The organism is Rhizobium sp. BK251 (assembly GCF_004345245.1).
In the GTDB taxonomy this organism is placed as follows: domain Bacteria; phylum Pseudomonadota; class Alphaproteobacteria; order Rhizobiales; family Rhizobiaceae; genus Rhizobium.
Genome location: NZ_SLUQ01000008.1, coordinates 173,015 through 229,017, shown reverse-complemented (window position 1 = coordinate 229,017; position 56,003 = coordinate 173,015). Strand labels below are relative to the sequence as shown.

General features: G+C 61.7%; 52 protein-coding genes (1 of these 52 cut by a window edge). 24 read left to right on the top strand and 28 right to left on the bottom strand.

What is annotated here, in order from left to right; genetic code table 11:
- Positions 1-1,699: the 5' portion of an EAL domain-containing protein gene (locus EV286_RS21635; RefSeq protein WP_132959231.1), read on the bottom strand. It extends 602 nt beyond the left edge of the window; only the first 1,699 of its 2,301 coding nucleotides appear in the window; it begins with the start codon at positions 1,697-1,699; its stop codon lies off the left edge, out of view.
- 353 nt (positions 1,700-2,052) lie between these two features.
- Here EV286_RS21635 and EV286_RS21630 point away from each other — a divergent pair, with 353 nt between their 5' ends.
- On the top strand, positions 2,053-2,592 hold the full coding sequence (locus tag EV286_RS21630) for a TRAP transporter small permease subunit (protein WP_132959230.1): 540 nt from the start codon (positions 2,053-2,055) through the stop codon (positions 2,590-2,592).
- Positions 2,593-2,613: 21 nt separating this feature from the next.
- A complete protein-coding gene (locus EV286_RS21625) occupies positions 2,614-4,161 on the top strand; it encodes a TRAP transporter large permease subunit (protein ID WP_132959229.1) in 1,548 nt (515 codons plus the stop codon).
- Positions 4,162-4,225: 64 nt separating this feature from the next.
- Here EV286_RS21625 and EV286_RS21620 read toward each other — a convergent pair whose 3' ends face one another.
- Entirely contained in the window at positions 4,226-5,332 is a 1,107-nt protein-coding gene (locus EV286_RS21620; RefSeq protein ID WP_132959228.1) for a TRAP transporter substrate-binding protein, read from the bottom strand.
- A 281-nt stretch (positions 5,333-5,613) separates the two neighbouring features.
- Here EV286_RS21620 and EV286_RS21615 point away from each other — a divergent pair, with 281 nt between their 5' ends.
- Positions 5,614-6,405 (top strand): gamma-glutamyl-gamma-aminobutyrate hydrolase family protein, encoded by a 792-nt coding sequence (locus EV286_RS21615; RefSeq protein ID WP_132959227.1) that lies wholly within the window; start codon positions 5,614-5,616, stop codon positions 6,403-6,405.
- Here the strand turns inward: EV286_RS21615 and EV286_RS21610 are convergent.
- The 3 genes from EV286_RS21610 to EV286_RS21600 form a co-directional block, all read right to left on the bottom strand.
- Entirely contained in the window at positions 6,391-7,356 is a 966-nt protein-coding gene (locus EV286_RS21610) for a 2-hydroxyacid dehydrogenase (protein WP_132959226.1), read from the bottom strand. The two genes, EV286_RS21615 and EV286_RS21610, sit on opposite strands and share 15 nt — an antisense overlap.
- A gap of 25 nt (positions 7,357-7,381) precedes the next feature.
- Positions 7,382-8,404 carry a LacI family DNA-binding transcriptional regulator gene (locus EV286_RS21605; RefSeq protein ID WP_132959225.1) on the bottom strand — a complete coding sequence of 341 codons (1,023 nt, stop codon included), beginning with the start codon at positions 8,402-8,404 and terminating at the stop codon, positions 7,382-7,384.
- Positions 8,405-8,525: 121 nt separating this feature from the next.
- The gene (locus EV286_RS21600; protein WP_132959224.1) at positions 8,526-9,044 is read right to left on the bottom strand and encodes a MarR family winged helix-turn-helix transcriptional regulator; all 519 of its coding nucleotides are present in this window, start codon (positions 9,042-9,044) and stop codon (positions 8,526-8,528) included.
- 85 nt (positions 9,045-9,129) lie between these two features.
- On the opposite strand from EV286_RS21600, the gene EV286_RS21595 reads away from it, so the two are divergent.
- The 3 genes from EV286_RS21595 (at position 9,130) to EV286_RS21585 (ending at position 12,112) form a co-directional block, all read left to right on the top strand.
- On the top strand, positions 9,130-9,921 hold the full coding sequence (locus EV286_RS21595) for a creatininase family protein (protein ID WP_132959223.1): 792 nt from the start codon (positions 9,130-9,132) through the stop codon (positions 9,919-9,921).
- 131 nt (positions 9,922-10,052) lie between these two features.
- Positions 10,053-11,123 (top strand): GTP-binding protein, encoded by a 1,071-nt coding sequence (locus EV286_RS21590; RefSeq protein WP_132959222.1) that lies wholly within the window; start codon positions 10,053-10,055, stop codon positions 11,121-11,123.
- Positions 11,123-12,112, top strand: coding sequence for a WD40 repeat domain-containing protein (locus EV286_RS21585; protein WP_132959221.1), 990 nt, complete (start codon positions 11,123-11,125; stop codon positions 12,110-12,112). The genes EV286_RS21590 and EV286_RS21585 overlap by 1 nt, the downstream gene beginning before the upstream one ends.
- Positions 12,113-12,144: 32 nt before the next feature.
- Here the strand turns inward: EV286_RS21585 and EV286_RS21580 are convergent, their stop codons facing one another.
- Together EV286_RS21580 and EV286_RS21575 are read right to left on the bottom strand one after the other, a co-directional pair.
- Complete coding sequence (locus EV286_RS21580) at positions 12,145-13,302, bottom strand: GGDEF domain-containing protein (RefSeq protein ID WP_132959220.1); 1,158 nt, start codon at positions 13,300-13,302, stop codon at positions 12,145-12,147.
- Positions 13,303-13,403: 101 nt separating this feature from the next.
- On the bottom strand, positions 13,404-14,414 hold the full coding sequence (locus EV286_RS21575; RefSeq protein ID WP_132959470.1) for a serine hydrolase: 1,011 nt from the start codon (positions 14,412-14,414) through the stop codon (positions 13,404-13,406).
- A gap of 165 nt (positions 14,415-14,579) precedes the next feature.
- Between EV286_RS21575 and EV286_RS21570 the strand changes: the two genes are divergently transcribed.
- The 4 genes from EV286_RS21570 (at position 14,580) to EV286_RS21555 (ending at position 18,249) form a co-directional block, all read left to right on the top strand.
- Positions 14,580-15,536 (top strand): NAD(P)-dependent oxidoreductase, encoded by a 957-nt coding sequence (locus EV286_RS21570; protein WP_132959469.1) that lies wholly within the window; start codon positions 14,580-14,582, stop codon positions 15,534-15,536.
- A gap of 145 nt (positions 15,537-15,681) precedes the next feature.
- A complete protein-coding gene (locus tag EV286_RS21565) occupies positions 15,682-16,356 on the top strand; it encodes a type 1 glutamine amidotransferase domain-containing protein (RefSeq protein ID WP_132959219.1) in 675 nt (224 codons plus the stop codon).
- Positions 16,357-16,668: 312 nt separating this feature from the next.
- A complete protein-coding gene (locus tag EV286_RS21560; protein WP_132959218.1) occupies positions 16,669-17,064 on the top strand; it encodes an Ohr family peroxiredoxin in 396 nt (131 codons plus the stop codon).
- A gap of 132 nt (positions 17,065-17,196) precedes the next feature.
- On the top strand, positions 17,197-18,249 hold the full coding sequence (locus EV286_RS21555; protein WP_132959217.1) for a DUF3095 family protein: 1,053 nt from the start codon (positions 17,197-17,199) through the stop codon (positions 18,247-18,249).
- A 154-nt stretch (positions 18,250-18,403) separates the two neighbouring features.
- On the opposite strand, the gene EV286_RS21550 is transcribed toward EV286_RS21555, so the two are convergent.
- The 3 genes from EV286_RS21550 to odc2 all read right to left on the bottom strand — a co-directional run bounded on the left by EV286_RS21550 (position 18,404) and on the right by odc2 (position 20,952).
- Positions 18,404-18,889, bottom strand: a complete 486-nt coding sequence (locus tag EV286_RS21550; RefSeq protein ID WP_132959216.1) for a MarR family transcriptional regulator — start codon at positions 18,887-18,889, stop codon at positions 18,404-18,406.
- Between the two features lie 244 nt (positions 18,890-19,133).
- Positions 19,134-19,724 carry an N-acetyltransferase gene (locus tag EV286_RS21545; RefSeq protein ID WP_132959215.1) on the bottom strand — a complete coding sequence of 197 codons (591 nt, stop codon included), beginning with the start codon at positions 19,722-19,724 and terminating at the stop codon, positions 19,134-19,136.
- Between the two features lie 94 nt (positions 19,725-19,818).
- A complete protein-coding gene (gene odc2 / locus EV286_RS21540; RefSeq protein ID WP_132959214.1) occupies positions 19,819-20,952 on the bottom strand; it encodes an ornithine/lysine decarboxylase in 1,134 nt (377 codons plus the stop codon).
- 532 nt (positions 20,953-21,484) lie between these two features.
- On the opposite strand from odc2, the gene EV286_RS21535 reads away from it, so the two are divergent.
- From EV286_RS21535 to EV286_RS21525, 3 genes are all read left to right on the top strand, one after another.
- Complete coding sequence (locus tag EV286_RS21535) at positions 21,485-22,378, top strand: LysR family transcriptional regulator (protein ID WP_132959213.1); 894 nt, start codon at positions 21,485-21,487, stop codon at positions 22,376-22,378.
- Positions 22,379-22,466: 88 nt separating this feature from the next.
- Positions 22,467-23,108: a DUF1007 family protein gene (locus tag EV286_RS21530; RefSeq protein WP_132959212.1), complete on the top strand. Its 642-nt coding sequence runs from the start codon at positions 22,467-22,469 to the stop codon at positions 23,106-23,108.
- Positions 23,102-24,184 (top strand): nickel/cobalt transporter, encoded by a 1,083-nt coding sequence (locus EV286_RS21525; RefSeq protein ID WP_132959211.1) that lies wholly within the window; start codon positions 23,102-23,104, stop codon positions 24,182-24,184. Before EV286_RS21530 ends, EV286_RS21525 begins: the two co-directional genes overlap by 7 nt.
- A 9-nt stretch (positions 24,185-24,193) precedes the next feature.
- On the opposite strand, the gene EV286_RS21520 is transcribed toward EV286_RS21525, so the two are convergent.
- The 4 genes from EV286_RS21520 to EV286_RS21505 form a co-directional block, all read right to left on the bottom strand.
- Positions 24,194-24,415, bottom strand: a complete 222-nt coding sequence (locus EV286_RS21520; protein WP_132959210.1) for a hypothetical protein — start codon at positions 24,413-24,415, stop codon at positions 24,194-24,196.
- Complete coding sequence (locus tag EV286_RS21515) at positions 24,412-25,107, bottom strand: GNAT family protein (protein WP_132959209.1); 696 nt, start codon at positions 25,105-25,107, stop codon at positions 24,412-24,414. The genes EV286_RS21520 and EV286_RS21515 overlap by 4 nt, the downstream gene beginning before the upstream one ends.
- 69 nt (positions 25,108-25,176) lie before the next feature.
- Complete coding sequence (locus EV286_RS21510; RefSeq protein WP_132959208.1) at positions 25,177-25,878, bottom strand: tellurite resistance TerB family protein; 702 nt, start codon at positions 25,876-25,878, stop codon at positions 25,177-25,179.
- Positions 25,879-26,004: 126 nt separating this feature from the next.
- Positions 26,005-26,643 (bottom strand): 2-dehydro-3-deoxy-phosphogluconate aldolase, encoded by a 639-nt coding sequence (locus tag EV286_RS21505; RefSeq protein WP_132959207.1) that lies wholly within the window; start codon positions 26,641-26,643, stop codon positions 26,005-26,007.
- Between the two features lie 160 nt (positions 26,644-26,803).
- Between EV286_RS21505 and EV286_RS21500 the strand changes: the two genes are divergently transcribed.
- The 3 genes from EV286_RS21500 to EV286_RS21490 all read left to right on the top strand — a co-directional run bounded on the left by EV286_RS21500 (position 26,804) and on the right by EV286_RS21490 (position 29,222).
- Positions 26,804-27,295, top strand: a complete 492-nt coding sequence (locus EV286_RS21500) for a CYTH domain-containing protein (protein WP_132959206.1) — start codon at positions 26,804-26,806, stop codon at positions 27,293-27,295.
- Complete coding sequence (locus EV286_RS21495; protein ID WP_132959205.1) at positions 27,273-28,181, top strand: CHAD domain-containing protein; 909 nt, start codon at positions 27,273-27,275, stop codon at positions 28,179-28,181. Before EV286_RS21500 ends, EV286_RS21495 begins: the two co-directional genes overlap by 23 nt.
- A 96-nt stretch (positions 28,182-28,277) precedes the next feature.
- A complete protein-coding gene (locus EV286_RS21490) occupies positions 28,278-29,222 on the top strand; it encodes a rhodanese-related sulfurtransferase (protein ID WP_132959204.1) in 945 nt (314 codons plus the stop codon).
- Between the two features lie 18 nt (positions 29,223-29,240).
- On the opposite strand, the gene EV286_RS21485 is transcribed toward EV286_RS21490, so the two are convergent.
- The 4 genes from EV286_RS21485 to EV286_RS21470 form a co-directional block, all read right to left on the bottom strand.
- Positions 29,241-29,792, bottom strand: coding sequence for an NADPH-dependent FMN reductase (locus tag EV286_RS21485; RefSeq protein WP_132959203.1), 552 nt, complete (start codon positions 29,790-29,792; stop codon positions 29,241-29,243).
- A 99-nt stretch (positions 29,793-29,891) separates the two neighbouring features.
- Positions 29,892-31,265 (bottom strand): GH1 family beta-glucosidase, encoded by a 1,374-nt coding sequence (locus EV286_RS21480; protein ID WP_132959202.1) that lies wholly within the window; start codon positions 31,263-31,265, stop codon positions 29,892-29,894.
- 301 nt (positions 31,266-31,566) lie between these two features.
- Positions 31,567-33,249, bottom strand: coding sequence for an arylsulfatase (locus EV286_RS21475; RefSeq protein ID WP_132959201.1), 1,683 nt, complete (start codon positions 33,247-33,249; stop codon positions 31,567-31,569).
- Between the two features lie 479 nt (positions 33,250-33,728).
- The gene (locus EV286_RS21470; RefSeq protein WP_132959200.1) at positions 33,729-34,361 is read right to left on the bottom strand and encodes a TetR/AcrR family transcriptional regulator; all 633 of its coding nucleotides are present in this window, start codon (positions 34,359-34,361) and stop codon (positions 33,729-33,731) included.
- 107 nt (positions 34,362-34,468) lie between these two features.
- Here EV286_RS21470 and EV286_RS21465 point away from each other — a divergent pair, with 107 nt between their 5' ends.
- The 3 genes from EV286_RS21465 (at position 34,469) to EV286_RS21455 (ending at position 37,833) form a co-directional block, all read left to right on the top strand.
- Complete coding sequence (locus tag EV286_RS21465) at positions 34,469-35,500, top strand: aldo/keto reductase (protein WP_132959199.1); 1,032 nt, start codon at positions 34,469-34,471, stop codon at positions 35,498-35,500.
- A 219-nt stretch (positions 35,501-35,719) separates the two neighbouring features.
- Positions 35,720-36,178 carry a DCC1-like thiol-disulfide oxidoreductase family protein gene (locus EV286_RS21460; RefSeq protein WP_132959198.1) on the top strand — a complete coding sequence of 153 codons (459 nt, stop codon included), beginning with the start codon at positions 35,720-35,722 and terminating at the stop codon, positions 36,176-36,178.
- Positions 36,133-37,833: an SDR family oxidoreductase gene (locus EV286_RS21455; RefSeq protein ID WP_281041105.1), complete on the top strand. Its 1,701-nt coding sequence runs from the start codon at positions 36,133-36,135 to the stop codon at positions 37,831-37,833. The genes EV286_RS21460 and EV286_RS21455 overlap by 46 nt, the downstream gene beginning before the upstream one ends.
- Before the next feature lie 59 nt (positions 37,834-37,892).
- Here EV286_RS21455 and EV286_RS21450 read toward each other — a convergent pair whose 3' ends face one another.
- The 5 genes from EV286_RS21450 to EV286_RS21430 form a co-directional block, all read right to left on the bottom strand.
- Positions 37,893-39,080 carry a Gfo/Idh/MocA family oxidoreductase gene (locus tag EV286_RS21450; protein ID WP_132959196.1) on the bottom strand — a complete coding sequence of 396 codons (1,188 nt, stop codon included), beginning with the start codon at positions 39,078-39,080 and terminating at the stop codon, positions 37,893-37,895.
- A gap of 134 nt (positions 39,081-39,214) precedes the next feature.
- Positions 39,215-40,270 carry a sugar phosphate isomerase/epimerase gene (locus EV286_RS21445; RefSeq protein ID WP_132959195.1) on the bottom strand — a complete coding sequence of 352 codons (1,056 nt, stop codon included), beginning with the start codon at positions 40,268-40,270 and terminating at the stop codon, positions 39,215-39,217.
- Positions 40,271-40,519: 249 nt separating this feature from the next.
- Entirely contained in the window at positions 40,520-41,467 is a 948-nt protein-coding gene (locus EV286_RS21440) for a substrate-binding domain-containing protein (protein WP_132959194.1), read from the bottom strand.
- A gap of 87 nt (positions 41,468-41,554) precedes the next feature.
- Positions 41,555-42,559 carry an ABC transporter permease gene (locus EV286_RS21435; protein WP_132959468.1) on the bottom strand — a complete coding sequence of 335 codons (1,005 nt, stop codon included), beginning with the start codon at positions 42,557-42,559 and terminating at the stop codon, positions 41,555-41,557.
- Positions 42,560-42,637: 78 nt separating this feature from the next.
- Positions 42,638-44,164: a sugar ABC transporter ATP-binding protein gene (locus tag EV286_RS21430; RefSeq protein WP_132959193.1), complete on the bottom strand. Its 1,527-nt coding sequence runs from the start codon at positions 44,162-44,164 to the stop codon at positions 42,638-42,640.
- A gap of 164 nt (positions 44,165-44,328) precedes the next feature.
- Here EV286_RS21430 and EV286_RS21425 point away from each other — a divergent pair, with 164 nt between their 5' ends.
- From EV286_RS21425 to EV286_RS21415, 3 genes are all read left to right on the top strand, one after another.
- A complete protein-coding gene (locus EV286_RS21425; protein WP_132959192.1) occupies positions 44,329-45,360 on the top strand; it encodes a LacI family DNA-binding transcriptional regulator in 1,032 nt (343 codons plus the stop codon).
- Positions 45,361-45,557: 197 nt separating this feature from the next.
- Complete coding sequence (locus EV286_RS21420) at positions 45,558-45,770, top strand: hypothetical protein (protein WP_132959191.1); 213 nt, start codon at positions 45,558-45,560, stop codon at positions 45,768-45,770.
- A gap of 165 nt (positions 45,771-45,935) precedes the next feature.
- On the top strand, positions 45,936-47,054 hold the full coding sequence (locus EV286_RS21415) for an NAD(P)/FAD-dependent oxidoreductase (protein ID WP_132959190.1): 1,119 nt from the start codon (positions 45,936-45,938) through the stop codon (positions 47,052-47,054).
- 66 nt (positions 47,055-47,120) lie between these two features.
- On the opposite strand, the gene xylA is transcribed toward EV286_RS21415, so the two are convergent.
- The 5 genes from xylA to EV286_RS21390 form a co-directional block, all read right to left on the bottom strand.
- A complete protein-coding gene (gene xylA, locus EV286_RS21410) occupies positions 47,121-48,431 on the bottom strand; it encodes a xylose isomerase (RefSeq protein WP_132959189.1) in 1,311 nt (436 codons plus the stop codon).
- A gap of 37 nt (positions 48,432-48,468) precedes the next feature.
- Positions 48,469-49,923 (bottom strand): xylulokinase, encoded by a 1,455-nt coding sequence (xylB, locus tag EV286_RS21405; protein WP_132959188.1) that lies wholly within the window; start codon positions 49,921-49,923, stop codon positions 48,469-48,471.
- Between the two features lie 26 nt (positions 49,924-49,949).
- A complete protein-coding gene (locus EV286_RS21400; protein WP_132959187.1) occupies positions 49,950-50,975 on the bottom strand; it encodes a LacI family DNA-binding transcriptional regulator in 1,026 nt (341 codons plus the stop codon).
- A gap of 238 nt (positions 50,976-51,213) precedes the next feature.
- Positions 51,214-52,803: a DHA2 family efflux MFS transporter permease subunit gene (locus EV286_RS21395; protein WP_132959186.1), complete on the bottom strand. Its 1,590-nt coding sequence runs from the start codon at positions 52,801-52,803 to the stop codon at positions 51,214-51,216.
- 101 nt (positions 52,804-52,904) lie between these two features.
- Positions 52,905-54,128 (bottom strand): HlyD family secretion protein, encoded by a 1,224-nt coding sequence (locus EV286_RS21390; protein ID WP_132959185.1) that lies wholly within the window; start codon positions 54,126-54,128, stop codon positions 52,905-52,907.
- A 134-nt stretch (positions 54,129-54,262) separates the two neighbouring features.
- Between EV286_RS21390 and EV286_RS21385 the strand changes: the two genes are divergently transcribed.
- Together EV286_RS21385 and EV286_RS21380 are read left to right on the top strand one after the other, a co-directional pair.
- Complete coding sequence (locus EV286_RS21385; protein ID WP_132959184.1) at positions 54,263-54,949, top strand: TetR/AcrR family transcriptional regulator; 687 nt, start codon at positions 54,263-54,265, stop codon at positions 54,947-54,949.
- A 130-nt stretch (positions 54,950-55,079) separates the two neighbouring features.
- Positions 55,080-55,919, top strand: a complete 840-nt coding sequence (locus tag EV286_RS21380; protein ID WP_132959183.1) for an AraC family transcriptional regulator — start codon at positions 55,080-55,082, stop codon at positions 55,917-55,919.
- Positions 55,920-56,003 lie beyond the last annotated feature (84 nt).

Genomic DNA, 56,003 nt, shown 5'->3' with positions numbered 1-56,003 from the left:
AGACGATACCCATCTCCTCGGCGATCTGGACGAACACGTTCGGAGGGATGGCTCCCTTTTCAGGATGGTTCCAGCGCGACAACGCCTCGCAGCAGTCGATCCGCGATCCATCCGGCTTGAACATCGGCTGGTAGACGGCATGCAGGCCGCCACTCTCCACCGCGTCCCGCAGGTCGTCTTTCAGCTTCTGGCGCTCGATGTAGCGCGCATCCATTTCCGTTTCGAACGCGGTGCAGCCGCCCTTCATGCGAGACTTCGTTTCGAAAAGCGCGAGGTCCGCCTTGATCTGCCATTCCTCCATGCGGAATTCGCCCACCTTGACGATCAGGTAGCCGGCACTGACGGAAATGCGGAATGTGTTGCCGTCGACTTCGTAGGTGCCCGACATCGTCGCATGCAGGGCTCGCATGCTTTCGTCGAGAAGGGCCTCGTCCTCGTTCGGAAAGAAAAGTACGAATTGGTCGCCCATGAGCCGCGCGACGACGGCACGGTTTTCGGTCTTTTCCGCCAGCTTTCTCGCAAACTTCACCAGCAGCCGGTCGCCCGCCACGTGCCCCTTCATGTCGTTCACATGTTTGAAGTCGTCGACGTCCAGAACCATGATCCCGACAGGCACGTCCCGCTGCCGGCCGGCGAGGTTTTCCTTAACGAGCTCGGTGAAGTATTCGCGGTTCGGCAATCCCGTCAGCGAATCGAACCGGACCATGTGCAGGATCTTGCGTTCTGCACGTATGCGATTGGTGACGTCCTCGAAAATCAGGATGACGACGCCGTCCGCGCGCCGGCTTGCTGAAAATTCGAGGAAGAGGTCTTCCCTGAATTGAATGAGCGTTCGTGAAAGTGATCCATCGAAAAGCTGCGCCAACTGACGATGGATGAGCGTCGGCAAAGAACCGTCTATGAAGGCGTGTCGAGCACCGTAACGCAACACTACATCCAGATCGCAGTCCTTCAGCTGATCCTGGTCGCTGAGCTGCAGCAGTTCGCAGGCCTTGCGATTGACGACGACGATACGATTGCTGCTGTCCAGCATGAAAAGGCCATGCGTCATGTTGTTGAGCGCCGTGTCGAACCGGTCGGCTATGACAGCAATCTCGCGCGAAGCAAGGACGTTCTTGTAGAGGAATTCGCGAACGCCGTTGGCCATCGAGCGGGTCGTCAGCACGAACGGCACGAGCAGGATCGACAGCAGTGCCATATAGAAATCGCCGAGAGCCGCACACCCGACGATTATCGGCAGGCTCGCCGATACCGTCTGTAGGTTAACGGCGACCGGCGAGCCGAAATTGCGTCCGACCACGGAAACCATGGAGGCCATCGTTACGGCAATACAGACGAGTTCTGCGAATGGATCCTGAAGGACGAGAATTGCGTAGCCGCTGCCGATACCCAGAATCGAAGTCGTCGCTACGCCGCCGTAAAGATAGCGCCGCTCCCAGCGGGCGATCTCCTCATGGTCCATGGCCTCCTTCGACGCAAGATCGAAGCGATGAAACCAATAAATGCGATAGAGGCAGATCGCTGCGAATACCGCGGTCAGATAGATGTAGAATTCCGAGCCGGACTTTGCGAACACCGCCACATAGGTAACGATGTGAACCATCATCCCGGTGAACAGCGTCTTCCGGTTCCCAAAAAGCGAGCTCACGAACGACAGGTAAACGTCTGTCGGAACCGTGTCCTGGCTTGGCGGCTTCATCCATCACTTCCCTTGTGCGGGAGGCACCGTAGTTGAAAGTCTTTAAAAATTGATTTCGCCAATTCCGTACATTTGGTCAATTATTCTAAAATACAGGTAGAAAGGCCGCGATCTCAGCATTGCATTTGCAGCCGCTGGCTGCATTCGAGCACCGCAATGCACTCTTTCGGAACAGATCTGCGCGCGCCCGTAAAGGGTCCCTCAACCAAGAAAAGCGACGCCACGGCTAAGCCAATGGGATTAGACTAAAAGCCAAGCTGGCCCATTTGTCCTTTCAATTTCGAGATTGCTGCTTTACACCCTTCACAAGAGGAAAGCCGGGCAAACCGGCGGGGAACAATAAGGGGAGGCGAATGTCGGCATTCCTGTCCGTCAGCCGTTTGATCGACTCGATCAGCCAATTCATTGGCAAGATTTCCGAATACCTGGTCCTTCTCTGCTGTCTGGTCAGCGCCGCAAACGCCATCATCCGCTACATGTTCAACTACAGCTCCAACGGCTGGCTGGAGATCCAGTGGTACATGTTCGCTTTCATTGTCGTGCTGGGCGCCTCCCACACGTTGAGGATGAATGAACATGTTCGCGTCGACCTGATCTACGGCGCCGTTTCCGACCGTGCGCGCCTGTGGATCGACATCGTCGGCATCGTCGTCTTCCTCCTGCCCGCGTGCATCTTTCTGACATGGCTCTGCTGGCCCGTTTTCTGGCTCTCCTACCAGCAGGGCGAGATATCGGCGAACGCGGGCGGCCTCATCCGTTGGCCGGTCAAGCTGATGCTTGTCGCCGGCTTTGCGCTTCTGAGCCTCCAGGGCTTCTCCGAGCTCATCAAGCGGATCGCAGCACTCACCGGATATACGACGCTCGACACGAGCTACGAGAAGCCCTTGCAGTAAGATAGGTTGGGGGAACCTGCTTTGTTTGACTTTGGTGTCATTCCGCCACTGATGTTCGTCGGCATGGTCGTCTTCATGCTGTACGGCTTTCCGGTCGCCTTCTCGCTTTCGGCTGTCGGCCTGTTCTTCGGGATCGTCGGCATCGCGACCGGCCATTTCACCGAGGCTTTCCTGCAGGCCCTGCCGCTGCGCTTCTTCGGCATCGTGTCGAATGAGCTGCTGTTGGCGATCCCCTTCTTCACCTTCATGGGGGCGATCCTGGAAAGATGCGGCCTCGCGGAAGATCTTCTCGAGGGAACGGGCAAGCTTTTCGGCGCAATCCCCGGCGGGCTCGCCTATGCGGTGATTTTGGTCGGTGCCGTGCTCGGCGCCATCACAGGCACCGTCGCTGCCTCCGTCATCACCATGGGCGTCATCTCGCTGCCGATCATGCTGCGATATGGCTATCACCCGCGCCTGGCGACCGGCGTCATCGCCGCGTCCGGAACGATCACACAGCTGATACCGCCATCCCTCGTCCTTGTTGTGCTCGCCGATCAGCTCGGGCGCTCGGTCGGCGACATGTATCTTGGCGCCATCGGGCCTTCGATCCTGCAGGTCGTGATCTTCATTCTCTTCATCCTGCTGATGTCGATCGTCCGCCCCTCCTCGATGCCGCCGCTTCCGAAGGAAGCGCGCGGCGACCTCGGCTGGGCACTGGTCATCAAGGTCCTGGCGGGAATGATCCCGTCGATCGTGCTGATCTTCCTCGTGCTCGGTACCATCTTCATGGGCCTGGCCACGCCCACGGAGGCCGGCGCGCTCGGCGTGGTCGGCGCCATTCTGCTCGCCGCCATGCATCGACGGCTCACCTGGCCGCTGATCCAGCAGGGCATGCGTTCGACCATGCACATCACCTCCATGGTGGTCTTCATCCTCATCGGCTCGACCTGCTTCAGCCTGGTCTTTCAGGGCATGGACGGGTCGCGCTGGATCGAGCACCTGCTGTCGGGCCTGCCCGGCGGCCCGGTCGGCTTCCTGATCTTCGTCAACGTCTTCATCTTCATCCTCGCCTTCTTCCTCGATTTCTTCGAGATCGCCTTCATCGTCATCCCGATGCTCGCGCCCGTCGCGTCGGCCCTCGGCATCGACCTCATCTGGTTCGGCGTGCTGATCTGCGTGAACATGCAGACGAGCTTCATGCATCCACCCTTCGGGTTCGCACTGTTTTACCTGCGCAGCATTGCCTCGCGAGAGGTAAAGACCAGCGACATCTACATGGGCGCTCTGCCCTGGGTCGTCATGCAGATCATCCTCGTCGCCATCGTTATCTTCTGGCCGCAGTCGGTGACCTATTGGCTGGACAAGGGACCAAAGGTGGACCCCAACTCGATCAAGATCGAGGTGCCTGGCTTTGGAACCGGCATGTCGCTACCCCCGCTCGACAATGGCGGCAGCGGCGGCAACCAGCTGCCCGGCATGTCGCTGCCCCCGCTGAACGGCCTGCCCGGCCAGGCGCCCGCACAGGGCCAGCCCACTCCGCCGCCGCAGCCCACGCCCGATCTCAGCCAACCGCCCGTCATAAGATAGCGGGCACGAAAAAGCCCCGGACCGAAATCCGGGGCTTTCTTTTCGAAGTCGACAAAAGAACGGCTCAGATCTTTCCGGCGCGCTGCTGGATCATCATGAAGGTGTCGAAGGTATATTCCGACAGCTGCATCCAGAGATAGGCGTCGCGCTTGTAGGCCGTCTGATCGTCGTAGATCTTCTTGAAGGAGGCGTTCGATGCCGTGATCTCGGCATAGAGCGCATTCGAGGCCTGGAAGCAGGCTTCGAGAATCTCCTGGCTGAAGGGACGCAGCGTCGCTCCCTCGGCGACCAGCTGCTTCAATGCCTGCGGGTTCTTGACGTCGTATTTCGCCAGCATGTTGGTATTGGCGTAGGTGCAGGCACCCTCCAGGATCGTCTGGTAGCGCTTCGGCAGGCTGTTCCACTTCTCCAGATTGAAGAAGGCGTGGATCGCCGGGCCGCCTTCCCACCAGCCGGGATAGTAGTAGTAGCGCGCGACCTTGTGCAGCCCGAGCTTCAGGTCGTCATAGGGACCGACCCATTCGGAAGCGTCGATGGTGCCCTTTTCAAGGGCGGGATAGATGTCGCCGCCGGCGATCTGCTGCGGCACGACACCGAGCTTTTCCACCACGCGGCCGGCAAGACCGGCAATACGCATCTTCACGCCCTTGAGGTCGTCGAGCGTATTGATCTCCTTGCGGAACCAGCCACCCATCTGGGCACCCGTATTGCCCGCAGGAAGGCCGTAGATGCCCTGCGTGGCATAAAATTCGTTCATGAGCTTCGTGCCGTTGCCTTCGAAGAACCAGGCATTCGTGAGGCGCGCATTCAGACCGAAGGGGATGGCCGTCCCGATCGCATAGGTCGGGTCCTTGCCGACGAAATAGTAGGAGCAGGTATGGGCCGCCTCGACGGTGCCCGCGCTCACCGCGTCGGCCGCCTGGAGCCCGGGGACGATTTCACCGGCTGCGAAAGGCTGGATCGTGAAGTTTCCGTCGGTCGCTTCCGAAACATGCCGTGCGATATCCTCGGCCCCGCCGTAGATCGTATCCAGGCTCTTCGGAAAGGAAGACGTCATGCGCCAGGTAATCTTCGGATTTTCCTGCGCTATCGCAGGCGCTGCAAGGGCCGTAGCGGCGACGGCACCCGCTCCCGCGGTCCCTGCCTTCCTTATAAATGAACGACGATCCATCAAAAACCTCCCGTGTAGATGGTGCTGCGCGGCTTCTTTTGTCCTCACCCCATTCCCCGCAGCAATGACGCGAAAACTAAGCACGGCACAACAAGCGTTTCAAGCTCTAGTCCATTAGCCTTTCGCATCAAGACAAGAATGTGGCAAAGGCGGGCAATCCATCAATATCAGCGCTTTAGCGCGGCCTCGCCGCAATTCCGCCGCCACGGCGGCGCAGGCGTTGACTGAAAGGCCTTTATGGTTTCTCAAATAGAGCCGCATCTGTTTTGTTCGAGGCAAGAATGACAAAGCCCATCGTCGCCATCCCAGCCGATATCCGTGCTTTTGACGGCACCAGCTGGCATGCCGTCCAGCACCAATATGTGCGGGCCGCGCTGAATGCCGCCGGCGTCATGGCCTTCATCATCCCGGCCTTCGAGGAAGGCTATGAAACCGACGCCATCCTCGACAGGGTCGACGGCGTTCTTGTTTCCGGATCGGCAAGCAACGTCCACCCCTCGCTCTATGGCAGGCAGGCGACGGAAGCGGACGGCCCGTTCGACCCGGCCCGCGACGCCACAAGCCTGCCGCTCATCCGGCGCGCGCTCGATCGCGCGATACCGGTCCTCGCCATCTGCCGGGGCTTGCAGGAGCTCAACGTTGCCCTCGGCGGCACGCTCGCGAGCGAAATCCAGGAACAGCCCGGCATTTGGGACCACCGCAGGCCGGAGGGCGTCGATCGCGACGGCATGTATGCAATCCGCCAGAGCGTCTTCGTCAAGGAAGGCTCGTGCATTGCCCGCTATATCGGTCCGGGTGAAGTCCGGGTCAATTCCCTGCACCGGCAGGCGATAGCCGATACGGCGCCGCGCCTGCAGGTCGAGGCGCTGGCCGAAGACGGCACGATCGAGGCCGTCTCGGTGATCGACGCCAAGGCGTTTGCGGTCGGCGTGCAATGGCATCCGGAATACTGGGCGGAAATGGACGCCCCGTCAGGCAAGCTCTTCAGCGCATTTGGCGATGCCGTCCGAGCCTATGCCGATGCACGCCAGACGGCGACCGAGGAGACGCCTCGGCGCTCAGCGTTGCCTTGAGGGCGTCTCCGGCACCGGGGTCAGGGCCACGCCCTTCGCAAACCATTCGATGACATTGTTCGCGACGAGATCGGCCATGGCGTTGCGTGTCGGCACCGTGGCCGAGGCAATGTGCGGCAGCAGCGTGGCGTTCGGGAACGTCAGCAGTTCGGCGGGCACGTTCGGCTCATCGTAGAAGACGTCGAGGCCGACAGCGCCGATGGCGCCCGAGCGCAATGCGGCGATCAGCGCATCCTCGTCCACCGTCCAACCGCGTCCGACATTGATGAGGATGCCCTCAGGCCCCAGCGCTGAGAGCACCTCCGCATCGATGGTCTTGTGCGTCTGCGGCGTCTTCGGGACGATGGCGATCAACGTGTCGACCGCCTCCGCCATGCCCTTGAGGGTCGGATAGTAGTCGTAGCTCACGCCCTCATGGCGCGAGCGCGTGTGGTAGCTGATCTTCACCTTGAACGGCTCCAGGCGATTTGCGATCTCCTGCCCGATGCGGCCAAGGCCATAGAGGCCCACATGCCTGCCCTTGAGCGAGAAGGGCGAGAGCGGGAAAGCACCTTCGCTGACCCAGCGTCCCTGCCGTAGCCAGTTCTCCGCCTGGGGAAACCGCCGTGCCGCATTGAGCAGCAGCGCGAGCGCCGTGTCCGCAACTTCGTCGTTGAGGACGTCTGGCGTATTGGTGACGATGATACCCTTGGAAGCGGCGTGACGCGCGTCGACGCCGTCATAGCCGACGCCGAAACTGGCAATGACCTCAAGAGCGGGCAACGCGTCCATGAGCGCGGCCGAAAAGCTGCCGCTCACCACCGCGCCGCGTATGCGCTTCGCGGTCTCGGCATCCAGTCCGTGGTTGCCGTTCGCCTCCATCTGGACAAGATCGAACCGGTCGTTCAGTGTCTCCAGCACACGGCTGTGCATCTTCCCGACGACGAGAACCGCAGTTTTTGGGGATGGCATGATCTATCCTTCCTGCTGGCCCTTGCTAATGGCGCGGGCGGTAGGGACTTGTCGATTGACGGATACGCATGTGTGGCTTGATAAGATGGATGCCGTCGGGCTCGTGGCTACCCGCCAGCCTGTCGAGAAGCGCGCGCGCCGCAAGCCGGCCGACTTCCGCCTGCCCGTTCCAGACGGTTGTCAGCGCCGGTGTTGCGATCGCAGCCTCCTCGAGGTCGTCATAGCCGGTCACCGATATGTCCGAGCCCGGCACAAGACCTGCGCGCGCGATGCCGTTCATCAGTCCGATCGCGACAAGGTCGTTCCAACAGACGGCGGCCGTCGGCTTCTGCGGCAGCGACAGGAAATGCACCGCAGCCTCGAAACCGCCCTGCTTGGAGCGTGGACCGGGAATGCGCAGCTCGGGATCGACTTCGATGCCGGCCTTGCGAAGCGCATTCACATAGCCCTGGTAGCGGTCGCGCCCGGTCGATGTCTGGTCCGTGCCGCCGATCATTGCGATGCAGCGATGGCCGAGGCCGATCAGGTGGTTTGTGGCCAGCGAAATGCCGTAGCTGTCGTCACCGCGATAGGTCGGCACATCGAGCGCCTCCATCGAGCGGGCGATCAGGATCGCCGGCATTCCATTGTTCTCGGCAAGCTGGATATCCTCGGGAGGCGTCCCGATGGCCGGCGACATGATGACGCCGTCGCCGCCGAGCTGCAGCAGGGTCTCGACGAAGGTCCGCTGCTTGTCCACCGAGTCATAATGGTTCGAAAGGATGAAGGTGTGGCGGCTGCGGTCGAGCTCGCTTTCGATCGCCTTGAGGATTTCCCCGTAGAAGGGGTTCATGATGTCGTGCACGACGACGCCGATGATGCCCGAACGTGAGGTCCGCAAGCTGGCTGCGCGACGGTTGTAGATATATCCGAGCGCTCGCGCCTGTTCCTTTATCTTCTCTCTTGTGTTGCCTGCGACGAGCGGGCTGTCCCGCAAAGCAAGCGATACGGTCGCTGTTGAAATACCAAGCGTTTCGGCAATGGTAGAAAGCTTAATCTTTTGAGCCACGTGCCCTCCCCTACAGGCAACTCATTTCCGCGTCCCCCCCACAGGGCGCATCTGAAACGACTTTAAAAAATTTAATTAAAAGATTTAAGCACGTTCTGCAATTCCCATATTCGCAAAAATGTCAAAATTCCTCCTCTTCCTCCAGAGGGTGATCATGGCCCGGGTGAAGATTGCCCTCGATGGCTTTCAGCAGCCGGACAAGCGTGCGGATTTCCTTCTCCGAGAAGCCTTGCGTCGCCAGGCTGTCACATGCGGCGGACGACATTTCGATGCTGCCGATGCTTCGGCGTCCCGCCTCCGTCAGGTAGATCTTGGTCAGTCGCGCATCGTCCTGGTCAGGCCGCCGTTCGAGGAACCCCTGCGCCTCCATGCGGCCGATGGTGCGTGTCATGGTGGGGGCCTTTACCCCGAGCCTTTGCGCAAGCGCGCCCGTGGCAAGGCCGTCGGTTTCAGCAAGCGTCATGATGACGCCGTCCTGCCCCGCATAGAGGCCGCTTTCGAGGAGATTGCGGGAAAGCACGGTGCGCATGGACCGCGCTGCCTGCGTCAGAGCTGGCGACAGATCGACAACCGTGTATTCGCGGCGATCCTTCTTTTTGCCGGACTTGTGCTTCTTTCCGCCCTTGCTCTTCTTTCCCATCTCCACCCCGCCAGTCTTTCGGCCACGCCCGCGCCGTTGTATGACTTTGCCATGTCATCAATACACAAAATGAGACAAGTACCAAATGGCGCAGCCGCCGATCCTTCTCAAGGATGACGATCCAACGCGCCCGGCGGAAGCCCGAAGGCGCTGGATTGCAGTTCTTCCGCTCGGTGCCCACGAACAGCACGGTCCTCATCTGCCCTTCGAGACGGATGCGCTGATCGCCGCCGGAATTGTCGAGCGGCTGATTCGCGCGCTGCCATCCGACCTGCCTGTCACCTTCCTGCCTGTGGAGCCGGTCGGATACTCGATCGAACACATGGACGTGCCCGGAACGAAGAGCCTTGCCTTCGACGAAGCGGTGCGCCGATGGCTGGCAATTGCGGAAGGGCTTCATCGCGCAGGCATCCGCAAGCTGGTGATGCTGAATGCCCATGGCGGCAATTCGCCCCTGATGACGATCGTCGCGACGGAGGCGCGCGTGCGCTTCGGCATGCTCGTGGTCGCGACAAGCTGGACGCGCTTTGGCGTGCCGGAGGGCGTGATATCGCCAGAGGACAAGGCAATAGACATTCACGGCGGCGACATCGAGACCTCGATAATGCTTGCCCTGCATCCGGAGCAGGTGGATATGTCGAAGGCGGGCAACTTCGCCTCCCGGCAGTCGGATTTTGCCCGCGACTTCCGCCACCTGCGCGCCTATGGCCCGCACGCCTTCGGCTGGAGGATGTCCGACCTCAACAAGCAGGGCGTCGCCGGCAACGCCTCAGCCGCGACGGCCGAGAAGGGCGAGCGTCTGATCGCCCATGCCGTTGCCGGCCTCGTCGAACTCCTGCGCGATGTCGATGCCTTTGATGCGGAAACTCTTCTCTAGTCCGGGAGGCGGGTCGGGCTCCGAGGCGCGATGTGAACATATAACATATAAAAGCCTTTGAACTGGTCGCGGCGAGTCCTTATATGGAACCAACCATTCAGCCCAAAGGCTCCCCCATCTTCGAGGCTCCCATGACCGAAACAGCCACGCAAAAGCCCATTCCCGTAACGGTTCTGACCGGTTACCTCGGCGCCGGCAAGACGACGCTTCTGAACCGCATCCTCTCCGAGAACCACGGCAAGAAATATGCCGTCATCGTCAACGAATTCGGCGAGATCGGCATCGACAATGATCTGATCGTAGAGTCGGACGAAGAGATCTACGAGATGAACAACGGCTGCGTCTGCTGCACCGTGCGCGGCGACCTCATCCGTGTGGTCGAAGGCCTGATGCGCCGCCCAGGCCGTTTCGACGGCATCATCGTCGAGACCACCGGTCTTGCCGATCCCGTCCCGGTCGCCCAGACCTTCTTCATGGACGACGATGTCCGTGCCAAGACCGAACTCGACGCGGTCGTCGCTCTCGTCGATGCCAAGCACCTGCCGCTGCGCCTCAAGGACAGCCGCGAGGCTGAAGACCAGATCGCCTTCGCCGACGTCGTCGTCATCAACAAGTCCGATCTCGTGACACCGGAAGAGCTTGCCCGCATCGAGGACATCGTCCACGCGATCAACCCCTCTGCCCGCGTCTACAAGACCACGCGCTCTGGCGTCAATCTCGCCCGCGTGCTCGATCAGGGCGCATTTAACCTTGAACGCGCCCTCGAGAACGATCCGCACTTCCTCGCACACGATCACGACGACCATGTCTGCGGGCCGGATTGCGATCACGACCATGATCATCACGATCATCACCACCACGATCACGACCATCATCACGGCGCGATGTCGCCGATCCATGACGTGACGGTGCAGTCGGTTTCGCTGCGCGGCGGCGAGATGAACCCCGAGCGCTTCTTCCCGTGGATCCAGAAGGTCACCCAGACCCAGGGCCCGAACATCCTGCGCCTCAAGGGCATCATCGCCTTCAAGGGCGACGAGGAACGCTATGTCGTCCAGGGCGTGCACATGATCATCGAGGGCGATCACCAGCGTCCGTGGAAGGATGGCGAGAAGCGCGAGACCCGCCTCGTCTTCATCGGTCGCGACCTCGACCACGAAAAGCTCGGAGCCTCGTTCAAGGCGTGCGAGGCGGCAGCCTGATGCCGACAGTTGCGCCGCTTGATCTCGACGGCCACATCCTGGCCGTCGAATTCCTGGGTGACGTTCCCTTCTTCGCGAATGCTGCCGGCTCCTTCCACCGTCTGGAGGGAGGCGAGAAGATTTCCGAAGCCCACCAGGGCATGCTGACCTGCATCCGCGATCCCTATAGCGAGAGCCTGATATCCGGCGGCGAGGACGGCAAGGTTCTGCGCACGGCCGCAGACGGCTCGGTGACCGAGATCGCGCAGGTGCCGCGCAAGTGGATAAACCAGGTCGCCGCCGGCCCGCAGGGCGCAGTCGCCTATGCCCATGGCAAGAGCGCACTGGTGCGCCTTGCTGATGGAACCACGCGGGAGTTCACCGAAGAACGCACCGTCGAGGGCATCGCCTTCGCGCCCAAGGGCCTGCGCATCGCGCTCGCCCGCTATAACGGTGTTTCCCTGCACTGGGTCGGCTCGGTTGCCAAGCCCGTCGATCTCGAATGGAAGGGCGCGCATAACGCAGTCACCTTCTCGCCGGACGGCCAGTTCCTCGTCACCACCATGCAGGAAAACGCCCTTCATGGCTGGAAGCTCGACGCCAAGCCCGGCTCCGAGACCCGGCATATGCGCATGACGGGCTATCCCGCCAAGGTGAAGTCGCTCTCCTGGTCGCCCAAGGGCAAGTGGCTCGCCTCCTCCGGCGCGCCGGCCGCGATCGTCTGGCCCTTCCAGGGCAAGGACGGCCCTATGGGCAAGGCGCCCCTGGAACTCGGCACGCGCGCCAACATCATGGCGACTGCGGTCAGGTTCCACCCCCTCGAGGACATTCTTGCGATCGGCTTCATCGACGGCATGATCCTTGCCGTACGCATTGCCGACAGCAAGGAGGCGCTCCTGCGCCGCCCCGGCAAGGGTGCGATCACCAGCATGAGCTGGAGCAAGTCCGGCAAGCTTCTCGCCTTTGCCTCCGAGACGGGCGATTGCGGCGTGGTCGATATTTCAGCCTAGGACCCGCCGCTAGCCAATGTTTGAACCGCTTCTTATGCGGCCTCGCGATCTTCGCTGAAGGCCTCGACCCGGTCCCGCCCCTCGCGTTTCGAGCGGTAGAGCGCCACGTCGGCCTGCTGGACGAGACGTTGGAAATCCGCATGGCCTTCGGTGCGGGTGGCGACACCGATGCTGAGCGTCGGCGAGACCGTCAACTGCGGCAGCTGCATGACAGCCATCGCGAAGGCATGCCGGATCTTCTCGGCGACCGCCACCGCCTCATCGCGTGAGGCGCCCCTCAGCACCGCCAAAAACTCGTCGCCGCCCTGCCTGGCGAGCAGGTCGCCATTGCGCATCACGCCTCTCGCGACATCGGCAAAGAGCCGCAGGATCTCGTCGCCGGTGACGTGCCCGTGCCGGTCGTTCAGCAGCTTGAAGTGGTCGATGTCGATGACGAGCAGCGAAACCGGCTGCGAAGCAAGCGAAGGGATCTGCTCCGCCAGCCCGCCGCGATTGAGAGCGCCGGTCAGCGCATCGTGGTGGGCGAGCTCCATCAGCTTGTTCCAACTCCGCTCCGCAGCCATGAGCACCATCGTCATATTGCGCAGCGTGACGAAGACCACCGCCGAAACGGCGATCCATCCGTGCACGGGACTGCTGCCGAACGGGTCGGGGCCACCGATCTTGCCCGTTGCCGCGAGAAAGCTCCGGACGGCGAAAATCGCCGTCGTGGTTGCGTAGAGCCCGACGAGGAGGCCGGCCGAATAGAGCCTCTCACGTCGGGCGAGGCCAACCGCCTCGCGGGCAATGGCAAGGTCGCACAGGCCACAGATCACCGAGACATAGAGCAGGCGCGCGGAAACGGCTGACGGATCACCGACGAAGAGCACGATGGGCAGGCTGGCGGCGACGATGGCGGCCCAGCAATAGCGCTGGTCGATGGGCCGTCCGGCGAAGACGCGCACCGCAAAGAACATCAGCATGTAGCCGGCGATCGTCACGACATTGCCCGCGTCGATGGAGACGTAGGACGGAACGAACTCGCGCAGGGCGACAAAGAGAGAGCCGATACCGACGAGCAAGTTGCTCGCGGCCCACCAGAGCGGCCAGCGCTCGAAGCGGCCGGTGGCATAGGCGGCAAGCTGCAGCATGCCCAGCACCAGGCAGCTCACGGCAACAATGAAATAGATCGTGCGCAGATCCAGAAGCACGGCTCACTCCCGATTTCTGCCGCGCATGCTACAGCGCCGTATTTGCCGTTTGATTGGGAGCATCGCTAGAAGTTTAGCGATCGCGGATTTTTCGGGCCGTCTCAGGCGGCCCGCACCGCGCCGATGATTTCGCCGAGAAGGTCATGCAGCGAATCCCGGTAGCCGTTGCGGGCAGACGGGCCGCTTTCTTCCGAGGTCATGACCACGGTGAGATTGAGCGAAGGCACGATGTAGAGCATCTGGCCGCCATAGCCCCAGGCGAAATGAACCTGCTCGCCGCCGATCTGTCGCGTGAACCAGCCATAGCCGTAGTCGTCCCCCGAAAAGCGTGAATTGGTGCGATGCTGCCAGGACTGGACTATCCAGTCGGCCGGTACCACCTGCGCGCCCTCCACTGTCCTGCCCCCATTGCGATAGAGTTCGCCGAATGCGAGCAGCGAACGGGGGCTCATGGCCATCTGGTTGCCACCGAGATAGATGCCCTGCGGGTCGCGCTCCCAGGCACCGATACGGAAGCCATCGACGGGTCCGAGCCAATCACGCGCGAGCGCCAGCGTCGATTTTCCGCCGACCTTCGTCAGAATTGCCGAGAGGAGATGCGTCGAGGCGGTGGAATAGAGCATCTGGCCGCCCGGTTCGTCGACGAAGGGCTGGGCGAGCGCGAAGCGCACCCAATTGCGCGAGGAAACCCAGCGGCCGTAGTTCGGACCCGACATGCGGCCGAGCCCCGCCTGCATGGAAAGCAGATTGCCGATGGTGATCTCGTCGAGACGCGGATCGTGATTGGCCGGCAGGTCGGCCTTGAGGATCGGGGCGATCTTCTGGTCCGGCCCATCCAGCAGGCCCTTGCCGATCGCAATGCCCACCAGCGCCGAGATAATCGACTTGGAAGCGGACTTGATGTTGGTGGATTCCGTCACAGCATGGCCGCGATAGCCCTGCTCGGCGATCACCCGGCCATCCTCGGCAACGATGACAGTCTTCAGGGGCTTCAGATCGTCGCGAGAGGAAAGCTCCTGCAGGAGCGGGGCAAGTCGAGCGCCTTGCTCCTGCGCCATGGCGGCTGCCGGCGCAAGCAAAAGGGCGATGGCAAGAACGAAGCGTGTGATCATTTTCATGAGTTAGCTCAGCACGACCATGAAATCACCGCCGGATCGTCCCGCTCACGCGGACGTGAATGTTTATGACCCGCATCTGCCGCCGCGCACTTGCGGTTGCAGCTCCATGCGCGGGATAGTGTCGCGCCAATGTCTTTCATGGATGAGGAGGAAAACCGGATGGCACGCGTGATCGTCATCGGAGCAACCGGGCATGTGGGTACCTATCTCGTGCCGCGGCTCGTCGAAGCCGGCCACGACGTGGTCGGTATCAGCCGCGGACAAGCCGAACCATACCAGCCGCACCAGGCCTGGCGAAGCGTCGAGCGGAGGCAGATGGACCGGGCGGGCCTGGAGAAGGAGGGCCGCTTCGGCACCGATATCCGCGCTCTTGGCGGCGAAATCGTCATCGACATGATCTGCTTCACGCCGGAAAGCGCAAGGCAGCTCGCAGAGGCGCTCGCCGGTCGTGTCAGCCACTTTCTCCATGCCGGCACGATCTGGACGCACGGTCATTCTTTCGTCGTGCCGACGCCGGAGGATGCCCCGAAGAGGCCATTTGGCGAATACGGTATCCAGAAGGCCGCGATCGAGGCTTACCTTCTCGAGAAAGCGCGTCTGGAAGGCTTCCCGGCAACCTTGATCCATCCGGGCCATATCGTCGGCCCCGGCTGGAATCCGCTCAATCCCGCCGGCCATTTCGATCCGGCCGTCTTCTCCGCGATCGCACGCGGCGAAAGACTTGTGCTGCCGAACTTCGGAATGGAGACGGTGCATCATGTCCATGCGGACGACATCGCAGCCCTTTTCATGGGCGCGATCTCCAACTGGAGCGTTTCGGTCGGCGAGAGCTTCCACGCTGTCTCCGGGCGCGCCGTCACGCTGCGGGGATATGCCGAGGCGATGTATCGCTGGTTCGGCCGCGAGCCGATGCTGGAGTTCCTCCCTTTCGAGAAATGGGCGGAGGGCCAGAAGCCGCAGGACGCCAGGGCAACCTGGGAGCATATCGCCCGCAGCCCCAACTGCTCGATGGAAAAGGCAAGCCGTCTGCTTGGTTTTGCGCCGCGCTACAGCTCGCTGGAAGCGGTTCAGGAAGCGGTCAAGTGGCTGATCACAAATGAGCGGATAAGCATCTGAAGGCAGGACGGGACTTTGCCGCCTTAGTGGCACGCACTTCATCACAGCAGGAGAATATCGGCGAGTATGCCCTTGCCCGGCACCCGCTGGAGACCAAGTTTCCCGAGGCTGGAATGACAAGTGGCGACCCTAGGAGGAATTCGAAATGAAGATACTGATGGTGCTTACGTCGCACGACAAACTGGGCAACACCGGGAGGAAGACCGGCTTCTGGCTCGAGGAGTTTGCAGCTCCCTACTACACCTTCCTGGATGCCGGCGCGCAGATCACGGTCGCTTCGCCCAAGGGCGGCCAGCCCCCGATCGATCCGAAGAGCGATACGCCCGAGGGACAGACCCCGCTGACGGAGCGGTTCAAATCGGATCCTGCCACGCAGAGGGTCCTTGCCAATACCGTGAAGTTGAACACCGTCTCCGCGTCGGACTTCGATACAGTTTTCTATCCGGGCGGGCACGGGCCCATGTGGGATCTCGCGGAAGACCCGATCTCGATCAAGCTTATCGAGGATTTCTACAACGCCGGAAAGCCCGTCGGTACCGTCTGCCACGCGCCAGGTGTGCTCCATCGGGTCAAGATCAACGGTGAGCCCATCGTCAAGGGCAAGAGGGTTTCCGGTTTCACGAATTCCGAGGAAGAGGCCGTTCAACTGACGAAGGTCGTCCCCTTCCTGGTCGAGGATGAGCTCAAAAGGCTCGGCGGCCTCTTCGAGAAGGTCGACGACTGGCAGGTGCTGGCGATCACCGACGGCCGTCTCGTAACGGGTCAGAATCCGGCTTCCTCTTCGGAAGCTGCGCGGCACCTGCTTACGCTCATGAGATAACGCCCGGACTGCTTGGCCCGGCGAATACAATATCGACCCTCCGTTACCGCTCCCGGCAGGAAGCGGTAACGGAGGGCGCCGCACCTCCCTGCACCATGCAGACCGCATGAGTTTGTGCGACGGTGTTGGGCACCGTCCATGCAAGCCCATCAGCGAGAGTGCCCGACCCTCCTAAAGTCGCGAAATCTGCCCATCGATATAAATCGCATCCGATTAAATCGGAATACTATTGACATTCCTTTTCATAAGGCATATTTAGCTCGCATCCGATTAATTCGGAACCGATTAAAAGCGAGAAAAAAGGATTTCGCTATGACCGAGAAGCTTCTCCTCACAGGCAAGACTCACAATGTTGGTGGCCGCAACGGCTCCGCACGCAGCAGCGACGGCAAGCTGGACATCAAGCTGGCGCAGCCGCATCCGGCCGCCGAACAGCTCTTTGGCGCCGCCTGGTCGGCCTGCTACATCGGAGCGATCGAACTCGCTGCCTCCCAGAGAAACGTGAAGCTTCCGGCAGGTGCCGAGGTCGATGCCGAGATCGATTTGAATGTGGATGAAGGTTCTTACTTCCTGCGGGCGCGCCTCAATGTCAGCGTGCCAGGCGTCGATCCCGAGGTCGCGCGCGAATTGCTCGAGGCGGCACACGGCATCTGCCCCTATTCCAAGGCGACGCACGGCAACATCGACGTCGCAACAAACCTCCTCTGAAATTGGACTGGCCGGGTCTGCCCGCCTCAGGGCAGGCCTGCCGCTTTCGGGCAAGCCATATTGAAGACCCGCCCATCACCGACACGGCACAAATGCGAACTTGCCGGTCAACAGCGCTCTGGAGAACCCCCGATGATGAACGCCGTCCAACAGCCACCCCACGCGTACAGCGAGTTCGCCCTCGTGCTTGACCCGGCGATCTACGAACCGCTGCCCGACGACTGGCTGATCGGGATAACGGATGTTGTCGGCTCGACGGCGGCAATCAAATCCGGGCGCTATGAAGACGTCAACTATGCGGGCGCGTCGATCATTGCCGCTCTCGGCAATGCTTGGGGAGCGTTCGATTTCCCCTTTGTATTTCGCGGCGATGGCGCTGCGTTTGCGCTGCCGCCGGATGGAATCATGACCGCGACCTCGGCGCTGCGGCAGGTCGCGGCATTTGCCGAAACCAGCCTCGGCCTCGTTCTTCGAACTGGATTGCTGTCCGTCGGCGAAATCCGTGCCAACGGCCGCGATGTGAAAGTTGCGCAATACGCGGCCTCGGAGAACGCGACCTATGCGATGTTTGCCGGCGGCGGGCTCAAATGGGCGGAACAGCAGATCAAGAGCGGTCGGTATCTGGTGAAGCCGGGCAAGTATCCGACGAAGCCGGACCTGACCGGACTTACCTGTGACTGGAAGCCATTTCCCAGCCAGCAGGGCGAGATTCTGTCCCTGTTGGTTGAGCCCCAGGAGCATACCAGCCCCGAGCAGTTTGCCGCGATCGCGAGGGGCGTGCTGGCCATCTTCGACGCAGGCCAGCGCCAGTCTCATCCGGTACCGAGGGACATCGCCATCCCCAACGATGAGAACAGACACATGGATCCTGAAACTTGGGCGACGATTGCCTCCAGTTCAGATTTCCGCAAGTACGATGATGGTCTGCGTCTCACCCTGGACTGCACGCCCGGACAGATCGAAGCTGCCGAGGCTATACTGACGGCAGCAAAGGCGCGTGGCGAAATCAATTTCGGCCTGCATCGCCAGTCGCATGCGCTGATGACCTGCTTCGTGCCCTCGGGCAACCCGGATGCGCATCTACATTTTCTGGATGGGATGGGCGGCGGATATGCCAGGGCCGCGGAGATGATGGAGGCCGGTGAGCTTCCGACTACATCGCCACGTTGCTCCGCCGGCTCCTGAGCCAATATCCATCCTAGGCGGAGTTCTGCAGCAAATTCAAAATATTATAGCGCCGTGCGTATTTCGCACGGCGCTATTTTCGCATCGGCCAGACTGTAAATTCCGCGCGTCGCCGGCACGGCCTGAATTGGGCTCGCCGGCGACGCCGCTGGCATCATTCCTTCTCCCGCTCAGCCTGGGTGGCTCGCAGCAGATTGTCCCGAAGCCTTACCACTGACTTCTGCACGACCGGGAACTCGTCGCCGAGCCCGGTCGCATCGACCAGCGACACGGCAGGATCCGTTTCAAGAAGACGGCGCCCGACTGGCGTCAGGCTGACGCGCACCTGCCGTTCATCGGCGGGATCGCGGCGACGCCTCACGTAGCCTGTCGACTCGAGCTTCTTGAGGATCGGCGTCAGCGTGTTGGATTCGAGGAACAACTTTTCGCCGAGCGCGCCCACGGTCTGGTCATCCTGCTCGGCGAGCGCCACCATGGCGATGTACTGCGTATATGTCAGGCCAAGCTCATCCAGGATTGGCTTGTAGGCACGGCCAAAGGCCAGGTTCGCCGAGTAGATCGCGAAGCACAGGAAATTCGAAAGCTTCCGGCCGTCGGCCTGTGAGTCATCCGCGCTCGTAACTGTCTGGGACGTGGGCATGGGCGTATCCTAACCGGGCTCTCTATTGATTGAATCAATATAGATCGCATCCGATTGAATTGTAAGGGGCTTGGGACGCCTCCAGGCAAATTTTTACTCGCATCCGATTAAAACGGTTGCGACTGCACATTCATCAGGTAGTCGTGGCAAAGTTTGAAACGTGCGGGTCGGCCATCTCCGACCCGATTGGCATGCCGCCAAAGCAAAAAAGCCCCTCCCTGCTGAAAGGGAGGGGCTCAGCCGGTCAGGCCGCCTTCCGGACCGGCGCGGTGGCAAGCATCCGTCCCGTGGGGACGAGAATGCCGGCCACGCCGTCAAGCCAACCTTCCTCCAGCTCAAGCGCCAGAAAGCGCGAGCGTTCGAAGGGGCCAGGCATGACGAGGTGTTGAGCCTTTGCAGCGAAGAAGCCGAAACGCTCGTAATAAGGTGCATCGCCGACGAGGAGGATCGCCCCGTGGCCACGCTGCTTTGCTTCCATGATCGCCGCGCGCATCAGGGCCGAACCCACGCCCTTGCCCCCGTGCTCCGGATCGACGGCCAGCGGACCGAGAAGGAGCGCATTGATCGCATTGCCGTCCATGCCGACGCCGGCCTCGACGTTCCAGAGCCGAACGGTGCCGATCACGTGGCCGTCTCGGTCGCGGGCAACGAGCGCGAGCCCGTCCGCCGGGATACGGCCGCGGCGCAGCTTCTCGGACGATTTCTTGCGCCGCTCCACGCCCATGGCGCGGTCCAGCAGGTTTTCGCGAGCGACGACATCGCCCGGGTTTTCTGCATCGATGACGAAGCTTGAGGGCGCAAAGAATGCGCGCACAGAATTAAGGACAGCGGCCATCTTGGCCTCCCGCACTCAAAACCGTTTCAGACGGTACCAGAGGAAATTGTGAAGGTGCCGCCCCGGCTGACTACGGGGCTGGCGAAATCTGACCTTAGATGACGTAGGCCTTCAGCGGATCGAACCCGTTGAAAGCGACCGCCGAATAGGTCGTCGTATAGGCGCCGGTGCCTTCGATGAAGACCTCGTCGCCGATGGTGAGCGTCACCGGCAGCGGGTAGAGGTTCTTCTCGTAGAGCACGTCGGCCGAATCGCAGGTCGGGCCGGCAATCACGCAGGGCTCCATCTCGTCGCCGTCGCGCTCAGTGCGGATCGGATAGCGGATCGCCTCGTCCATGGTCTCGGCAAGACCGCCGAACTTGCCGATGTCGAGGAAGACCCAGCGCGCATCGTCATTGTCCGACTTCTTCGAGATCAGGACGACTTCAGCCTTGATCACGCCCGCATTGCCGACCATGCCGCGGCCCGGCTCGATGATCGTCTGCGGAAGCTGGTTGCCGAAATGGCTCCGCAGCGCCTGGTAGATCGACTTGCCGTAGGCTTCGGCCGACGGGACATCGCGCAGGTACTTGGTCGGAAAACCACCGCCCATGTTAACCATCTGCAGGTGGATGCCCTGCTTTGCCAGCGATACGAAGACGCGCTTGGCATCGGCGAGCGCCGAATCCCAGGCATCGACCTTCGTCATCTGCGAGCCGACATGGAACGATACGCCGTAGGACTGCAGGCCGAGCTGGTGGGCGTAGACGAGAACGTCGACGGCCATCTGCGGCACGCAGCCGAACTTGCGGCTGAGCGGCCATTCGGCACCTTCACCATCGGTGAGCACGCGGCAGAAGACCCGAGCGCCGGGAGCGGCGCGCGAGATCTTCTCGACTTCCTCGTGGCTGTCGACCGCAAAGAGGCTGACGCCGAGCGCATGCGCACGAGCGACGTCGCGTTCCTTCTTGATCGTGTTGCCGTAGGAAATACGGGCAGCGGTCGCGCCGGCATTGAGCGCCATTTCGATTTCGGCGACGGACGCGCAGTCGAAGTTGGAGCCCATGTCGGCGAGCAGCTTCAGGACTTCCGGAGCCGGGTTTGCCTTGACAGCATAGTAGATGGCGCTGTCCGGCATCGCATGACGGAAAGCATGGAAATTGTCGCGCACGACGTCGAGGTCAACCACGAGGCAGGGACCGTCGGGACGTCGGGTTGCGAGAAAGTCGCGGATGCGCTGGGTGGTCATGTCAATTCCCTCTTCCAATTCCAGAGCTCCGGCAAAAACCGGAGGACAAAGGGCATGCGAGAACCGCTCAGGAACCAGCCGGTGGAGACCCCGGATCCCTAGCAGCGCTCGATGCGCAAATGATGAACCAACACCGCAAACACGGTATGGGTTCGGCTTTGTCTGCCATGGATTGGAGGGAAGATCCCAACCGCACTTCCGGCAATGAAGGTGTGCCTCTTCAGTAACCCCCGCTGATGGAAAGCAGGGAGAGAACAAAAAGGCCCGCACCGTCGTTGCTTCAGGCGTCCTCGCATTTTCCGGTTGGCCGGAATAGCGACTGGAGGGGTTAATTCCAGGTACCTTACCGATTTCCTCACCAATTCGAGGGTTCGGCGGACACCCATGGGCACGTGCGACTTTGGGCTGAACGGGAAATAGGAATATTCGCCGTCATAATCAAGAACTTTTTTATCCTCCGGCATCAGAAAATAATTGAACAAAATGGGGTAATTTGTTCAACGTTTCTCAACGGCGGAGGATTGGCACTCGCATGGATACCCTGACCCGCATTCGTGCTTTTATCGACGTGGTTGAAGCGGAGGGTTTTTCGGCCGCGGCGAGGAAGACCGGGCGCTCGAAAGCGTTGCTGTCCAAATACGTCCGCGAGCTGGAGGACGAGCTCGGCGCGCTGCTCCTCAACCGCACGACCCGGCAATTCTCGATGACCGAGGCCGGCCACACCTACTATCGCACGGCCTCCGACATTCTGAAGGAGATCGACAATCTCGCCGACCTCGTGCGCGAGAACAATGCGCAGCTCAAGGGAAGACTGCGCATTTCCGTGCCGCGCACCTTCGTCGATGCCGATGTGGGCCAGTCGCTCATCGATTTTGCCAGGGAGAATCCCGACCTTTCGCTGGAAATCGCTGCCGATGACCGCTTCGTGGACCTGATCGAGGAAGGCTTCGACGTCGCCGTGCGCGTCACGAAGCTGGAGGACTCAGGCATGATCGCCCGCAAGATCGCGGATTTCCGCACCCATATCTGTGCCACGGCCGAATTCGTCGAGAGCCACCAGCCGCTGGAACACCCCTCCGATCTCGCGCGCGTGCCCTTTATCGTCGATACGAACGCCCGTTCACCGACGACCTTACGCTTCTACAATCCCGACAGCAGCCCCTTTAGCGTGGCGGTGAGCGGCCCGATCGAAGTCAACAGCCCTCATGCCACGCTGCGTGCAGCGCTTTCGGGTCTCGGCGTCGCCGCGGTGCCGGATTTCATCGCGAGAAAGGCGATCGAGGAGGGCACGCTCGTCACGCTCTTCAACGACTACCTTCCTACCGATCGCGGGATCTATGCGGTCTATCCCCACCGTCGCTACCTCCCTGCCAAGGTGCGCATATTCGTGGACTACCTTCACAACTGGTTTCGCCGGCACGCCTGATTCAATTTGCCGCCTTTCCAGGCGTCCCAATTCCGTCCAATTCTCTGGACAGGAATCAAACCAACCATCAACCGCGGTAACCGGGCATATGAAAAAATCCATCTTCGGGGTTGCCGGGCTTGTCATGCTCGCGCCGGCGACAGCCATGGCGCATCCACATATTTTCGTCGAGGCGCGGCTGGAGATCGTGGCCGCTGATGACGGCAGCATTCAGGAGCTGCGAAACGTCTGGCGATTCGACGAGGTGTTTTCCTCGTCAGTGGTGATGGATTTCGACAAGAACACCGACCTGAAGCTCGAGCCTGCCGAACTGGAAGAGGTGGGCACGACCGTTCGCGATTCACTGGTCGACTATGACTACTACATGAACCTTTCGATCAACGGAAAGAACGTCACGGTTCAGAAGCCTGACGTCATCAACGTCGACTACAAGGATGGCCAGCTCCTGATGTTCTTTGCCGTCAAGCCGGCGGAGAAGATACCGCTCAAGGGAAAACTGGACTTCGGCGTTTATGATCCGACGCTCTACACCTCGATCGACTTTCCGACGGACAAGGAACTGATCCTCGTCGGCGATGGCTTCAAGGGCTGCAAGCACCAGGTGGTGCGGCCCGACGCCGACCAGGTGATTGCGGAAAACAAGAACTCGCTGACCGACGCCTTCTTCAATGACCCGACGGGCACGAACATGTCGAAACTCTTCGCGACAAGGCTCGAGGTCACATGCTGAAGTCCTGCCGCATTGCGCTCCTGCCGGCCGCGGCCCTTATCGGCCTCGCGACCTTCGGCATTGCGCATGCGCAATCGCCACTCGGCATCGGCACGGCCGAGCCGAGCTTCACTGTCGGCGGCCCGCTGGCGCCGCTTTTTGCTTGGGTCAACTACGAGCAGCAGGCATTCTACCGCTCCCTAACGACGGCGTTGAAGGCGATGCGCGAGGATCCCTGGAAGCTGACTTCGCTGATCGCGCTTTCCTTCGCCTATGGCATCTTCCATGCCGCCGGCCCCGGTCATGGCAAGGCAGTCATCTCCTCCTACATGGTCGCCAACGAAACGCAGCTGAGACGCGGCATTGTCATCTCGTTCATTTCCGCCTTCGTGCAGGGCCTTGTCGCCGTCCTCCTCGTCGGCTGCGCGTGGCTGGTGCTGCGCGGCACCAGCATCACCCTGACGAAAGCGACCAGTGCTCTGGAACTCGCCAGTTTCGTCATGGTGATATTCTTCGGGCTCTGGCTGCTGTTCCGGAAGCTCCGCTCCATGCTGAGCCGCATCCCGGCGCAGCGGATGCTCGCCACGCCGGCAGGCCCGGTCAGCATGGCACTGGACTGGACCGACAACGTCCATCGCGAACAGGGAGGTTCCTTCCTCTTCGGGAGCGCCACGTCCAATCGTGCCGGTCGCGGGCATCGGATCGGTCCGGACATGATCTGCGAGACCTGCGGCCAGTCCCACATGCCGGATCCCGAGGCGCTTGACGGCGAGAAGTTCAGCGCGCGCGAGGCCTGGTCGGCCGTCGTTGCAGTTGGCCTTCGCCCATGCTCCGGCGCACTGCTGGTGATGACCTTCTCGCTGCTGAACGGGCTCTATCTCGGCGGCGTCCTGTCGGTCCTTGCGATGTCGCTCGGCACCGCGATGACCGTCTCGCTGCTGGCAATCCTGACCGTCATGGCCAAGGGCGCGGCTCTCCGCTACGCCGGGCACGGCTCCCGCCTTTCCACCTGGATCGGCAACGCCATCGAAATTCTCGGCGCGCTGCTCGTCATCTTTACCGGTGTGCTGTTGCTCGGCGCCGCGCTGCAGGCCTGAGGAGAAGCGTCAGCGACCCTTGCTGCGCTGGTAGCGCGCCCTTAGCCAAAAGACCATGAAGAAGGCGAACACGAGGCAAACGCCGACCGCCGAACCGAGCCAGGGCGAGAAGCCGCCGAACCACAGCACGATCGTCGGCAGGAAATAGATGACCAATCCCGCGCAGGCGAGGATGATCGCCGCCGCGATGGCCTGCGAACGCGTCTCCGATCTCGGATCGCCGTCGCTCATGTGCGCCCTTCCCCCTTCAGTTCGGCACGGATGTCTTCCAGCCGCCGGCGCTGCCTGCCGTTCTCGTCGAAGTTCAGGGGCGAAAGCCAACCCTCGAAGGCCGCTTTCAGCAGCGGCCATTCGCCGTCGATCATCGAGAACCAGGCCGTATCACGATTGGCGCCCCTGGAGATCATATGCTGGCGGAAGACGCCTTCGAAGGTGAAGCCATAGCGGCTGGCCGTCACCTTGCTCGCCTCATTCTGGTTGTGACACTTCCATTCGTAACGGCGATACCCAAGATCGTCGAAGACGTGCCTGGCCATCAAGTAGTGCGCCTCGGTCGCAAGCGGCGAGCGCTTCATGTCCGGCCCATGGGCGACCGAGCCTACCTCGACGACCCCATTCTTCGGATCCGGCCGCATGTAAGTCGCCATGCCGACCACGTCACTCGTGCCGTTGTGGCGGAAGACGAGCGTCACGAAGTTCGACTGCACACGCGCCTTGTCGAGCCAGGCGCCGAACTCGTCGATGCTGGCAAAATCGTCATTCGGGAAGAACCTCAGGAGCGCATCGACACCATCGGCACCGCCAAGCGCCTCCCAGAGCGTGTGGAGATGCCGGTCCCTCTCATAGGGCTCAATCGTTACGAAACGGCCCTCGAGTGTGACCGGGCCGGGAGCAGGGACATTGTAATTTTCGAGATCGCGCATGCACACTCCCTTTTTAGGAGTGGATAGGCCAGCCGCCGGCGAAAGGCAACTGGCCACATGGTTGCAGGTTCACAGCCCAACCTTTGCCGAGGAAACAGTCGCCTCGATGTGGTCGACCAGCGCATCGGGAAGGCCGAGGCGTCCGGCGAGCTGATCGAGATAGCCCCTCTCGGCGCGTGAATCCGGCTCGATTGCCAGTCTCGAAGCCGTATAGACCTCCACGCGCTGCTCTTCGGTTGTCGCGGCAGAAAGGATCGAATCGAGATCGACGGGGCTGGAAAGCTCCTTGAACAGAAAGCTCTCGACCTCTGCGCCGAGGCCCGCTTCCTTGAGCTTGCCGAGGATGCGGTCGCGTTCGGCATCGTCGATATGGCCATCGGCACGGGCAGCGGCGATCATCGCGCGCACCAGCGTCAGCGCAAACTCGTTGCTGAGCACGCTCGGCTGCGTAGCGAAGCCGGATTCGGCCGGCGGCGGAAGCAACTGCGGCTCGCTTGGCGTCGCCGTCTGCGGCGCCTGGCCGGACTGGTAGTTCTTGTATGCGAGATAACCAAGGCCTGCGACGGCGGCGAGGCCGCCGATCGTCACGGCATTGCCCGCAAGCTTGCGCCCGGTCTTGGTACCGAGCAACGCCGCTGCGATGCCCCCGGTCAGGAGCGGATTGTCCTTGGCAAGCCTGGTGATGTCGCCGGCCTTGTCGCGGACGCTACCCTGCATTCCGGGCACCTGCGAGCCGAGAAACTGATCCAAGAGTTTGCGGGCATCGATCATTCCGTTCCTCCATCGTTATGACTGCAACGGACATAGGAAGCCGGAACGGCAAATGCAAACTCATGAAACGCGCGCCGCGGGCATTTTGCCCCGCGGCGCGCGCAAGATTATTCGACGTGGACCCTATCAGGCCTTGAGCGCGGCGGCCTCGGCGGAAAGCTTGGTGATGCCAGCCCAGTCGCCGGCGGCAACCAGTTCCTTCGGCGCGACCCAGGAGCCGCCGACGCAGACGACGTTGGGCAGCGACAGGTAGTCCTTGGCATTCTTGAGTGAAATTCCACCCGTCGGGCAGAAGAGCGTTCCGGCAAGCGGCGACGACAGTGCCTTGAGATAGGCAGCACCGCCGGCCTGTTCGGCCGGGAAGAACTTGAGGACCCCATAGCCGGCTTCGCGCAGCGTCATGACCTCGCTGGCGGTGGCCGCACCCGGCAGCAGCGGTACCGGGGAATCCTTGGCGGCAGACAGAACACCGGGCGTAACGCCGGGGCTGACGATGAAGGTCGAGCCAGCCTTGACGGCGGCGTCGAAATCCCTGGCGTTGAGGATCGTTCCAGCACCGACATTGGCGCCCTCGACCTCCCCCGCGACGGCCTTGACCGCATCGAGCGCGGCGGGCGTGCGCATGGTGATCTCGATCGCCTTCAGGCCGCCGGCGACAAGTGCCCGAGCGAGGGAGACGGCCGACTTTGCATCTTCCACGATCAGCACCGGGACGACCGGCTGAAGTTTGAGGATGGAGAGAAGCTTCTCGGTTTTTTCGCTCATAGCGGACCGCTCCCTTAAAACGATTGAAAGTGCCACTCGAATAGCGCCGTTGCCAGGCCTTGTCGAGCCAAAACCCTGGCCTATCCTTTGACGGGTATCAAATGCCACAAAGTTGCGCTAGGCTGCCCGCCGACGCCACAGAAAGACGTTTCCAGCGATCATGGCAAAAGAAATCGAACGGAAATTTCTCGTCCGCAGCGAAAGATGGCGCGGCAGCGAAACCGGCAGGTTCTCGCTGCGGCAGGCTTACATCGCGTCGCTCGATGACAGGTCCGTGCGCGTCCGCCTCGTGAACGACACGAGGGCGACCCTTACCATCAAGATCGGCAAGGGCACGACAAGGGACGAGTTCGAATACGAGATCCCCATCGCCGATGCCCGGGAACTCATGGACAGCGCTGTCGGCTGCGTGGTCGAAAAGACGCGATACGAGGTACCGTTTGGAGACTTCACCTGGGAGGTTGACGTCTTCGATGGATATTATCGCGGACTGACGATTGCCGAAGTCGAGATGAACGACGAGACCGACGACCCCGAGCTTCCCGATTGGCTGGGTGCCGAAGTGACGGGCGACGATCGGTATTCCAACCAGAATCTCGCCATGAGGGCATACACGAGAGACGCCATACATGGCTTATCGCATACGGCCTGAGAAATCCTTCACGGATGAGGTCCGTAGCGCGGCTACCGAGCAGTTGCAGGGCGCAATCATAGATCTTTCGGAGCGGCCGGATGGCCTTCATGAAGCGATCCACGACGCCCGCAAGAAGTTCAAGCGCCTCCGCGCGCTCTATCGGCTCATCGCAGATGATGCGCGCCACTTCCGCAAGCAGGAAAATGCGCGCGTGCGGGAAATGGCACGGACCCTTTCGGTCGTCCGTGATGCGACCGCCCTCATCGAGACGACCCAGCATTTTGCCACGGTGGTTTCGTCCGCGGAGCAACGCAAGGTCCTGAAGGTCCTCAAGTCGGCATTGACCAAGCGCAGGGACCGCCTCGCCGCGGACGAAACCGACCTGGAAGACAAGGTTGCCGCCGCAATCGCCGTCTGCCACGAGGCGCTCGACGCCATATCCGGACTGTCGCTCGCGGACCGGCCCCGCAAGGCGGCGTCGACGCTCCGCAAGGGATGGCTGAGGATGCGCGCAGGCGCCGAGGCGGCCGTCTCGCTTTGCCAAGGCGAAGCCCATGTCGAGCATTTCCACGAGTTGCGCAAGCGCAGCCAGGATCACTGGATGTACAGCCAGTTGCTGCGGGACGTCTGGCCCTCCGCCATGCGCGCCAAGCAGGCGGAAACGAAAAGGCTCGTCGACCTCCTCGGGTACCAGAACGATCTGGCCGTGCTCTCAGCGCTCCTGAACGAGGACAGGGCTCTCGTCGACACGAGCGAAAACCTTGCCCATGTCCTCGCCATCATCAACTCCTGCCAGCAGAGCCTGCGGGAAGAGGCGCTGGAACGGGCAGAGAGAGTCTTCGCCGGCGACGCCGAACAGGAAGCCCGGATCGTCGGCGTGCTTTGGACCGTTGGGGCCAAGTAGGAGCAGCAGTTGCCGGTCGCTAACCGAGGGCAACTGCCGCACCTGCGGCCAATGGGCAATTGCACATGCGCGAAAGACGCTGTATTTCGGGCGCCCATGACAGACACTCTCTTCAGCCAGACGCAGGCGACACCGGGCGCGTTCCTCGTGGCCGCGCTCTATCATTTCGTCTCCTTCCCCCGTTTCCGGGATTTTCAGGAGCCGCTCCAGCAGCTTTGCGACGAAAACGGCGTGAAGGGCACGCTGCTGCTTGCCCATGAGGGCATCAACGGCACGATCGCCGGCCCGGACGCCGGCATCGGGGCGGTGCTTGCCTTCCTGCGCGCCCAGCCGGAATTCTCCGCGCTGGAGCACAAGGAAAGCCGCGCTTCAAAAATGCCTTTCGTGCGCATGAAGGTGAAGCTGAAGAAGGAGATCGTCACCATGGGCGTCGAGGACATCGACCCTAACAAGATCGTCGGCACCTATGTCGCCCCGCGTGACTGGAACGCGCTGATCTCCGACCCCGACACGATCGTCATCGACACGCGCAACGACTACGAAACGGCGATCGGCATCTTCAAGGGTGCGGTCGACCCGAAGACGAAGACGTTCCGCGAATTTCCGGAATGGGTGCGCGGCAACTCCGGGCTTCATAACAAGCCGAAGATCGCCATGTACTGTACCGGCGGCATCCGCTGCGAAAAGGCGACGGCCTTCATGAAGGAACAGGGCTTTGACGAGGTCTATCACCTCAAGGGCGGCATCCTGAAATATCTGGAAGAGGTCCCCGCGGAAGAAAGCCTCTGGCAGGGCGCATGCTTCGTCTTCGACGAGCGCGTCTCGGTGGAGCACGGCCTGAGGGAGGGCAATCATAAACTCTGCCACGCCTGCCGCAATCCGATCACGGCCGAAGAGGTCGCTTCCCCCTTCTTCGAGGAAGGCGTCTCCTGCAGCAATTGCTACAGCGAACGCTCCGAGGAAGATCGCAATCGCTTCCGCGAACGTCAGAAGCAGGTGGCGCTGGCAAAGAAACGCGGCGAGCGGCATATCGGCAGCTAAGGCTTTCGCATTCCGCGGCTAACCGGCGCGTTCCTCGATTGCGCAGCGGAACCGTTCGAGGCTGTTCCTCAGCACCCCACCTTGCACCGCCTCGTCCACCAATGCTGCTTGTGCCTCGTCCGTCTTGCCCGCCAGCGGCAGCCGAAGGAATGCCTCCTCGACAATATGTAGCGACATCGTGTTCAGCACATCGTTCAGGAGTTCCAGCACAAGATCGCCCCGATGCGACGCGTGCGCGAACATCAGGGGCTTGAACGGCACCTCGTCCCGCGAGACCAGCCAGTCAAGCGCATTCTTGAACCCGCCGGGAATGCCATGGGCATATTCCGGGCAGGAGACAATCAACCCATCGGCAGCCCCTATCTTCTGCGCCAGCGCGACGACGATAGCGGGCGTGCGCTCGCCCTCGTCGTCCGGATTGAAGATAGGCAGATGCCCGATGAGGTCGCAGGCCTCGATCGTGATGCCATCGGGCGCATGATCGCGCAGCGCCTGAAGCAGCCTACGGCTCGTGGAAGCACGCCGCTGGCTGCCGCAGAGCGCATAGAGGGAAAGGGAGCGATCGGACATGGGCCTTGTCTACCCCTAGTCATCGAGTCGCACTATCGCTTTCCGACTCTGACGAAAACGCGAGTCCCCCCGGCTCTGCTGAAGGAAGACGGCGGGTACTTATCCCGCCTTGTGATTTCCCTTCGGGAACTGGCTCGCCAGATCGCGGTACCACTTGCCGCTCTTCTTGACCGTACGCACCTGCGTCTCGTAGTCGACATGGACGAGACCGAAACGCATGCGGTAGCCTTCCGCCCATTCGAAATTGTCCATCAGGCTCCAGGCGAAGTAGCCGCGCATCGGGTAGCCGTCCTTGATGAGATCGGCGACGACGGACAAGTGATCGCTGTAGTAGTCGAGGCGCGGCTGGTCATCGACCTCGCCGTTGACGACGTCCGTGTTGTAGCAGGCGCCGTTCTCGGTGATGTAGCACTCGGGCAGCTCGTAGCGCTTGTAGAGTTCCTCGACCACATGGCGAAGGCCCGGCGAATAAACCTCCCAGCCGATATCGGTCTTCACGTCGCTTGCGGGTGCGGCTTCCACCGTCCAGGGGAAGTCGCCCTTCTTCGTTGCATCGTCGTGGACGCGGTCCGGCTTGTAGTAGTTGAGACCCCACCAGTCGAGCTTCTGGTTGATGGTCTTGAGCTCGCCGTCCTTGATCTTGGGCATGCGGTCGCCGAGCGCCTCGACGAATTCCTGCGGGTATTCACCCTTGAAGACTGGATCAAAGAAGGCACCGTTGTGGAACTGGTGGGCTCGCTCGGCAGCGGCGAGATCGGCCGGGCTGTTCGAACCCGGGATGATCGAGGAGGCGTTGAGCACGAGGCCGACCGGCACGTTCGGCGCCTCGGCACGGATCGCTTCCACACCAAGCCCATGGGCGAGGTTCATGTAGTGCATGGCGTAGAGCGCTGCCTGAATGTTGCGCTCGCCGGGTGCATGGATGCCATAGAGGTGACTGAGCCAGACGATGCACCACGGCTCGTTGAAGGTAGCAACGGAATCGAGCCGGTCGCCGAGGCGGGCCATGACCGTCTTGGTGTAGCGCTGGAAGGCATAGGCGGTCGAGCGGGAGGTCCACCCGCCGTCACCCATCAGCGCCAGCGGCAGGTCCCAGTGATAGAGTGTTGCGAAGGTCTTGATGCCACGCGCCTTGCAGCCGTCGACGAGCCGGTCGTAGAAATCGAGACCAGCCTCGTTCACCGGGCCCGTGCCATCAGGAATGATGCGCGGCCACGCGATCGAGAAGCGGTAGGCTTCGACGCCCATCGCCTTGATGAGATCGAGATCCTGTTCCAGCCGGTTGTAGTGGTCGCAGGCGATATCGCCATTGTCGCGGTTATAGACGCGTCCCGGCATGTTGGAGAAGGCATCCCAGATGGAAGGCTTCCTGCCGTCGGCCTTGGTTGCACCTTCGATCTGAAAGGCCGCGGTCGCAACGCCAAAGGTGAAATCGCCCGGGAAGCGGGCTGCAAGTGTCTTCGCGTCAATCATCTGGAATCCCGTTTTTGATTTATCCGCCCGATCCAAACCGGCAGGCAGGCGATGGTTTAAACAAAATGGAAGACCGTTGTACAGGTTGGATTTGTCAAAACTGTAACGTTGTAGTTGGGGTGTGGATATCTGCCTTCGGAGCCGTGAAATCGCCCGCCCTGCACGGCGGACGGCAGAGCCTTGCCGCCCACGGCCGCCCGGCCCCTTGGTGTCTGCACCCATTGCGGTCGTTCAGACATCAAGGGTCGAGCAAACAGGCGGAAGCCGCATGGGGCGTCCGCCTGTCCTTGATGTTCCAGACTTAGTTGCCTGGCTTGTTCTTGATGGCCGCGTCAATCTGGCGCTTCACAGCTTCCAGATTGAAGGAGGCCGGGTCTTGCATCGGCGGGTAGTCGACCGCCGTAAGCGCAAGCTTGGCAACTTCCTGCTGAACGCTGACGAACCGCCAGAATTCGCGTGCGAAGAAGTCGTTCATGTAACCTCCACCTTGATCATTGAGGCTTTGCTCGCCAATCGATGGTGTCCGTTCGAATGGATCCTGACGGATATTGACCATGGTCGGCATGTCCGTCGTTACCTTTTCGCCGGGCCAGCCCTTAGGCTGCTGGAAGAACTGGAACTTGAAGTTGTCGATGCGGACAGCACCGAGTGCGGGGCCGCCGAAATAGAAGAACTCATGACGCGCGGACGGTGATTTGCCCGTCAACAGGTCCAGCTGGTTGTAGCCATCGAGGTGATTCTTGTAGGTCGCGTCACCCAGCTTCACGCCCTTGAGCAACTGGTCGGTAATGTCGGGATTTCCCGCCGCTGCCACCAGCGTGGGGAACCAATCGAGGGCGGAGAAGATACCGTTCTCAACCGTCCCCGCCTTGACCTTGCCGGGCCAGCGAATGATGGCCGGCGCACGGAAGCCGCCTTCCATGACCGTTCCCTTGGTGCCCTTGAACGGCGTCATGCCACCGTCGGGCCAGGTGAATACCTCAGCGCCATTGTCGGTTGTGAAAACGACGATGGTGTTGTCGGCTTCGCCCGCATCCTCCACGCATTTCAGGATCGCTCCGACGTTGTCATCGAGCTGCGCCATCCCGGCTTCCTCGAGGCCGTAGTTGGACTCGCTGTTCATGAGCGCTTGATACTTGGGCGACAGGAACGTCCAGACGTGCATGCGCGTCGTATTGTGCCAGACAAAGAACGGCTTTCCGTCGGTCTTGGCCTTGTCCATGAAGTCGCACGACGCCTTGACCAGCACTTCGTCGAAGGTGGTCATGTCGTACTTCGCCTTGGGCGTTATGTCATGCATGTTCGGCACGTTGGACATGTCGGGGTATGGAGCCAGCGGCCCTTCGTCCATGATCCGCTGCTTGCCGATCTTGCCCCAGCGCGGCTGCTCGGTCGCGTCGTCCGTATCGGTGGCAAAGCTATGGACCAGATTTCGCGGTCCGACCTTGTCACGGTAGGACTGGTCATTCGGGAACGAATACCAATAGGGATCCGACATCGCATCGAGGTGATAGAGGTAGCCAAAGAATTCATCGAAGCCATGCACGGTCGGCAGAAACTTGTTCAAGTCGCCGAGATGGTTCTTGCCGAATTGACCAGTGGCATACCCTTGGGTCTTCAGGGCGGCGGCAAGCGTTGCGGCCTGGGCCGGCATGCCGACGTCTGCGCCCGCCTGGCCGACCGTCGTCAGGCCGGTGCGCAGCGGGATCTCACCGGTGATGAAGCTAGCTCGCCCGGCAGTGCAGCTCGCCTCCGCGTAATAGTCGGTGAACATCAAGCCATCGGCCGCCAGCTTGTCGAGGTTGGGCGTCTTGCCGGACATGATCCCGCGATGATAGGCGCCGATGTTGAACCAACCGATGTCATCACCCATGATGACAAGGATGTTGGGCTTCGCCTGCTGCTGCGCGACTGCCGGTGCAGCCAGCGTCGTTGCGCATGCGGAAGCCAGCAGACCAAAGCATAGGTTTCGAATGGTACTCATGGGTTGCATTCCTCCCTCTATGTTTGTGCACGGCACGGCCCAACCGGAATTACCTCCCAAGGCAGAGGGAACTCCCATCCTCCCGATCGGGACGGCCTGGTATCGTGAAGCTATGCGGCAGGTGCCGCGGGACGTTTGCGTGTGCTGAGTTTGTAAATGCCGCTCGAATTGCTCGCCCATAGCGCGGCGAGATGCGTAGCAGCCATCAAGCGCCGATGGCTGGCATTGAGATGCCTGCTGTCGCGAACCGTCTCAGTGTCCCAGCGGTCCGAGACGCGACTATCGCACATCTTGCACTACGCCACCAGATTGAAACCCTCGCCCGATGAAGCGGAGCGTTGTGACGCCGGCTGCAGGAACCACGCTGGAGCGAGCAAAGCCGGCTCTTGCTGCCGAGACCTCGCTGAAGGTCTCACCTTGGCCACGGGCAGTCATCTGCCGCGGGCGATTGCCGGTCTGGGGTATCACCGGAAAGGAAATCAGGCGTGAGGCGGTGTCCCTGCCCTGTAGCGCAGGCCATCCACGAGCAGTGCCATCATCCGACGCGTCTGCGTGGGGTCTTCGCCGTGTGCCAACGTGGAAAGCTGCATCCCGGCGCGCAGGAGTTCGCCGGCTTCGACGTCGGCGCCCACCGCGCCGTCTGCCCGCGCGGCGTCCAGCAGGCTTCTCAGCGCCGGCGTCATGCGGTTCTCGAAATAGTCCGGCAGCGCCTCATAGGCCGGGTTGCCCGAATGCAGGGCGGCAGCCAGGCCGCGTTTGGCCATGATGAAGTCGACGTAGCGCTGCATCCATAGTGCGAGCGCCTCGCCCGGCGGATGCTCCGCCGCAAGGGCCGCAGCCGCCTCGGCGCACGCGTCCACCTCATTGCGCACGACGGCCTTGATGAGGTCCGACCGCTGCGGGAAGTGTCGGTAGACCGTGCCGACGCCAACGCCGGCCTTCTCAGCAACCTCGCGCACCGGCGCATCCACGCCTGATGTCGCGAACACCGCCATGGCCGCGCGAAGCAGCGCATCCATGTTGCGGCGCGCGTCCGCACGGACCGGCCGTTCCAGGCCGCCGTGATAGTCCTGCTCGTCGCTCAACCCTTTCACTCCGTCGTTCACGAACATGCCTCTTGCGAAACGGAACAATGTTCCGTATAAATGGAAACGTGTTCCGCTTTGGCTTTATAACCCAGCCGCGCGGATTTTGCCAGATTTTAACGAAGGAGATGAGCATGCAATACCGCCCCCTCGGCCGGACCGGCATGGAGGTCAGCCCCTATTGCCTTGGCGCGATGATGTTCGGCGCCTTCGGCAATCCCGACCACGAAGACTCCATCCGCATCATCCACAAAGCGCTCGACGCCGGCATCAACTTCATCGATACCGCCGATATCTACAGTTACGGCGAGTCCGAGGAGATCGTCGGCAAGGCGCTCAAGGGCCGCCGCGACAACGTCGTGCTGGCCACCAAGGCCTATAATCCGATGGGCGACGCCCCGAACCAGCGAGGTGCCTCCCGTCGCTGGCTGTTTCGCGCGGTGGAGGATTCGCTTCGCCGCCTGCAGACCGACTATATCGATCTCTTCCAGATGCATCGTCCGGCACCGGACACCGATATCGAGGAAACCCTCTCGGCGCTCACCGATCTGATGCGCGCCGGCAAGATCCGCGCGATCGGCTCCTCGACCTTTCCAGTCTCCGATATCATCGAAGCGCAGTGGGTCGCGGAGCGGCGCGGCCTCGCCCGTTTCCGCACCGAGCAGCCGCCCTATTCGATCCTGAACCGCGTCATCGAGCGTGAGGTCCTGCCCACCTGCGAACGCTATGGGATGGGAGCGATGGTGTGGAGCCCGCTCGCCATGGGCATGCTCACTGGCCGCTACCGCCGTGACCAGCCGCAGCCGGAAAGCAGCCGGGTCAGGTTCTTCCCGAAACAGATGTCGCACGCGCGCAGCCTGGAAGCGGTGGAGCAACTGATCTCGCTGGCTGAATCGGCCGACATGACGCTCACGCATATGGCGCTTGCCTTCGTGATGGCGCATCCCGGCGTCACCTCGGCCATCATCGGACCGCGCAGGATGGAGCATCTTGACGATCTTCTTGCAGGCGCCGAAGTGCGCCTCACCGACGACATCCTCGACCAGATCGACGCGATCGTGCCGCCGGGCACGGAAACCGGGCCGATCGAAGCCAACTACCAGCCTCCGGCGCTCCAGAACGCCGAGCTGCGCCGCCGCTCGCTCACCGAGCGCGCGGCCGCCTGACAGGGCCGGCCGAGCGCAAGCACAACAACGTGCGCCTGTTGCTGCTGCAGCAACAGGCGCACGGGCAGCCTTCCAGCCGTCCCTGGAAAACGGCATGCTCGAAGCAGGATAAGATCGTATTTGGCTGCGGGCGGCTATCGGACAATCTTCATGTTGATCGAATAAAAAAGCGCGCATAAGTTGTCGCAACAGGCATTCAAGAGCTCGAAGTACACGCGCATGCTTAAAAACCGCGAACCGTTTTCTTACAGGAAGGACAAATCTGTCCCGCCGTTCTCTGCAGCCGGCGTTTTTACGGTGATGGATGCCCGCTGTTCCCTTTGCGCGCGGGGTGCCGCCTGGATTGCCCGGAATGACAAAGCCGAGGAGTTCAAGATCGTTCCCCTGCAATCCGACCTGGGTGGCGCGTTGATGAGGCACTACGGGCTTGATCCAAGCGACCCTGCCTCGTGGCTATACGTGGAAGACGGGCAGGCATATTCATCGCTGGATGCAGTCATTCGGGTCGGGAAACGCCTTGGCGGGATCTGGAAGATCCTCTCCCTGCTTCGTGTTCTTCCGGCAGCCTTCCAGGATGGCCTGTATCGCTTCGTTGCTGTCAACCGCATCAGGTTCTTTGGAACCTCCGACCTGTGCCAACTTCCCGATCCCGAGGTCAGAAAGAGACTATTGCTTTGAAGGTTCTCATCCTCGGGGGATATGGCGTCTTTGGCGGGCGGTTGGCCGAACTTCTTTCTGATATTGCCGAGATCGAGCTCGTCATCTGCGGTCGCAACCTGTCACGCGCAATCGAATTCTGCGATTCGTTTCGCGGCAAGGCCACCGTTCGGCCACTGCGCCTTGACCGCGCCGAGATCGCGCAGGCGTTGGAGGTCGAATGCCCGGACCTTGTCGTTGACGCATCCGGCCCATTTCAGAACTATGGTGACACGCCATATGGCGTCATCACGGCCTGCATTGCATCGGGAACAGATTATGTGGATTTCGCCGATGCCGCCGATTTCGTGTTTGGCGTATCGAAATTCAATGCAGATGCCGAGGAGGCGGGAGCCTTTGTGCTCTCCGGTGTCAGCAGCTTCCCCGTACTGACCGGTGCGGTGCTGCGCGAAATGGCCAAGACAATGGACATTGTATCGGTGAGAGGCGGAATAGCGCCATCGCCGTTTGCCGGCATAGGGCTCAATGTCATGCGGGCAGTCGTCGGCTATGCTGGCGCACCCGTGAAGCTCTACCGAAATGGTGTTCAGACCGTTGCGCATGGTCTCGCCGAGAGCATGCGTTATACGATTGCCGTTCCCGGAAGATTGCCGCTGAGGAATATTCGTTTCTCGCTCGTCGACGTTCCGGACCTCCAGGTTGTTCCACCCGAGCACGAAACAATGCGGGATATCTGGATGGGAGCCGGACCGGTGCCCGAGTTCCTGCATCGCATTCTCAATCTGCTGGCCAGAGCACGAGCGGCGACGGCACTGCCTTCCCTGACGCCACTGTCTCGTCTGTTTTACACCGTGCTTAACCTGATGAAGTTCGGGGAACATCGCGGTGGCATGTTTGTGCACGCCAGGGGATTGAGAGACGGCAAGCAAACCGAACAGAGCTGGCATCTTTTGGCGGAGGGGGATGACGGTCCCTACATTCCATCAATGGCCATCGAGGCGATTATACGCAGACTCCTGGACGGTATTCGCCCACAGGCGGGAGCTCGACCTGCCATCCGGGCGTTGGACCTCGCGGACTACGACCAGCTATTTGCGGGCCGTTCGATCTATGCAGGCTTCCGAGGCGCCCAAACAGCGAGCGACCCCATTTACAGGCAGGTTTTGGGAGCAGGCTTTGAAACGCTCCCGTCTCCGGTAAAGGCGTTGCACGACGCCATACGATCGCGCACATGGCGCGGACAGGCCGAAGTCATGCAGGGAAAATCCAGGATTGCACGGGCCGTTTGCCGCATCATGGGCTTTCCCGACACTGCGGCCGATGTTCCAGTAAGTGTGGCTTTATCGCCAGAGCAGCGTGCCGAGGCATGGACCAGAACCTTCGGGGAAAAGTCCTTCTCATCCGTTCAGAAATGCGGCACAGGCAGAAACGATCTCTTGATACTCGAACGTTTCGGAATGATCACTGTCGCCCTCGCGCTTGTCATCGAGGGGGATCGGCTTCTGTTCGTTCCCCGCAGCTGGTCTCTGCTCGGCATTCCGCTTCCCCGAGCATTGATGCCAACCGGCCGGAGCTTTGAAACAGGGCACGAGGGGCGGTTTCGCTTTGATGTCGAGATTGCCATGCCCGGCATCGGGCTAATTGTCGCCTATAAGGGAACCATGGAGCCCGTCTAGACAGCCTCCGCGAAGCCGTGGCGCGCGGGAACGGATGTCCCCGCGCAACCGGCGCTGGGTCAGACCTTGACCCAGGCGCCGTTCTTCTTCGAGGAGGCGACGCAGGCTTCGACGAAGGCTACCCCCTTCACGCCGTCGTCGACGGTCGGATAGACGACGGCCTTGTCGACGGCCTTGCCCTTCTTGGCAGCGTTGATGGCGTGCGCTGCTTCCGTATAGATCGTCGCGAAGGCTTCGAGATAGCCTTCCGGATGGCCGGACGGCACGCGCGAGACGCGGGCGGCGGCGGCACCGGAACCGGCACCGTTGCGGGTGATCAGCCGCTTCTGGTCGCCGAACGGCGTGTACCAAAGATAGTTCGGATCGGCCTGCACCCATTCGATGCCGCCCTTGGTACCGTAGACGCGGACCTTGAGCCCGTTCTCGTGGCCGGGCGCCACCTGGCTGCACCAGAGCATGCCCTTAGCCGGCTTCTCCTTGCCCTTCGCCTTGAAGCGCAGCATCACGTGGGCGTTGTCGTCAAGGCGGCGGCCTTCGACGAAGCTGTCGAGATCGGCCGCGAGGCTGTCGAGTTCGAGCCCGGTGATGAACGAGGCGAGATTGTAGGCGTGCGTGCCGATATCGCCCGTCGAACCGCCGACGCCCGATTGCGCCGGGTCGGTGCGCCAGGCGGCCTGCTTCTGGCCCGACTGCTCGATCGCTTCCGTGAGCCAGTCCTGCGGATATTCGGCCTGCACGATGCGGATATCGCCGAGCTCGCCATTGGCGATCATCTCGCGCGCCTGCCGCACCATCGGATAGCCGGTGTAGTTATGTGTCAGGATGAACAGCGCGCCGCTCTCGTCGGCAACCTTCTTCAGCTTCTTCGCATCGGCAAGGTTGGAGGTCAGCGGTTTGTCGCAGATGACATGGATGCCACGGCGCAGGAATTCCTTGGCCGCATCATAGTGGACGTGGTTTGGCGTGACGATCGAGACCGCCTCGATGCCGTTCTTTAGCTTCGCCTCGCGGATCGCCATTTCCTTGTAGCTCGAATAGGTGCGCGCCGGATCGAGACCGAGGTCGCGCCCGGAGGCGACCGCCTTTTCCGGAGAGGCCGAAAGCGCGCCGGCGATCAGCTCATATTGGTCGTCGATGCGCGCCGCGATGCGATGCACCGCGCCGATGAAGGCGCCGGCGCCGCCGCCGACCATGCCGAGCCGGATGCGCGGCTCGCGTGTTTGTTCAGATGATCCTTCGATTGCCATAGGTCTCCTCCTGAGAATTCTGATGCGGAGGTTTGCCCTCCTCCCCTGCCCTGCAGGGCTCACTCCCGACCGGGCGAGACTATACGCCCGGTCAGGTCCCGCCGGATCGATCTCCGGCGGGGCCGAATTACGCTTTATGCCAGCCCCAGCATCCGCCGGTTGGCCGCCTGATCGGTGCCGCCGGCGGCGAAATCGTCGAAGGCCTTCTCCGTGACGCGGATGATATGCGCCTTCACGAATTCAGCGCCTTCGCGGGCGCCGTCTTCCGGATGCTTCAGCGCGCATTCCCATTCGACCACGGCCCAGCCATCAAAGTTGTTCGCCGTCATCTTCGAGAACACCGCACCGAAATCGACCTGGCCGTCGCCGAGCGAACGGAACCGGCCGGCGCGCTCGACCCAGCCCTGATAGCCGCCGTAAACGCCCTGACGGCCGGTCGGATTGAACTCGGCATCCTTGACGTGGAACATCTTGATGCGGTCTTTGTAGATGTCGATGTTATCGAGATAATCGAGGCACTGCAGGATGTAGTGCGACGGATCATAGAGCATGTTGGCACGCGGATGGTTGCCGACGCGCTCGAGGAACATCTCGTAGGTGATGCCGTCGTGCAGGTCTTCGCCCGGATGGATCTCGTAGCATACGTCAACGCCTTGAGAGTCGGCATGGTCGAGGATCGGCTTCCAGCGACGGGCAAGCTCGTCGAACGCCGTCTCGACGAGACCGGCGGGGCGCTGCGGCCAGGGATAGATGAAGGGCCAGGCAAGCGCACCTGAGAAGGTCGCGTGCGCCTTGATGCCAAGGTGCTTCGACGCCGTCAGCGCCATCTTGACCTGCTCGACCGCCCATTCCTGGCGTGCCTTCGGATTGCCGCGCACTTCGGGTGCAGCAAAGCCGTCGAAGGCTTCGTCATAGGCAGGATGCACGGCAACGAGCTGGCCCTGCAGATGGGTGGAAAGCTCGGTGACCTCGACGCCGTTCTCGCGCGCCTTGCCGGCGAACTCGTCGCAATAGTCCTTGGAAGTCGCGGCCTTCTTGAGGTCGATGAGCTGGCTGGCCCAGGTGGGAACCTGGACGCCTTTGTAGCCGATGTCGGCCGCCCATTTGGTGATCGCATCCCAAGAGTTGAAAGGGGCGGCATCGCCCGCGAACTGCCCGAGGAACAGGCCAGGGCCCTTGATCGTTTTCATGTCGGATTCCTCCCTAAATGACGACCGTAAACGTTTCTGGAAACTTGTAGCATGCAATTTGGCGGGAGCAAGGCGCCTCCTCGCCCTTGCCGTCAGATTTTGGCCGAAGCCAAGACCGGTAGGCTGCGACCTAACCACGACCAACCCGGTCGGGCAAGAGGTACGTGCCGCATTTTCATCGCCCGGCGACTTCAGGACAAAGAAAATGCGCCCGTCCTTTCGGAGGGGCGCATGCATGGATCGGATTGATCAGAACGGGGAATCCGGGAAGTAGTAGTTCTTGGCATTGTCCTTGGTGATGAGCGTCGCATCGAGGATGTAGTTGCCGTGAACCGGAACCTGGTCGTAGAGCGAAGCAGCCGTCAGCTCCATCGCGGTGCCGACCATCGCCGGCGGATAGAGAACGTCGACCGGGATCATCTTGTCGCCGTCCATGACCTTCTTGATCATGTCCTTGGAGCCGGCGCCGGCAACGACATACTTGATGTCGGTGCGCTTGGCCTGCTCGATGGCCTGGAGAACGCCGACAGCCATGTCATCGTCCTGGCACCATACGACGTCGATCTTCGGATACTTGGTCAGGTAGTCCTGCATGACCTTGAAGGCATCGTCGCGGTTCCAGTTGCCGTACTGGCGGTCGAGAACCTTGACGTTCGAGCCGGCAATACCCTTGTCGAAGCCGTCCTGGCGCTGCTGGTCGATCGGGATCGGCAGGCCGCGGATGACGACGACTTCGGCGTCCGGCGTCTGCGAAGCGATGTACTTGCCAGCGACTTCGCCGACAGCCGGGTTGTTGCCGGCGACGTAGAGGTCGCGAACCGAGTTGTCGTTGTTCGACGGAGCGCGGTCCACCAGAGCCACGAACTTGCCCTTGTCCTTGACTTCCTTGATGGCGTTGACGAGCGGATCCGGATCCGACGGCAGGATGACGAGGGCATCGATGCCCTGCGTATCAAGGTCCTGCACGGCGTTGGCCTGGCTGGCCGGGTCCGGCGAGGTCTTGACGATGACGTTGAGGCCCGGATGCTCCTCCATCAGCTTCTTGGCGACGCGTTCGGCATGGAACACGACGCCGGCAGTCCAGCCATGGTCGGCGGCCGGAATGGACACGCCGATGGTGAAATTCTTGTCCTGGGCATGAACGGCACCGGCGAAAGTCGCCGCTGCTACGGTCAGGCCCAACATGAGCTTACGCATGCTTATTTCCTCCCAATAAAACGTCAGGGACTTGTTCACCTCCGGGCCGGGCGCCCTGCGAGCCCGGCCAATTCGTGAAATGGCTGCTTACGACTTCCGCACCAGCGAGCGCTGGACGAGCATCGCGATAATGATGATGGCACCCTGGATCGCGCCGATGAGATATTCGCTGATGAAGTTCGACAGCAGCATGATGTTGCCGACGAGCTCGAGGATGAAGGCGCCGCAGATCGTTCCCCAGACCCGGCCGGCGCCGCCCTTCAGCGCCGTGCCGCCGACGACGACGGCGGTGATCGCCTGCAGTTCCCACAGGATGCCGGTCGTCGCCGAGGTCGAGCCGAGGCGCGGAACGTAGAGCAGCACGGCGATGGCGACACAGAGCCCCTGGATGACGAAGGCGATGGTGCGCACCCGGTTGACCGCGATACCCGAATAGCGCGCGACATCGCTGTTGGAACCGACGGCCACGACATGGCGGCCATAGCGCGTGCGATAGAGGATGAACGCAGCAATCGCCGTGACGACGAGGATGACCACGATCGGGACCGGCACACCGCCGATACTGCCGAAATAGGCCGGGCGGTAGAGCGACTGGATTTCCGACGAGCGCAGCGTGATCGCGCCGCCCTGCGACAGCCAGGTCGTGAGCCCGCGATAGATGCCCATCGTGCCAAGCGTGGCGATGAAGGGCTCGATCTTGCCGACCGTGGTGATGAGGCCGTTCGCAAGGCCACACAGGGCGCCGGCAACGACAGTGAAGGCGACCGCAGCCACGAGCATGAGCGTGGGATCGGCGATCACGCCGGAATTTATCAGCAGGATCATCAGGCTCGCCACGAAGGCGACCATCGAGCCAACGGAAAGATCGAGATCGCCCGCTGAGATGACGAAGGTCGCACCGACCGCAATGATGGCGATGAAGGCACAGCGCGTCGCGACGTTCGCGAGATTGGTGATGCCGATGAAATTCGGATTGACCAGCGCTCCGACGATCAGGAGCAGCGCAAGAGCCGCAAAGGGCGCAACCGCGCGCAGATCGACATCCCGCCAGGATCTGCGCCGGATCTCCCTGGTTTCCTCGTTAGCACTCATGTCCAAAATCGACCTCCCGTCCCATCCGCGATGGGTATCTTCTTATTTTGCTCGCAGCCGCCTGCCGACCCGCCGCTCTCAGGCGGCGGTCTGCCTCTTCAGTCCCGCCGCGTAGCGCATGATTTCCTGTTCGGAGATCTCGTCTCCCTCGAGCATCCCGACGATCCGCCCCTCGCGCATCACGGCGACGCGCGTGCAGAGCCCGATGATCTCCGGCATTTCCGAGGAAACGACGATGATCGACCGGCCGTCGCGCGCAAGCGCCGAGATGAAGTGGTAGATCTGCTGCTTGGTGCCGACGTCGATGCCGCGTGTCGGCTCGTCGATGATGATGATCTGCGGCTCGGTCTCCATGACCTTGGCAAGCAGGAGCTTCTGCTGGTTGCCGCCCGACATACGCCCGGCCACGATCTTGCTGTCGCGCACACGTATATCGAATCGGCGCTTGGCCTTGGCGAGGGCGGCCGCCTCGCTATTTGGGCTCAGATAGCCGTGGCTGACATGGCGCTCCAGCGACTGCAGCGTCAGGTTGGCCGCCATGTTGGAGCGCAGCAGCAGACCCTTCGACTTGCGATCCTTGGTCATGTAGGCAAGACCCGCCCGGTTTGCCGCCCGCGCATCGCCGGAATGGACGTGCTCGCCCTTGATGACGACCTCGCCGGAAAGACGGGTCCGCAGGCCCGCGATCGCTTCCATCAGCTCGGTGCGGCCCGAACCGATCAGCCCCGAAAAGCCGATCACCTCGCCCTTGCGAACCTCGAAGCTCGCATCCTTGACATAGCCGGTCGAAATGCCGCTGACGCGGAGCACGACCTCTTCGTCGACATTGGGCTCGAACTTGGCCGGATAGAGGCTCGAAAGCTCGCGACCGACCATCAGCTGCGCGATCGATTCCCCGTCCAGAATGCCGGTCGGCGCCGTCTTGACCCATTGCCCGTCGCGCAGGACGGTAACGCGGTCGGTAAGCTCCATAACTTCATCCAGCTTGTGCGAGACGAAGACGAAACTCGTGCCCTTGTCACGCAGCTTGCGCACCTGCTTGAACAGCATGTTCGTCTCTTCGCGCGACAGCACGGCCGTCGGCTCGTCCATGAAGACGACGCGCGCATCGCGGCTGATCGCCTTGGCGATCTCGACCATCTGCTTGTCGGCAATGGAAAGCGTGCTGATGAGCGCATTCTCGTCGACATGCGAACCAAGCGTGTCGAGAACCTTGCGCGTCTCGGAGCGCATGTACCTGCGGTCGAGCACACCGAATCGCGTGACCTCTCGCCCGAGGAACAGACTTTCGGTGACGGTCAGGTGTTCGGCGAGATTGAATTCCTGGTGGATGATGACGATGCCCAGCGCCTCGGCAGCACCGTTCGGCGGCAACACCACCGACTTGCCGTCGAGGAGAATCTCGCCCGACGTCGGCTGTTCGAAGCCGGACAGTATCTTGACGAGGGTGGATTTTCCGGCGCCGTTTTCGCCCATCAGGGCATGGATTTCACCTGCGCGCAGGTCGAAATTCACGCTGAAAAGAACCTGCACGCCGCTGAAGGATTTGCAAATGCGCTTCGCCGACAGAACTACCGGCGCAGCCTCTGCATTATCCGCTGTCATGACGTCCTCCCTGCGGCTCCCATCCGCTTGGAGGCATATGTAAACCTTTACATCGCGCATGTAAAGGTTTACATCGTGTAATTACATCGACTTGTTGAAAGGTGCATTTGACCTGCCGACAAGCCTGTGTAGTGTGCGGCGAAGACAGCCCAAGGCAGAATCCCGTGTCGAATTCCACGCCCGCAACCATCGAAGACGTCGCCCGGATCGCCGAGGTTTCCATCGCGACCGTTTCGCGGGCAATCCACATGCCGGAGAAGGTCGCCAATTCGACGCGACTCAAGGTCAACCAGGCGATCGCCATCACCGGCTACACGACGAATGCCATGGCGCGCAGCCTGCGCCTCGGCCGTTCCAACATGATCCTCGTCGTGGCGCCCGATATCGGCGACCCGAACTTCTCCAACATATTGATCGGCCTGGAGAATGAAGCCCGCGCCCACGGCTACGGCATCCTGATCGGCCATACCCAGAACGATGCCCAGCGCGGTCTCGAATATCTGAAGTTCTTCAGCTCGAACCAGGCGGCCGGCCTCATTCTCTTCACCGGCATCCTGCCGTTCGGCCACCAGACGATGACTGCGCAGCTGCCGCCAAGCGTCGGCGTCTTCGAACCGGTCTTCAACGGCGGGATTCCCTATGTCGGCGTCGACGACATCGAGGGTGCCCGCAAGGCCGTCGACCTGTTGCTCGCCGAGGGGCACCGCAAGATCGCCTTCATCGGTGATTCGCGTACGCGGCTCGCCTATAGCCGCCGGCGGGAAGGCTACGAAGCAGGGCTCGATGCGGCCGGCATCCCGCAGGACATGCGCATCGTGCTCGAAGGGGACGGCACGATCGAAAGCGGGCGCCATGCCGTCGAACAGGTCTTCATCCGCGATACGCTGCCGACCGCCTTCATGTGCGTCAACGACCAGACAGCGATCGGCGTCATGATCGGCCTTGGCGCCCGGGGTTACGATATTCCACGGGACTTCTCGGTAACCGGCTTCGACGACGTGCCGCAGGCCGTCTTCATGACCCCGTCGCTGACGACGATCCGCCAGCCGCGCACCGCAATCGGCAAGCATGCGATGGCGCTGCTACTGGAACTGCTCTCGGACGGACAGCCCGCCGAAACTGAGATCCTCCTCAGGCCGGACCTCATCGTGCGCAGCTCGGTCTCCGCCCCGCCCCGCAACTGGCAGAAACGCTGACCACGCAGCGGCGCGATGCATCCTGGGCGAGCCGCAATGCGATTGCCGCCCGGACCTGATGCGCTCTAGGCGCTCAAGAGGCACACGGCCCGGCTGTTGGCTAAATGGGGGTTGATGGGGACCTTCATTCGTGGTTGATCCAGTCATTGGACGCTGGCAGGCAATCCAAGGGACGTGAAACGACGCTGGAGCAACCGATGGATCAAACTCTGTTCAAGAGTCTCTGCAAGGCCGGTAAATTCAAGGATGCGCTCGGCCTCGCCGTCCAGGGCCGCGAGAACGAAAAGTTCACGCCGAGCCGTTTCTCGATCGACAAGAAGACCGGACTGCCAATCTTCTACCGCGGCAACAAGCGCGTGGAGCCCGACGCGACGGGTGAGTGGCAATTGGCGAAAAACCCCAACCGGTAGCGCAGCTTCTGTGCAAGGCCGACAATACCGCACGATGGTCTGACTTTCGGCCTGGTAAAAGGCTCCCAGTACCAAGCCGACATTGCTCGCGCGTCTCGCGAATAGCCGTTCGCCACGGCAATTTGTGCTACAACCGCTTCCAGGGTTTTGGCAGGCAGGTACGCCGTGACAGCTTCCGAAACAATCATTGTCGGCGCCGGACCTGCAGGACTGGCCTGCGCCGCCGCGCTCCGTGCGCGCGGGCGTTCGTCGCTCGTGCTTGAAAGAGCCAACAGGCTCGCCGCCTCGTGGCACAGGCACTACGACAGGCTTCGTCTGCATACCCACAAGATGCACTCCGCCCTGCCCGGAAGACTGATGCCACGCAGTTTTCCAAAATACCCGTCGCGGCTTCAGGTCATCGAGTATCTCGAAGACTATGCCAACTCCAACAGCGTCGAGATAAGATACGGCACACACGTCACGGCGATCCGGAAGGCGAAGGAATGGGCCGTGGAGACTGCCGCCGGAGCCTTCGAGGCAAGGAACGTGATCGTTGCGACCGGGCTTGCGAACATGCCCGCCGTCCCGACCTGGGAAGGACAGGAAGGGTTCACGGGAAAGCGCCTTCACTCATCGGAGTTCAGAAACGCAGCGGACCTCGCGGCAAAGCGTGTCCTCGTCGTCGGCTTCGGCAATTCGGCGGGCGAGATCGCTCTCGAATGCGCCGAAGCGGGCCTCGAGGTCGGATTGTCCGTGCGAAGTCCGGTCAATGTCGTCCCGCTCGAGATGTTCGGATTGACGACCGCGAGCATCGCCATAGCGCAGCAGTATTTTCCCTGCCGCATCGTCGACGCCGTGAACGCTCCGTTCCTGCGCTGGCGCTTCGGGGATTTGGGAGCGTTTGGGCTTGAACGGGCGCGCGAAGGTCCACTAACGACGATCATGGAAAGGAGCCGCACTCCCCTGATCAATATCGGAACGATCGAGCGGATCAGGTCGGGTGATATCCGGGTACTTCCCGGTGTTTCGAAGTTGGAGGGCTCGCAGGTGCATTTTGCCGACGGCCGGCGCGAAACCTTCGATGCGATTGTCATGGCAACCGGCTACAAGCCGGCGCTCAATGCGTTGCTGCCGAATTTCGAGCAAAGGTTCGGTGGCGCCGACGGCCCGCCGCGCGGCGAGCTTCAGCCGGGCAATGACGGTCTCTATTTCTGCGGCTTCAACGTGGTGCCGACAGGACTTTTGCGACAGATCGGCAAGGAAGCGCAGCAGATCGCGGCATCGATCGACAGGGTGAAATGATGTGCCGTAATGCAAAGGGCCGGGAAGCTTTCGCTCCCCGGCCCTTCCTCAAAGATCAGTTCGACATCAAACGTAGCGGTTGACGACGTTTTCGAGCAGTTCCTGCTTGCCGGACTTCGGCTGCGGGTTGATGTCCTTGGCTTCGACCCACTCGGCGATCTGCTCGAGCGAGTATTCGCCGCGAGCGAGCTTCTGGCCTTCGGCCGAATCCCAGCCGGCATAGCGCGCATTGAGCGGGCCGGAGAGCGCCTTGTCCTCGATCATCTTGGCGGCTGCCTTGAGACCGCGGGCGCAGGCGTCCATTCCGCCGATATGGCCGATCAACAGGTCTTCCGCATCGAGCGACTGGCGGCGCAGCTTGGCATCGAAGTTGGTGCCGCCTGACGTGAAGCCGCCGCCCTGCAGGACGTAGTAGTAGGCGAGTGCCATCTCAGGAACATTGTTCGGGAACTGGTCGGTATCCCAGCCCGACTGGTAGTCGTTGCGATTCATGTCGATCGAGCCGAAGATCCCCAGCGCGTTGGCAAGCGCCAGTTCGTGCTCGAAGGAGTGGCCGGCGAGGATCGCATGGCCCTGCTCGATATTGACCTTCACTTCGTTTTCAAGGCCGTTCTTCTTCAGGAAACCGTAGACCGTCGCCACGTCGTAGTCGTACTGGTGCTTGGTCGGCTCCTGCGGCTTCGGCTCGATCAGGATCGTGCCCTTGTAGCCGATCTTGTGCTTGTACTCGACGACGAGGTTGAGGAAGCGGCCGAGGTGGTCGAGTTCGCGCTTGAGGTCGGTGTTGAGCAGGGTCTCATAGCCTTCGCGGCCGCCCCACAGGACGTAGTTGGCGCCGCCGAGCTTGGCCGTGGCGTCCATGCAGGTCTTAACCGTCGCGGCGGAGTAAGCGAAAACATCCGGATCCGGATTGGTTGCTGCACCCGACATGAAGCGGCGGTTCGAGAAGAGGTTCGCCGTGCCCCAGAGCAGCTTGACGCCTGACGCGGCTTGCTTCTCGGCGAAGTAGTCGACGATCTCGTTCAGGTTCTTGGTGTTCTCGGCGAAGTTCTTGCCTTCCGGGCGCACGTCGGCGTCATGGAAGCAGTAGAACGGCGCATCGAGCAACTGGAAGAGTTCGAACGCGACGTCGGCCTTGAGCTTGGCGGCCTTCATCGTGTCTTCGAACCAGGGGCGCAGGAAGGTCTGGCCGCCAAAGGGGTCGCCGCCCTGCCAAGCGAAGGTGTGCCAGTAGGCAACGGCGAAGCGCAGATGGTCTTCCAGGCGCTTGCCGAGAACGACTTCGTCCTTGTTGTAGTGGCGGAAGGCCAGCGGATTTGTGCTATCAGGGCCTTCGTACTTGATCTTCTGGATGTCGCCGAAAAATCCGGTGCTCATCTCGTGTCTCCTCAGGTTTCGAATTGTTGTTCTGGGTTCAATGCTGCAGTGATTTGATCGCCGGATAAAGGGCGCGGTAGCGCTTGTAGGCATCCGCATAGACACCGCTAAGCGCAGTCACGGGTTCGATCGTGCTTGCGGTCTTCGGCGGCGTGCAGACGGCGACCGGATCGGCTCCCGTCGCAGCGATCAGACCCAGCCTGGCAGCACCGAAGACCGCGCCGAAATCGCCATCGGCCGGGATGTCGACCGGCACGCCGAGGGCCGTCGCGATCGAGGCCAGCCAGTAGCGCGAGCGCGAACCGCCGCCAATCGCCGTGACGCGTGCGATTGTGGTGCCGGCGGAACGCAGCGCCTCGAGATTGTCGCTGATGGCGAAGCTGACGCCCTCCAATACCGCCTGGGTGAGCACGACGCGGCTGCTTTCGTGGCCGAGGCCGATGAAGGCTCCGCGGATGGCGGCATCGTTGTGCGGCGTGCGTTCGCCGGAAAGATACGGCAGGAAGGTGACGCCCGAGGGAGCCTTCAGCGTGTCGCCGAGTTCGCCGGTCAGGTCCGCCGCCGATTTGCCGGTGACGCCGGAATGCCAGTTCAGCGCGTCGGTGGCCGAAAGGATGACACCCATCTGGTGCCAGGTATTGGGCAGCGCGTGGCAGAAGGCGTGAACGGCGCTTTCCGGTTTCGGCAGGTAGGAGCCGTTGGCGGCAAAAAGCACGCCGGACGTTCCGAGCGAAACGAAGGCGGCGCCCGCCTTGACAGTACCCATGCCACAGGCCGAGGCTGCATTGTCGCCTGCCCCGCCAGCAACGACGACATCACCGGCAATGCCCCATTTGGATGCAAGTTCGCGGCGCAGGCTGCCGCCCGCCTCCGTGCCCTCCACCAGCGACGGCATCTGGCTTTCATCAAGCTCGGTCGCGGCGAGAAGCTCTGCAGACCACTTGCGCTTGCCCGTGTCGAGCCAGGAGGTGCCGGCGGAATCCGACATTTCGGAGATATGCTCGCCCGTCAGCCACAGGCGCAGGAAGTCCTTAGGCAGCAGAACCTTGGCGACCTTGGCGAAGATCGCCGGCTCGTGCTTGGCGACCCAGACAAGCTTCGGCGCGGTAAAGCCCGGGAAGACGATATTGCCCGTGAGCTTGCGGAAGCGCGGATCTGCATCGAGCGCGGCAGCCTCGACATGGCTGCGCGTATCGTTCCATAGAATGCAGGGGCGCAGCACCTTGTCATCAGCATCGAGGAGGGTCGCGCCGTGCATGTGGCCGGAAAGGCCAATGCCGCGGACGGCGGCAAGTTCGGCCGGATGCTTCGCCTTCAGAGCAGCAACGGCTTCTTCCGTCGCGCGGATCCAGTCCGCCGGATCCTGCTCCGACCAGCCGGGATGCGGCCGAGAGACGTCGAGCGAACCATTGCCGGAACCGATGATCTTCTGATCGCCGTCGATAAGCATGGCTTTGACGCCGGAAGTACCGAGATCGAGACCCAAATACATTGTGGTGTTTCTCCCTGCTCTGCCACTCAGGGCAGATTGTCTTTCAAGAAAATATCGAGACGGATGCGCTCCTGCGCGGGAATGATCGCGAGCCCGTCCGCCTTTGCCTTCATCACGCGGATCGCGCTGCGCACTTCGTGGCCCGCATCCTGATTGAGGATCGCGTCGATGAGACCGTCCTTCAGCGCGCTGCGGGTATGTGCGGTCAGCTCGTGGGCGACGACGGTCAGGTCGCGTTGCGGCCTGCTCTCCTTCAGAGACTTTATGAGGCCGCGATTGCCCGCGCCAAGACTGTATATGCCGATGACACGGGGGTTCTTCGAAAGCGTCGCGTTGATAAGCACGTTCACGAGCTCGGGATCGTCGCGTCCTTCGACCACCGGCAGCAGCGAGAACTGCGGAAATTGCTCGGCCATCAGCGCCGCGAAGCCCTCGAGCCGCTCGCGGTGGTCGCGTACCAGCATCGAGCCGGCCAGGACCGCAACCTCGCCTTCCTTCGCGCCGAGGAACCGGCCCAGCAGATGAGCCGCCGTGCGGCCGGCGGCGATGTTGTCGACGCCGGCATAGTGATGGCGGCGCGAACCGGTAAGATCTGAAACGAGGGTGACGACGGAAACACCGGCAGCAACGAGATCGTCGACGGCAGCGCGAACCTCTGGCGCGTCGGTTGCGACCAGCGCCACGCCCGCCGGCTTTTCCGAGGCGAGGCCCTGTAGCGCGGCGACGATCGCCGAAGGATCAAAGGCGGGAACCTCGATGACGCGGATGGCCGTTCTCTCGCCACCCGAACGCGCGACCGCCTGCTTCACCTCCTCAAGCACGCCGTGCATGAAGGAATTGTCGCTTGTGGGCAGAATGAAGACGAGCGGATAGACGCGGCTCTTGGCAAGATTGGCGGCGGCCACATCGCGCACATAGCCGATCTCGCGAATCGCTTCCTCGACCTTGCGCCGCGTCGCCTGACGCACGCCGGGGCGCTGATTCAGCACGCGGTCGACCGTGGCAAGGCTCACGCCCGCAGCAGCGGCAATATCGTGAACTGTTGGCCTCATCGCTCCTCCTGACAAGACCAATAACGCCAAATCTGATGTACGTAAATCAAAAAATTCTGAAGGTCGCTTTCCCGACTTTCAGAGCAGATAAATCTGAAGCCGACGAACACCGCGGCGCTTGGGAGATCGCCGCGCCGACAGCTCCAGGACAAGCCATGGAAAGGGCAACGCAATTACGAGCGCGGGCAACAAAAAGGGCCCTCGAAACGAGGGCCTTATCGATGCCGCGGACTGCAGCTCAGTGGCCGCCGCCACCGCCCGCGCGGCCAGCCGCCTGCGGCTTCTTGATCATGAACACACCAAGGCACATCGCGGTAAATAGCAAGGTCAGCATGAGGAAGATATCACTGAAGGACATGATCATCGCCTGCCGCTCAGCAAGCCCGACCAGTTGCTTGATTGCGACGGCGGAGCCTTCCATGCCGTGCGCATTGAAATTGGCCGCCATGTTGTTCATCTGGTCGAGTGCGGCCGCGCTGCCCCAGTGAACATTTTCGCGCAGGCGCTCGTAGTGCACATCCTGGCGATTGGTGAGAACCGTGTTGATGACCGCGAGACCGACCGCACCGCCGAGGTTTCGGGTCAGGTTGAAGAGGCCCGATGCTCCACGCATGCGCGAGGGCGCCATCGTGCCGAGAGCGATGTTGTTGATCGGGACCATGCACATCATCAGCCCGAAGCCGCGAAGGATCTGGGGAATGAAGAGCTCGTAGAAATCCCAATCGGCCGTCAGATGCGTCATGGTGAAGGTGCCGGCGGCAAAGCTCAGGAATCCGATCACCATCATCACCCGGAGGTCGAGCTTCGTCGAAAGCCGGCCGGCAATCGGCGCCGTGAAGAACATGGCAAGGCCCGACACGAACATGGTCTCGCCGATCATCAGCGAATCATAGCCGCGGATGCGCCCGAGATAGACCGGGTAGATATAGGTGAGGCCATAGAGGCCGATGCCCATGACAAAGGAGAAGACCGAGCCGAAGGCGAAGTTTCGGTTGGAAAAGGCCCTGAGATCGACCACCGGGAACTCCACCGCAAAGGCGCGGTAGAAGAAGACGACTGCGGCGATGGCCGATGCGACGGCGCCGATCACGATATATCGGTCGTTGAACCAGTCGTTGGAGTTGCCCTCCTCCAGCACATATTCCAGAGCCCCGAGGAAGACCCCCATCGAGATGAGGCCCCACCAGTCGAACTTCTTGAAGAGCGACAGTTCCGGCTTGTCAAAATCGATGAAATTCCAGGTGACGATCGTCACAACGATGCCCGGGATAATGTTGACGAGGAACAGCCAGTGCCAGGAGAAGGCATGGCTGAGATAGCCGCCGACCGTCGGGCCGATGGTGGGGGCAAGCGTTGCGATAAGACCGATGATCGGCGAGACGACGCTGCGCTTGGAGGGCGGGAAGATGGTGAAGGCCGCCGCGAAGACCGATGGGATCATGCCGCCGCCGATGAAGCCCTGGATGGCGCGATAGACGATCATCTGGTCGATGTTCGTTGCCGTCGCGCAGAGCGCGCTGGACAGCGTGAAACCGGCCGCCGAGATCGCGAAAAGATAGCGCGTCGAGATGATGCGCGCGAGCGTGCCCGAGAGCGGGATCATGATGACTTCGGCGATGAGATAGGCCGTCTGCACCCAGCCGATCTCGTCCGAGCCGGCGGACAGGCCGGCCTGGATTTCCGCGAGCGACGCGGAGACGATCTGGATGTCGAGAATCGACATGAACATGCCGAGCACCATGGCAAAGAAGGCGATCAGCTTTCTTGGATCCATGCGTTCTTCGGCGCCGGCGACCGGGACGGTCCCCACTGTTGCGCTGGCGGCCATGGGCCTAACTCCGTGGGCGCATGACCGTCTGAGACGCGGTCATGCGCAAATCGACAGTCCTGCGGCGCCGTTGGCCAAATGCCAACTGGCGCTGCGGCGGATTATTTTGCCTCTGCCACTCCGGTGGCGGGAGCCGTGCGGGTATCGACGTCGACGACGACGCTCAGGCCGGCGCGAAGGCGGCCGCTGTCAAGCGCGTCCTGGGGCAGCGCGATGCGCACCGGCACGCGCTGGATGATCTTGGTGAAGTTGCCCGTCGCGTTTTCCGGCGGCAGCAGCGAAAAGACCGAGCCGGAGGCCGGGGAAATTGACTCGACGGTGCCGACGATCGGGTGGTCGTCATAGGCATCGACATGAACACTGACCTTCGAGCCGGGGACGAGATGCTGGATCTGCGTCTCCTTGAAGTTCGCGTCGATAAAGAGCTGGCGGACGGGAACCAGCGCCATCAGCCTCTGGCCAGGAGAGACGAGATCGCCTTCCTGGACGGCACGGTTGCCGACGATACCGTCATAGGGTGCCTTGAGGACCGTGAAGGAAAGGTCGCGGGCCGCCTTGTCGCGCTGGATTTCCAATGTGCGAACCGAGCCTTCGGCCTCGCGACGCTGCGCTTCCAGGATCGTGATGTTGGCCTGCGCGGAGGTAATGTTCGCATCGCCGCCGACGAGGTTCGCCTTGGCCTGGTCGAGCGCGACATTGGCGCTGTCGAGGTCGGCTGCCGTGCCGGCTGACTTCGCCGCGAGTTCTGCCTGGCGCTTCTGCTTGATCTCGGCGCCGCGGACGGCCGCTTCGAGCGAGACCTTCTGCGCATCGGCCTGTGCAAGGCTCGCCTTTGCACCGTCGATCTGGGCGTCGATCCGCTTCAGCGAGAGCTGTTCCGTCGCAAGCTGCGCATTCGCTTGGTCGAGGGCATTCTGGTAGTCGCCGTTGTCGAGCGTGACGAGGACGTCACCGGCCTTGACCTTCTGGTTGGCGACGACATCCACCTGCGCGACATAGCCGGTAACCTTCGGCGAGATGATCGCGATATCGCCTTGAATATAGGCGTCGTCGGTCGATACCATGAAGCGGCCATTCGTCCACCACTCATAGCCGTACCATGCGCCGCCGGCGAGCAGCGCGAGGCCGATGATCGGCAGGGCGAGGCTCCGGCGCTTCTTTTGGGGGGCTGCCGGAGCCTCCGCCTGCGCGGCCGGGGCAGCGGAAGGGCCGCGCGCATCCGCGGTGGAGGCATCCGCGGATGCGCCAGCTTCCGGCTTGGCCACTTCGGCTTCTGCGGAATCGCTGACGATACGTGCTACATTGGTTTTCTGAGTGGTCGACATGCGAAAACACCGAGATCGAGTAAAAATGATCGAACTGAACGGTTCGGTTTAGTTGACATAAAGGGTTTTTACCCTCATATCAAGATGCATCGAACCAATCAGTTCGATTTCGTAAAGATTTTTCGAAACCGGTCATGAACAACAAGACGACGCAACTGGAAAACGAGACAGCGAACGCCGCCCCGGCAACGGGCGGACGGTGGGCGGCGGGCGAGGACCCGGCCAAGCGCCAGCAGATTCTCGAAGGCGCGAAGCGTGCTTTCATGAAATTCGGCTTCGATGCGGCCAGCATGAACGACGTCACGCGCGAGGCCGGTGTTTCCAAGGGCACGCTCTATGTCTATTTCGCGAACAAGGAAGACCTGTTCGCGGCAATGGTCGAGACCGAGCGTGCCGAGTTCGTGGCCAGCGTTCGCACCGCACTCGCGGAAAAGAGCACGGTCGAGGAAGCTCTCTACGATTTCGGCATGACCTTTGTCGCGCACATGACGACCGACAAGGTGATGGACGCGATGCGGACCGTCCTCGGTGTCCGGGATCGCATGCCGGGCCTGTGCCAGCGCTTCTTCACGGGGCCGGAGAACATCCGGACCGTCATGTACGACTATCTCCAGCGGCAGGTGGCCGAGGGTCGCGTCGCAATCGACGATATCGACCTGGCGGCCCGCCAGTTCCTCGAACTTTCGAGCGGCAGCTTCTTCAAGCTGCGCCTCTTCGGTGCGATGGAGCCACCGTCACGGGAAGAGATGCATCGGGTGGTCCATGGCGCAGTTCGCGTCTTCATGGCCGCCTATGGCACGGGCACCCGCCCGACCGCCTGACCTGACAGGCATATCCCGGCGTGCCGATTTCTGCGCGCGTCAACCATTCCACACGCTATAATCCAGCAACGGCGATCAAACCCGACTGCCGGCGAACGCTTATGAATCGTCCGGCAACCGAGGGAATTAAATGAGTGCCATCAAGAGGGCGGTCTGGTTCATCGAGAGCCATTTTGCAAGCGATATATCGCTGGAGGAGATATCCGACGCAGCCGGGCTTTCGCGCTTTCACCTGTCGCGCGTCTTCGGCAGCGTGACCGGCCACTCGATCAGCGGCTATATCCGGGCACGGCGCCTGAGCGGCGCTGCACGTGTCCTCGCCGATGGCACGGCAAACATTCTCGAGGTTGCGCTCGATGCGGGCTACGGCTCGCACGAGGCATTCACCCGCGCCTTCCGCGACCAGTTCGGCGTGACGCCGGAAGCGGTTCGCAGGCAAGGGCACGCACGAAACCTCGACCTGATGGAACCGATCAGAATGGACGACACGCGCCTCCCGAAACTCGAAGCCCCGCGCTTCGTCGACCAGCCGGCAATGCTGCTTGCCGGACTTGCCGAAGATTATTCCTTCGAGCACACCGAAAAAATTCCCTCGCTCTGGCAAAGGTTCAACATGCACTTTGGCAATATTCCCGATCAGGTGAGTGACGCGGCCTTCGGCGTTTGCACCCATGCCGAGGGTCAGACCGACGGCTTCCGCTACATGGCTGCCGTGGAAGTGACGGCCGCCGACGACCTGCCCCGCGGATTTTCCACGCTGAAGCTGCCGGCGCAGCGCTACGCCGTCTTCGCCCACCGGGGTCACGTCTCCGAGATAAAGTCGACCTGCGGGCAGATCTTCGGTACATGGCTGCCGGAATCCGGCCTTCGCTGTGGCGACATGCCGGACATGTTCGAGCGCTACGACGAGCGCTTCGACCCGCACACCGGTATGGGCCTTACGGAAATTTGGCTCCCGATCAGGGAATAGAAGCGACCGCGCTTTCGTATATCCCCTTGCGCCGCTTGCCCGGCGCCACGCCATGCTTAAATTGGCAGCGTGGACAATCTTTTG

Excerpts from the sequence above, each read along its gene's own strand:
- EV286_RS21630 (WP_132959230.1), top strand. The coding sequence starts at position 2,053 with ATGTCGGCATTCCTGTCCGTCAGCCGTTTGATCGACTCGATCAGCCAA.
- EV286_RS21620 (WP_132959228.1), bottom strand. The coding sequence starts at position 5,332 with ATGGATCGTCGTTCATTTATAAGGAAGGCAGGGACCGCGGGAGCGGGT.
- EV286_RS21615 (WP_132959227.1), top strand. The coding sequence starts at position 5,614 with ATGACAAAGCCCATCGTCGCCATCCCAGCCGATATCCGTGCTTTTGAC.
- EV286_RS21610 (WP_132959226.1), bottom strand. The coding sequence starts at position 7,356 with ATGCCATCCCCAAAAACTGCGGTTCTCGTCGTCGGGAAGATGCACAGC.
- EV286_RS21600 (WP_132959224.1), bottom strand. The coding sequence starts at position 9,044 with ATGGGAAAGAAGAGCAAGGGCGGAAAGAAGCACAAGTCCGGCAAAAAG.
- EV286_RS21595 (WP_132959223.1), top strand. The coding sequence starts at position 9,130 with ATGGCGCAGCCGCCGATCCTTCTCAAGGATGACGATCCAACGCGCCCG.
- EV286_RS21590 (WP_132959222.1), top strand. The coding sequence starts at position 10,053 with ATGACCGAAACAGCCACGCAAAAGCCCATTCCCGTAACGGTTCTGACC.
- EV286_RS21585 (WP_132959221.1), top strand. The coding sequence starts at position 11,123 with ATGCCGACAGTTGCGCCGCTTGATCTCGACGGCCACATCCTGGCCGTC.
- EV286_RS21575 (WP_132959470.1), bottom strand. The coding sequence starts at position 14,414 with ATGATCACACGCTTCGTTCTTGCCATCGCCCTTTTGCTTGCGCCGGCA.
- EV286_RS21570 (WP_132959469.1), top strand. The coding sequence starts at position 14,580 with ATGGCACGCGTGATCGTCATCGGAGCAACCGGGCATGTGGGTACCTAT.
- EV286_RS21565 (WP_132959219.1), top strand. The coding sequence starts at position 15,682 with ATGAAGATACTGATGGTGCTTACGTCGCACGACAAACTGGGCAACACC.
- EV286_RS21560 (WP_132959218.1), top strand. The coding sequence starts at position 16,669 with ATGACCGAGAAGCTTCTCCTCACAGGCAAGACTCACAATGTTGGTGGC.
- EV286_RS21555 (WP_132959217.1), top strand. The coding sequence starts at position 17,197 with ATGATGAACGCCGTCCAACAGCCACCCCACGCGTACAGCGAGTTCGCC.
- EV286_RS21550 (WP_132959216.1), bottom strand. The coding sequence starts at position 18,889 with ATGCCCACGTCCCAGACAGTTACGAGCGCGGATGACTCACAGGCCGAC.
- EV286_RS21545 (WP_132959215.1), bottom strand. The coding sequence starts at position 19,724 with ATGGCCGCTGTCCTTAATTCTGTGCGCGCATTCTTTGCGCCCTCAAGC.
- odc2 (WP_132959214.1), bottom strand. The coding sequence starts at position 20,952 with ATGACCACCCAGCGCATCCGCGACTTTCTCGCAACCCGACGTCCCGAC.
- EV286_RS21535 (WP_132959213.1), top strand. The coding sequence starts at position 21,485 with ATGGATACCCTGACCCGCATTCGTGCTTTTATCGACGTGGTTGAAGCG.
- EV286_RS21530 (WP_132959212.1), top strand. The coding sequence starts at position 22,467 with ATGAAAAAATCCATCTTCGGGGTTGCCGGGCTTGTCATGCTCGCGCCG.
- EV286_RS21525 (WP_132959211.1), top strand. The coding sequence starts at position 23,102 with ATGCTGAAGTCCTGCCGCATTGCGCTCCTGCCGGCCGCGGCCCTTATC.
- EV286_RS21520 (WP_132959210.1), bottom strand. The coding sequence starts at position 24,415 with ATGAGCGACGGCGATCCGAGATCGGAGACGCGTTCGCAGGCCATCGCG.
- EV286_RS21515 (WP_132959209.1), bottom strand. The coding sequence starts at position 25,107 with ATGCGCGATCTCGAAAATTACAATGTCCCTGCTCCCGGCCCGGTCACA.
- EV286_RS21510 (WP_132959208.1), bottom strand. The coding sequence starts at position 25,878 with ATGATCGATGCCCGCAAACTCTTGGATCAGTTTCTCGGCTCGCAGGTG.
- EV286_RS21505 (WP_132959207.1), bottom strand. The coding sequence starts at position 26,643 with ATGAGCGAAAAAACCGAGAAGCTTCTCTCCATCCTCAAACTTCAGCCG.
- EV286_RS21500 (WP_132959206.1), top strand. The coding sequence starts at position 26,804 with ATGGCAAAAGAAATCGAACGGAAATTTCTCGTCCGCAGCGAAAGATGG.
- EV286_RS21495 (WP_132959205.1), top strand. The coding sequence starts at position 27,273 with ATGGCTTATCGCATACGGCCTGAGAAATCCTTCACGGATGAGGTCCGT.
- EV286_RS21490 (WP_132959204.1), top strand. The coding sequence starts at position 28,278 with ATGACAGACACTCTCTTCAGCCAGACGCAGGCGACACCGGGCGCGTTC.
- EV286_RS21485 (WP_132959203.1), bottom strand. The coding sequence starts at position 29,792 with ATGTCCGATCGCTCCCTTTCCCTCTATGCGCTCTGCGGCAGCCAGCGG.
- EV286_RS21480 (WP_132959202.1), bottom strand. The coding sequence starts at position 31,265 with ATGATTGACGCGAAGACACTTGCAGCCCGCTTCCCGGGCGATTTCACC.
- EV286_RS21475 (WP_132959201.1), bottom strand. The coding sequence starts at position 33,249 with ATGAGTACCATTCGAAACCTATGCTTTGGTCTGCTGGCTTCCGCATGC.
- EV286_RS21470 (WP_132959200.1), bottom strand. The coding sequence starts at position 34,361 with ATGTTCGTGAACGACGGAGTGAAAGGGTTGAGCGACGAGCAGGACTAT.
- EV286_RS21465 (WP_132959199.1), top strand. The coding sequence starts at position 34,469 with ATGCAATACCGCCCCCTCGGCCGGACCGGCATGGAGGTCAGCCCCTAT.
- EV286_RS21460 (WP_132959198.1), top strand. The coding sequence starts at position 35,720 with ATGCTTAAAAACCGCGAACCGTTTTCTTACAGGAAGGACAAATCTGTC.
- EV286_RS21450 (WP_132959196.1), bottom strand. The coding sequence starts at position 39,080 with ATGGCAATCGAAGGATCATCTGAACAAACACGCGAGCCGCGCATCCGG.
- EV286_RS21445 (WP_132959195.1), bottom strand. The coding sequence starts at position 40,270 with ATGAAAACGATCAAGGGCCCTGGCCTGTTCCTCGGGCAGTTCGCGGGC.
- EV286_RS21440 (WP_132959194.1), bottom strand. The coding sequence starts at position 41,467 with ATGCGTAAGCTCATGTTGGGCCTGACCGTAGCAGCGGCGACTTTCGCC.
- EV286_RS21435 (WP_132959468.1), bottom strand. The coding sequence starts at position 42,559 with ATGAGTGCTAACGAGGAAACCAGGGAGATCCGGCGCAGATCCTGGCGG.
- EV286_RS21430 (WP_132959193.1), bottom strand. The coding sequence starts at position 44,164 with ATGACAGCGGATAATGCAGAGGCTGCGCCGGTAGTTCTGTCGGCGAAG.
- EV286_RS21420 (WP_132959191.1), top strand. The coding sequence starts at position 45,558 with ATGGATCAAACTCTGTTCAAGAGTCTCTGCAAGGCCGGTAAATTCAAG.
- xylA (WP_132959189.1), bottom strand. The coding sequence starts at position 48,431 with ATGAGCACCGGATTTTTCGGCGACATCCAGAAGATCAAGTACGAAGGC.
- xylB (WP_132959188.1), bottom strand. The coding sequence starts at position 49,923 with ATGTATTTGGGTCTCGATCTCGGTACTTCCGGCGTCAAAGCCATGCTT.
- EV286_RS21400 (WP_132959187.1), bottom strand. The coding sequence starts at position 50,975 with ATGAGGCCAACAGTTCACGATATTGCCGCTGCTGCGGGCGTGAGCCTT.
- EV286_RS21395 (WP_132959186.1), bottom strand. The coding sequence starts at position 52,803 with ATGGCCGCCAGCGCAACAGTGGGGACCGTCCCGGTCGCCGGCGCCGAA.
- EV286_RS21390 (WP_132959185.1), bottom strand. The coding sequence starts at position 54,128 with ATGTCGACCACTCAGAAAACCAATGTAGCACGTATCGTCAGCGATTCC.
- EV286_RS21385 (WP_132959184.1), top strand. The coding sequence starts at position 54,263 with ATGAACAACAAGACGACGCAACTGGAAAACGAGACAGCGAACGCCGCC.
- EV286_RS21380 (WP_132959183.1), top strand. The coding sequence starts at position 55,080 with ATGAGTGCCATCAAGAGGGCGGTCTGGTTCATCGAGAGCCATTTTGCA.